The following is a 55597-nucleotide window of genomic DNA, read 5'->3' as shown; positions in this document are numbered from 1 at the left end:
CTGATGGCGCATACCACGCAGACGGCGGGATGGCTGATCGATACATTGGCGATCATCTTCGTGATCTCACGGATTTTCTATTTGTGGTTTTATCTGGCGGATATTCCAAAATTGCGCAGTCTGGTCTGGCTGGTCGGCTTAGTGTGTTCATTGTTGCTGATGATTAGTCCGACTTTTTAGAACAGTCTTGCTCTAAGACGGCACTGGCAAAAAATGACAGGCAAAAGAAAACCCGCACTTGGCGGGTTTTCTTTTTTGCCAGCCAGAAGCGGCTTATTGCTTCTTGGCAGCTTCTTCTTGCGCTGCAGCGTTCGATTCGGCCTGAGCTTTGGCAGCTTCGGCGTTTTCTTTCGCTGCGTCGTTCACTTTATCCTGAGCTTTGTTCATGTCTTGCTGAGCTTGTTCAGCATGTTGGTTGGCATCTTGAGCTTTGTCCTCGGATTTTTTATCGCAGGCAGCGAGACCGAGGGAAGCGGTCAACATCAAGGCAATAGCTAAAGTCTTACGCATGGGGTGTTTCTCCTTATGGAAAATAACTACTGGCCTTAAGAGCTCAGGCCCAAGGCTTAAGTTCCTCATTTCTTTCAGATATATAAGTTTGTTTTGCAATGGAACTTTTGCTGTTCTTTCCACTACTGGGAATGACGACTAACAAGAGTAATTATCAAATGGCCGAAAACCCCGTTTTTGAGCGTGCGACACGGTTTCTCTCGGCCTTGCGCCACTGTCAGGTGCTGGGATTGAAGGTGCACAGCGCAAGTAGCGAAGGCCTGACGGTGGTGCTGCCGTACAGTGAGCAAATCGTCGGCAACCCGCTGACTGGCGTCATCCACGGCGGGGCGATCACGTCGCTGATGGACACCGCGTGCGGCATGTCGACCCTGTGCGTCCTGCCGGAATTCGAAGTCTGCCCGACCCTCGATCTGCGCATCGACTACATGCACGCCGCCGAGCCGCATAAAGACGTCTATGGCTTCGCCCAATGTTATCGAGTCACCACCGATGTGATCTTCGCTCGCGGCTTCGCCTATCAGGATGATCCCGAGCAACCGATTGCCCACGTCGTCGGCACCTTCATGCGCATGGGCAAGGGCCTTAAAGGCACCAAAGGCTTCGGTGGCGCGATCAAGGGAGAAAACCCATGAGCGATGATTTCAAGCAGCAATTGCAAGAAGCCCACGAGAAGGGTGACTACGCACCGCTGTTGAAACTGATCCCCTACGCCGGGCTTATCGGCGTCGAGTGTTCGCGGGTCGGTGATGACTTGCTGTTCAAGCTGCCGGCCAACAAGGACAACATTGGTAACCCTTTATTGCCGGCGATCCACGGCGGGGTGATTGCCGGGTTCATGGAGCTGTCCGCCGCCCTGCACCTGCTGATTTTCACCGGCGCGCCGGGTGTGCCGAAGATTATCGATTTCTCCCTCGATTACCTGCGGGCCGGGCAGTTTCGCGACACCTGGGCCCGGTGTCAGGTCTGCCGTCAGGGCCGGCGGGTGGCCAACGTCGCGGTCACGGCGTGGCAAAGCACCGAAAGCGAACCGATTGCCACTGCCCGCGCGCACTTCAAAATCGATGAGCCCTTGAAATCCTGAAGCACGCCCCCAACTCACAGAACAACCCGCCGCCGACCAGCAAGGTCGCGGCCAATGCCATCTGATTGGAGTTTGATGACCATGAGTGTGGAAACTCAAAAGGAAACCCTGGGCTTCCAGACCGAGGTGAAGCAACTGCTGCACCTCATGATCCATTCGCTGTATTCCAACAAGGAAATCTTCCTTCGCGAATTGATCTCGAACGCCTCTGACGCCGTCGACAAATTGCGCTTCGAAGCCCTGGCCAAGCCTGAGTTGCTCGAAGGTGGCGATGAACTGAAAATCCGTGTGAGCTTCGACAAGGACGCCAAGACCGTCACCCTCGAAGACAACGGCATCGGCATGAACCGTGACGATGTGATCACCCACCTGGGTACCATCGCCAAATCCGGCACCGCCGATTTCATGAAAAACCTGTCCGGCGATCAGAAGAAGGATTCGCACCTGATCGGTCAGTTCGGTGTGGGCTTCTACTCGGCCTTCATCGTCGCTGACAAAGTTGACGTGTACAGCCGTCGCGCCGGCACCGCCGCCAGCGAAGGCGTGCACTGGTCGTCGAAAGGCGAGGGCGAATTCGAAGTCGCCACCATCGACAAGCCGGAGCGCGGCACCCGCATCGTTCTGCACCTGAAATCCGGTGAAGACGAGTTCGCCGATGGCTGGCGTCTGCGCAACATCATCAAGAAGTACTCCGACCACATCGCGCTGCCGATCGAGCTGCCGAAAGAAGTGGCCGCTACCGAAGGCGAAGAGAAGCCTGAAGTTGAATGGGAAACCGTCAACCGCGCCAGCGCTCTGTGGACCCGTCCTCGCACCGAAGTGAAGGACGAGGAATACCAGGAGTTCTACAAACACATCGCCCACGACTTCGAAAATCCGCTGTCGTGGAGCCACAACAAGGTCGAAGGCAAGCTCGAGTACAGCTCGCTGCTGTATGTGCCGGCCCGCGCACCGTTCGATCTGTACCAGCGTGAAGCGCCGAAAGGCCTGAAGCTGTACGTGCAGCGCGTGTTCGTGATGGATCAGGCCGAGTCGTTCCTGCCGCTGTACCTGCGCTTCATCAAAGGCGTGGTCGATTCCAACGACCTGTCGCTGAACGTGTCGCGGGAAATCCTGCAGAAAGACCCGATCATCGACTCGATGAAGTCGGCGCTGACCAAGCGCGTGCTGGACATGCTGGAAAAACTGGCGAAGAACGAGCCTGAGCAATACAAGGGCTTCTGGAAAAACTTCGGTCAGGTCATGAAAGAAGGCCCGGCAGAAGATTTCGCCAACAAGGAAAAAATTGCCGGTCTGCTGCGTTTCGCATCGACCAACGGCACCGATGGCGAGCAGATCGTCGGTCTGGCCGAGTACCTGGCGCGCGCCAAGGAAGGTCAGGACAAGATCTACTACCTCACCGGCGAAACCTACGCGCAGGTCAAGAACAGCCCGCACCTGGAAGTCTTCCGCAAGAAAGGCATCGAAGTGCTGCTGCTGACCGACCGTATCGACGAGTGGCTGATGAGCTACCTCAGCGAATTCGACGGCAAGACGTTTGTCGACGTCGCGCGCGGTGACCTGGACCTGGGCAACCTGGACTCGGAAGAGGACAAGAAGGCTGCTGAAGAAGTCGCCAAGTCGAAAGAAGGTCTGGTCGAGCGTCTGAAAACCGCACTGGGCGATTCCGTTGCCGAAGTCCGGGTTTCCCATCGCCTGACCGATTCGCCAGCCATTCTGGCCATCGGCGAGCAGGATCTGGGTCTGCAAATGCGTCAGATCCTCGAGGCCAGCGGGCAGAAAGTGCCGGATTCGAAGCCGATCTTCGAATTCAACCCGAGCCACCCGCTGATCGAGAAGCTCGACAACGAGGCCAGCGAAGATCGCTTCAGCGACCTGTCGCACATCCTCTTCGACCAGGCCGCCCTGGCGGCGGGCGACAGCTTGAAAGACCCGGCCGCTTATGTGAGCCGTCTGAACAAGCTGCTGGTCGAGCTGTCGGCCTGATCAAGCTGTAGAAAAACCCGCTTCGGCGGGTTTTTTCATTCTGGAATTCAACCAATCTGGAGTCAGAAATGAGCCAAGTCACTGTACGTTCCGTGGTCTATCAGATTGACGGCCAGCCTTATGAAGGTCGCCTGGCGTTCGACGCCGAGCACAAAGGCGCGCGTCCGGGTCTGTTGATGGCGCCGAACTGGATGGGTGTCAGCGCTGGCGCTGAAGAGATCGCCAAATCGGTGGCGGCCAAGGGTTATGTGGTGCTGATCGCTGACGTGTACGGCCAGGCGGTGCGTCCGCAGAATGCCGATCAGGCCGGTGCGGCGATGATGCCGCTGAAGGACGACCGCGCGCTGCTGCGCAAGCGTATGCAGGCCGCGTTCGAACAATTGCAGAAGCAGGGCGAGGCGGCGGTCGATACCTCGAAACTGGCGGTGTTCGGCTTCTGCTTCGGCGGTTGCTGTGCGCTGGATCTGGCCCGCACCGGTGCGCCGGTGAAAGCGGCGGTGTCGTTCCACGGCACGCTGGATTCGCCGAACCCGGCGGACGCGAAGAACATCAAGGGCTCGGTGCTGGTGCTGCACGGTGCTTCCGATCCGCTGGTGCCGAAAGAGCAGTTGCCGGCATTCGAAGACGAGATGAACGCTGCTGGTGTGGACTGGCAGTTGCTGAGCTACGGCGGCGCGGTGCACTCGTTCACCGATCCGCACGCCAATGTGCCGGGCAAGATGATGTACGACGCGAAGACCGCAGCGCGTGCGTTCAAGTCGATGCATGACTTGCTGGAAGAAGTGTTCAAGGGCTGAAGCCTAAGAGCAAAAGCCCCTCACCCTAACCCTCTCCCAGAGGGAGAGGGGACTGACCGTAAGTTTCTCGAGAGTTGCATCGACCTGAAAGTGAATCACCGAATCCATAATCGACTCGGTGTTTCAGGTCGATGTATGACATAAGACACCTCGGTCGGCTCCCTCTCCTCCTGGGAGAGGGCTGGGGTGAGGGCAGGCGGTTTAACGCGGTAATTCAATCCGCTCGACTTCCCCCGGCACGGTCGGCCAATCCCCGGCCGCCCACTTGCGCCGCGCTTCATCGATCGCCGCCGGATCGCTCGCGACAAAATTCCAGTTGATCCTCCGTGGCCCGTCCAGTGGCGCACCGCCGAACAACACCGCGTGGCTGTCGCTCTCGGCAAACAGGCTCATCTCTTCCCCGGTCGGCAACACCACCAGTGCATGGGGTTCGACCGCTTCGCCATTCAGCTGCACATCACCACTCAACACGTACAGCGCCCGCTCTTCATGCTCGGTCGGGATCAGCAGTGTGGTCGCGGTTTGCATCTTCAATTCGGCATACAGCGTAGGAGAAAGCACCGGCACCGGCGATTCCAGGCAAAAGCCTGACCCGGCGATCATGCGGATCTGCACGCCGAGGTTATCGCTGACCGGCAAGGTCGAGGCCGGGTGGTGGCTGTAATGCCCCGGGCCTTGTTCGTGATCCTTGGGCGAGGCGAGCCAGATTTGCAGGCCGTGCATCTTGAAGCTTTGCTCCCACAGCGGTTCGGGCGTGCGCTCGACGTGAGCGATCGCCGTGCCGGCGGTCATCCAGCTGACATCGCCGGCGCTGACCACCTGATCCGAACCCAGGCTGTCCTTGTGCTGGATCTGCCCGTCGAACAAATACGTAAGGGTCGACAGACCGATGTGCGGATGCTGTCGGATGTTCATGCCTTTGCCCGCCGGATAAACCGTTTCGAGCATGTGGTCGAAAAACACGAAAGGCCCGACGCTGCGGCATTTGGCTGACGGCAGCGGGCGCAAGATCGGCTGGCCCTCGACGTCTTCGGCGCGCGGGCGGATGATCAGGGGTTGGGTGTCCATGGTCCATTCCAGGCTGGGCGGGTGATGCGTGGAGCATAACCCGCCGGTGTCGTCGTGGTGATTACTGACTGTCGAAGCCGACTGGCGCGTGGGTTTCGATGGTGACTTCGCTGGTGGTCATCAGCTTGTGGATCGGGCAGCGATCGGCGACGCGCAGCAGTTCTTCGCGCTGGGCATCGGTGAGCACGCCTTTGAGGGTGAGGGTCACGTGCAGCGCGTACTTGCCTTTCTGTTCCTGGCTGTTGTCGCGTTTGACCTCAACGCCGACGCCGGTCAGCGGGATGTCCTTTTTCTTCGCGTACAGCTTCAGGGTCAGAGCCTTGCAGGCGCCGAGGGCGGCGTCGAAGTAATCGTGCGGCTCCGGAGCCGAGCCTTCGCCGCCGGCGGTCGTCGGGACGTCTGTAAACAGCTCATGCTCATCGATCTGTACGGTGTGGCGAAAACCTTCGGCGGACACGGTATTGACGGTAACGGTCATGTGAACCTCGCAAGCTGTAGGAAAAGGGATTCGATCAAAAAAGACCTTGCAGGTATAGAGCATTTCCCACACAGGCACGTTCCACTTTCTTGCCGGGTGAACCCTCATTGCCCGGCGAGGGTCTAGGCTATGCCTGTCTGCCGGAGAATGCTTGTGTCCGTGTTTCGTTTGAGCCTTGCCTGCCTGATGGCTTTCACCGGCGCCGCCAGTGCCCGGGAATACACCTACAGTGACGCGCACCTGCATTACGTGGATTTTTTCCAGGAAACCGCCGGCATGCCGAAATTGCTGACGGCCATGAAGGAAAACTCCATCGAGCACGTGATGATTTCCGGCATTCCCGTGGCGAAGAAATGGCACGAAGACGAGCCGAAGCGCCCGCGTTATTACGCTGGCGATGATGCCGATGCCTATTGGTACAGCGCGACTGACGTGATCGTCGCCGACGCGGTGCAGAAGCTGACACCTGAGCAACGCCAGTACTTTCACCCGTTTCTTTCAGGCTTCAACCCCAACGACAAGAACTCCGCCACGCACATCCAGCGCATGCTCGATCTGTATCCCGGCTTGTGGCAGGGCATCGGCGAGGTCTTCACCCGTCACGACGACCTCACCGCACTGACCTCCGGCGATACGCCGCGTGCCAATAACGAAGCCATGACCCGCATCTATCACCTGGCCGCCGAGCACGATCTGCCGGTGATGCTGCATTCCAACATCACCTCCAAGCGTGAGAAGAATCCGCTGTACCTGAAGGAAATCGAAGAGCCGCTGCGTAATCATCCGCACACCCGGTTTATCTGGGCGCATGCCGGCACCAGTGCTGAAATCCATCGTCATCAGACGCAGCTGGATTTTCTGCTGCCGACCCTTACCCGAATGCTGGAGGCGTATCCGAACCTGTTCATCGATCTGTCGTGGAGCCTGCTGACGCCTTATCTGCTGGACGAAAAGAGCCAGCCGCGAGCCGAGTGGGTGCAATTGGTGGAGCGCTATCCGGATCGCTTCATGATCGGTTCGGACGTGGTCGGGCGATTCAACAAACTCGGCAAGGAAATCCATGGTTTCAAGCCGTTTCTCGACGCCTTGCCTGAGGCGGTCGCGAAAAAAGTCGCACGGGACAACTTCCTGGGGATATTGCCGCGAACAGCGCTCAAGTCCGGCAAAACCGCGCTGAATCGTTAATGCTTTAGGTTCGAAGTATTAAGGCCTTTTGATATCACGTTTTGGTCTTACGCAATTTTCCAAAGGGCCGATACCTTCTAGAGCAACCAGCTGCAGGGTTGATGCAGCGCTTTTGGAAGGAACCAGAGCAATGAGTATCCGTAGTCTCAATATTGCGCCCCGAGCCGGGCTGGGTTTTGGCGTACTGGCGCTGATGGTGTTTGCCCTTGGCGCGTTTGCCCTGCTGCAGATGTCGAACATGCGCGCGCAATCCGACGAGGTCGACAATAACTGGCTGCCCAGCGTGATGGCGGTGGGCGAGATGAGCCAGGACATGTTGCGCCTGCGTGCGCTGACCATGCGCCTGTTGCTCAATCGCGATCCGCAGGCGCTGGATCAGAATGTGGCCAAGCTCAATGATTTGCGCGGTGTGCTGAGCGAAGCCCAGCAGCGTTACGACATCCTGATCGTATTGCCCGAAGAGCGCGCGCTGTTCGACCGCTTCAAGGTTGCCGAACACAAGTACCTGGAGTTTCAGGCGCAGGTGATGACGTTATCTGCTCAGGGACGAGTGGAGGAGGCGGCCGCCATTCTCAACGGGCAGATGAGTCCGCTGGCGGATGAGATTGCAGTGACCCTGCGTGAATTGGTCGAACTGAACAAGCACAACGCCAACCTCGCCACAGAGGCCGCACGGCTGGTGTTCACCAGCTCGCGGGTGTGGGTCGGGGTGATGATCGGCATCACTGCGCTGATTACCATCGCGCTGGCGTTATTGCTGACCCGCAGCATCGTGCTGCCGCTGTCGCAATCGCTCAATGTGGCGGAAGTGGTGGCCGGCGGCGATCTGACCGGGGATATCAGCATTTCCGGCAAGGACGAGCCGGCGCGGCTGCTGCACGCGCTCAAGAGCATGCAGCACAACCTGCGTGACACCATCCGCCGGATCTCGGAGTCCTCCAGTCAACTGGCTTCGGCCTCGGAGGAGTTGAGCTGCGTCACCGAAGACGCCACGCGAGGGCTGCACCAGCAGAGTCTGGAAATTGAACAGGCGGCCACGGCGGTCAATCAGATGACCGCCGCGGTGGAGGAGGTGGCGAGCAATGCCGTCGCGACTTCCGAGGCTTCCCGTGAGTCTGATCGCATTGCCCAGCATGGTCGCGAGCAGGTCCAGCAGACGGTATCGTCCATCGAGTTGCTGGCGGACGATGTCACCGCCAATGCCGCGCAGGTGGAGGATCTGGCGCAGAAGGTCTACAGCATCAGCAAAGTACTGGATGTGATTCGCTCGATTGCCGAGCAGACCAATCTGCTGGCGTTGAACGCGGCGATCGAGGCTGCGCGGGCGGGGGATGCCGGGCGGGGTTTTGCGGTGGTGGCGGACGAAGTGCGGGCGCTGGCCCATCGCACTCAGCAGTCGACGCAGGAAATCGAACAGATGATCGGCGGCATCCAGCAGGGCACCGATTCGGCGGTCAGCTCGATGCAACAGAGCAATGTCCGGGCGCGCTCGACCCTGGAGTTGGCGAAGGCGGCTGGCGTGGCGCTGGAGGAAATTGCTTCGGCGTTCACCTTGATCAACGAGCGCAATCTGGTGATCGCCAGTGCGTCGGAAGAGCAGGCGGCCGTGGCGCGGGAAGTTGATCGCAACCTGATGAACATCCGTGACCTGGCGATGCAGACGTCTGCAGGGGCCAATCAGACCAGCGCCGCGAGTCAGGAGTTGTCGCGGCTGGCGGTGGACCTGAACAGCATGGTCGCCAAGTTCTCGGTTTGATCAGCGTTCGACAGGCGAAAAAAAAGCCCCGCGTTTGCGGGGCTTTTCGTTGAATCAGCTGCCTTTGACCGTCTTGCCGTTGACCGTGCCGTCGAGGAGCATGATGTTGTACTCCTTGCCGTCGGTTTCGACCTGTTGCAGGCGAACCAGCAGGTAATCCCAGTCCTTGGCGAACCACAGGACGGTGATGCGCTTGCTTTGTGTCGGATCGCGGACGCGCTCGACCTTGATCGCATCGATCTGGCCAGCCTTGGTTTCGACTTTCTCCGAACCCAGCACGCGGAAGTCGTAGGTATCGACTTCACCATCATCGACCACCTGATAGCTCATGCTTTTCTTGCCGGCGGCCACGTCATGCTGCAGCGCCAGTTGATAGGTGGATTTGTCGACCATGCCGCGGTTGAGCGGGATTTTCACCGCGTCGCCGCGGTCGGTGCCGGTCACCAGCTTGTTGGCCCAGTCGAAGTCCAGGTCAGCCTTTTTCGCCTTGCCCAGACCACCGCGTTCGAAGTGGTAGGACTGTGGCAGCAGGGTGTCCTTGTCCAGGGTGAGGGTGCTTTCCTCGGACAGGCTGGCAATCATCATCGAGGCCTTGAAGCTGAGCTTCCAGACGCCGTTGGCCTCCTTGGTCAGACTGCGTTCTGCAGTGCCGCTCATGGGCAACTGCTTCCAGTCTGCGGTGTAGCTGGCGGAGAACGGTTGAAGGTCTGCCGCCTGGGCAAAAGGCAGGGCGAGCAGAGCGCAAGCGAAGAGCAGGGCGCGACGCATAAAATCTCCTAGTTTCGAATCAAGTGACCGCTGGCCCCGAGTAGCTGGCCATCCAGTAAAGCACCTTGCTCGCCGAGGCTCAGCCGTCCTTCGGCGAACCAGCGTACGGCCATCGGGTAGATCAGGTGTTCCTGAACGTGAACCCGTTGCGCCAGACTTTGCGGCGAATCGTGCAACTCTACCGGTATTACTGCCTGTACGACCAGTGGTCCGCCATCGAGTTCCTCGGTGACGAAGTGCACGGAGCAGCCGTGTTCGGCGTCGCCGGCTTCCAGCGCGCGCTGATGCGTGTGTAACCCTTTGTATTTGGGTAGCAGCGACGGGTGGATGTTGAGCAGGCGACCCTGGTAGTGACGGACGAAGTCAGCGCTGAGAATGCGCATGAAGCCGGCCAGTACCACGAGTTTGGGGTTGAATTCGTCGATCAGTTCGATCAGCGCGGTATCGAAGGCCTCGCGGCCCTCGAATCCCTTGTGATCCAGCGAGCGGGTGGCGATACCCGCGTCACTGGCGCGTTGCAGGCCGTAGGCGTCGGCGCGGTTGGAAATCACCGCAGCGATGCGGACCGGGCTGTCGCCGGTCCGCGTGCTGTCGATCAGGGCCTGCAAGTTACTGCCGGTGCCGGACAACAGCACCACGACATCACAGGTCTGGGACATCAGTGAGCCTTGAGGTTCTTCAGTTCGACCTGAGCCGCGCCTTCGGCAGCGACAGCGATCTGACCGATGACCCAAGGCTGCTCGCCGGCGTCACGCAGGGTGTTCAGGGCCACTTCAACGTGTTCCTGAGCCACGCAGATCACCATGCCCACGCCGCAGTTCAGCACGCGGTGCATTTCGGTTTCGTCGACGTTGCCTTTCTCTTGCAGCCAGTCGAAGACGGCCGGGCGGTTCCAGCTGGCCACGTCAACCACGGCTTGAGCGCCTTTTGGCAGAACGCGCGGGATGTTGTCCAGCAGGCCGCCACCGGTGATGTGGGCCATGGCCTTGACGGCGCCGGTGTCCTTGATCAGCTTGAGCAGCGGCTTCACGTAGATGCGGGTCGGGGCCATCAGCAGTTCGGTCAGTGGCTTGCCGTCGAGCTGAACGGTTTCGATGTCGGCACCGGACACTTCGATGATCTTGCGGATCAGCGAGTAGCCGTTGGAGTGCGGACCGGACGATGGCAGGGCGATCAGGGCGTCACCGGTGGCGACTTTCGAGCCGTCGATGATTTCGGCTTTTTCCACGACGCCAACGCAGAAGCCGGCCAGGTCGTAGTCTTCGCCTTCGTACATGCCAGGCATTTCAGCGGTTTCGCCGCCGACCAGCGAGCAGCCAGCCAGTTCGCAGCCTGCACCGATACCGGTGACCACAGTGGCGGCCACGTCGACGTTCAGCTTGCCGGTGGCGTAGTAGTCGAGGAAGAACAGCGGCTCGGCGCCGCACACCACCAGATCGTTGACGCACATGGCGACCAGGTCCTGGCCGATGCTGTCGTGCTTGTTCAGGTTAAGCGCCAGGCGCAGCTTGGTGCCCACGCCGTCAGTACCGGAAACCAGCACCGGCTGTTTGTAACCGGCCGGGATCTCGCAGAGGGCGCCGAAACCGCCCAGGCCGCCCATGACTTCCGGGCGCGCAGTGCGCTTGGCGACGCTCTTGATGCGTTCGACCAATGCTTCACCGGCGTCGATGTCTACACCGGCGTCCTTGTAGCTCAGGGAGGGTTGCTTGCTCATGATCCAGGCCTTTAGGGGAGGGGATTCAGGGGTAACGACCGAGTTCAGCGGGAACGCCGAATCCGACAGGGGCGATTGCCTCACGCGAAGTTCGGGGTGCCCGGCTGTTGCCGGTCTGCGAAGGCGCGCGATTTTATCAGGCTTGAGGGGCAGCGGCCATCCTCACGCCGACGGGCAGGGGCATATCGGTGGAAAAATTTTGCAATTGACGCTGTGGGCGACATCACGGGTGCCTGTATAAGGAACCGTCTATCGTTAGGACTGTGCAAAAACTTACCGACCGCGTGTGAATGTTTTGCGACGGCCTGTGGTCACAGGCTTGCCACAACGGTGCACGCGGCCTGTTCCAGCCGCTCTTGTCGACGGGAATTCTCCATGCGTTTTTGTAAATGGCTGTTAGTAGGTGGCTTGTCTCTGATCAGCCTGGCGAGCCAGGCCGAAAATCTCAAAGGTCTTTATCAGGTGCGCGAACCGGTCACGGGTCAGTCGCCGGAGGAGCGTGATCGCGCGACCCAGGCTGCGCTGGATACGCTGGTGCTGCGGCTGACCGGCGACCCGAAAGCCCCGCAGAACCCGGGGCTGGCGCCGGTTCGCAAGGATCCGCAGCAGATCATCAGTCAGTTCGGTTTCGATGCTGGGCCGCCGGAAGTGCTGAAAGTCGATTTCGATCCGGGAACCACCGAGCAGGCGTTGCGCCGCGCCGGGCTGGCGCTGTGGGGTGCCAACCGGCCCTCGATCCTGAGCTGGTGGCTGAACGATTCGACCGAGGGTTCGAGTCTGGTGGGTGACGGTCAGGCCAGCGCCGCGCCGTTGCGCCGTGCGGCCCAGCACCGTGGATTGCCTTTGCGCCTGCCGTTGGCGGACTTGAGTGAGCAATTGGTCGCTACGGCGCCGGCGCTCGAGGGAGCCGACCCGGCGCCGCTGCGCAACGCTTCCGAGCGCTACAACGCTGACGCCTTGCTTGCTGTGCATGCCCGCGAAGAAAGCGGGCAATGGCAGGCCAAATGGCAATTGTGGCTGGGCGACAAAAAAGAGGCGGGCAACGTGCAGGGCGCGGATCAGGCCGCGGTGGCCGATGCGGTGATGCTGGCGGTCACTGAACGTCTGGCGCCACGCTTTGTTGCCAAACCGGGCGCGTCCGGCCAGCAGACCCTGGAAGTGCAGGGCATGAATCTGGAGCACTACGCAGCGCTGCTGCGGTTACTCGAACCGTTCGGCGTGCGTCTGCAGAGTGTCGATGCCGATCGCATCCTCTATCGGGTCAACGGCAGTGCCGATCAATTGCGAGCGCAATTGTCGCTGGCGAAGTTGCAGGAACTTCCGGCCGAGGCGCCGGCTCCGGTCGCTGCGCCTCAGCCTGCGGTCGCCGGGGCGCCGCCAGTTGCTGCGCCGACGCCGACACCGGCGGCGCCGTCCTTGCGGTTCCGCTGGTAGGTTTTCTTTCTTATATATAAGCAATGGAGTGTTACATGGCCGATACGCGGCGTTGGTTCTGGCTCGGTGGGGTGCTCCTGCTTTGCGCGTTTGTCTGGTTGCTGCATCCGATCCTCACGCCGTTTCTGGTGGCGCTGTTGCTCGCGTATCTGTTCGATCCGCTCGTTGATCGTCTGGAGCGCCTGGGGTTGTCCCGCACCTGGGGTGTGATCACGGTGTTCGCCTTGTTCACCCTGATCGTCACCGCGCTGTTGCTGGTGCTGGTGCCGATGCTCGCCAAGCAATTGCTGCGGCTGTATGAGCTGGCGCCGCAAATGCTCGACTGGTTGCAACACACCGCCGTGCCGTGGGCGCAATCGAAGCTGGGGCTGTCGGACGGCTTCTGGAAGTTCGACAAGGTCAAGGCCGCGATCAGCGAACACATGGGCCAGACCACCGACATCGTCGGTGTAGTGCTGAGTCAGGCGACGGCTTCGAGCCTGGCGCTGATCGGCTGGCTGGCGAATCTGGTGCTGATCCCGGTGGTGAGCTTTTACCTGCTGCGCGACTGGGACGTGATGATGGCCAAGATCCGCGGCCTGTTGCCCCGTGATCGCGAAGAGCGCGTGGTGGCGCTGGCGGGTGAGTGTCATGAAGTGCTGGGCGCGTTCGTGCGCGGGCAGTTGCTGGTGATGCTGGCGCTGGGCGTGATTTACGCGGCCGGCCTGATGATTGTCGGGCTGGAACTGGGCCTGTTGATCGGTCTGATCGCGGGGCTGGCGGCGATTGTGCCGTACATGGGGTTCGTGATCGGCATCGGTGCGGCGTTGATTGCCGGGCTGTTCCAGTTTGGTGGCGATCTGTATCCGATGATCGGAATCGTGGCGGTGTTCATGGTCGGCCAAGCGCTGGAAGGCATGGTGCTGACGCCATTGCTGGTGGGGGACCGGATCGGTCTGCATCCGGTGGCCGTGATCTTCGCGATTCTGGCCGGTGGCGAGCTGTTCGGCTTCACCGGGGTGCTGCTGGCTTTGCCGGTGGCGGCGGTGATCATGGTGCTGGTGCGACACGTTCACGATCTGTACAAGGATTCCGACATCTATAGCGGGGTGGATGAGCCGGAGTTGTAATCGTGACGCGCGGGCTGCCCGGTGGATTGCCGGGTTGGCCCGTCTCATGCAGGCCATGGCGCCAAAGAAACTGTCATAAAACCAGCACGTTAACGCAAACCTTTGATTTTGCTTGGGGTCTGTCGCATTGTGCGCTCCGCTTCACGGGTATAAACTTCGCTCACTTTACACAGAGGCCACTAACGGTTCCTTGGGAACTGTTCAGTCAGCATGAAACCGATTCAGCTGCCCCTAGGTGTGCGTCTGCGTGACGACGCCACCTTCATCAACTACTACCCAGGCGCCAATGCCGCTGCACTCGGCTATGTCGAGCGTCTATGCGAAGCCGACGCCGGCTGGACCGAAAGCCTGATCTATCTGTGGGGCAAGCACGGGGTAGGGCGTACGCATCTGTTGCAGGCCGCGTGCCTGCGCTTCGAGCAGATGGGGGAACCTGCGGTGTACCTGCCGCTGGCCGAGTTGATGGATCGCGGCATCGAAATTCTCGACAACCTCGAACAGTACGAACTGGTCTGCCTGGATGACTTGCAGGTGATTGCCGGCAAGGCGGACTGGGAAGAGGCGATGTTTCATCTGTTCAACCGTCTGCGTGACAGCGGTCGGCGTCTGCTGATTGCGGCGTCCACTTCGCCGCGTGAACTGCCGATCAAACTCGCCGACCTGAAATCGCGCCTGACCCTGGCGCTGATCTTCCAGATGCGTCCGCTCTCCGATGAAGACAAATTGCGTGCCCTGCAATTGCGCGCATCCCGTCGCGGTCTGCATCTGACCGACGAAGTCGGGCATTTTATTTTGACTCGCGGTACCCGCAGCATGAGCGCGCTTTTCGATCTGCTGGAGCAGCTCGATCAGGCCTCTTTGCAGGCTCAGCGCAAGCTGACCATTCCCTTCCTGAAAGAAACCCTGGGCTGGTAAAACCGGGGCTTTCAGCCGGTTTCGGCATATTTCAGGCGCCAGAAAACCCGCTTTCCTGTGGGTTGCACAGGCCGCGTCTCGATTCAAATAGGCTTAAGCGCTTAGATGTTAACGAGAAACCGGGAAGTCACAAAAAGATCGATTGAATTTGCAAATGAGGCTGATAGCGGGCATAGTCTCGGCTTCTTTACAACTATCAGCCACGGTCGTGCCCATGCTAAAGCGCTTCGCACCCCTCGTGCCTCTCGCACTCGTCACCCTGTTGTTCGGTTGCGCTGCTCATTCACCTGTTAATCAAGAGCAGCAACAACAGGCTAAAAATTCTGCCACCGCCCAGTCTTCCGTTATTTACCAGGAAGAGCTGGACACCGAAAAAGAACTGGCCGACTTCAACGGCAAGAAGCCTTACCAGCTTCCGGTTCTGGCCGACAGCATCCTCGAACGCGGCATGTCCCTGATCGGTACCCGTTACCGTTTCGGCGGTACCTCTGAAGCCGGTTTCGATTGCAGCGGTTTCATCGGCTACCTGTTCCGCGAAGAAGCCGGCATGAACCTGCCGCGCTCCACCCGCGAAATGATCAACGTTGATGCGCCGCTGGTTTCGCGCAGCAACCTCGAGCCGGGCGACCTGCTGTTCTTCGCCACCAATGGTCGTCGCGGTCGTGTAAGCCACGCCGGGATCTACCTGGGCGACAACCAGTTCATCCATTCCAGCTCTCGTCGCAGCGGCGGTGTTCGCATCGACAGCCTGGGCGACAGCTACTGGAGCAAGACCTTCATCGAAGCCAAACGCGCTTTGGCGAACGCTCCAACCGTGGTTACCGCTCGCAAGTAATCACTCGATTGTCGCCACGCTCGTGGCGACAAAGCGGCCCTTCCGAGGCAATAAACTTAAACTTTACAAGGTGAAGTTAAAGTCTTACTTGAAGTTTGCCGCGTAGCCGCTAGAATCCTGTTCTATATTGATGGCAAACCGCCTGCGTCCCAACGCAGGCGGTTTTGTTTTCTGTCGAATCGGCAGTCAAAGCCTCAGCCAGATCAGGATGTTCTGCATATGACGATGTCGGCCCGCTTTGCCTTGATGTTCTTCGCAGCGCTGCTCAGCGGCTGCGCCAGCCGCACTCCGCCACCTGCGCCGGTGGTTCGTGCTCCGATCGTGTTCGGATCCTCTCAGACCTTTTCACCCGCTGCCGAAGACGTGCTGTTCCGCGCGCTCGGGCTGGTGGGTACGCCTTATCGCTGGGGCGGCAATACCCCGGACTCCGGATTTGATTGCAGTGGCTTGATCGGCTTTGTCTACCGCGATGCCGCCGGCATCAGCCTGCCGCGTTCGACCCGCGAGATGATCGTCATGCAGGCGCCGAATGTCGGCAAGGAAGGGCTGCAGACCGGCGACCTGATTTTCTTCGCCACCAATGGCGGCTCACAGGTCAGCCATGCGGGGATCTACGTCGGGGAAGGGCGCTTCGTTCATGCGCCGGCCACCGGCGGCACGGTGAAGCTGGACAGCCTGTCGAAATCGTATTGGCAGAAAGCCTATCTGAGCGCCAAGCGCGTTTTGCAGCCAGAGCATCTGGCGCATAACCCGTAACCCAGATACATAAAAACCCGAGGGAGCTGAATGGCTCCCACGGGTTTTTTATGCCGGCAACACACTAGCGGGTCGCTGACACCCGCCACACCTTGTTACCCACGTCATCGGCTACCAGCAATCCACCTTGTTGGTCGATCACTACGCCGACCGGGCGACCCAAAGCGTTCTCGTCCTTGTCGAGGAAACCTGTCAGCACGTCCACTGGCGTTCCGCTCGGCTTGCCGGCGGCAAACGGCACAAAGATCACCTTGTAACCGCTATGCGGCTTGCGGTTCCACGAGCCGTGCTGGCCGATGAATGCGCCTTCCTTGAACTGTGCCGGCAAGCGATTGCCCTCGGCGAAGGTCAGCCCCAGTGATGCGGTGTGCGGGCCGACGGCGTAGTCCGGAGCGATGGCCTTGGCCACCATGTCCGGCCGCTGGGGTTCCACGCGCACATCAACGTGCTGGCCGTAGTAGCTGAACGGCCAGCCATAGAAACCACCGTCCTTGACCGATGTGATGTAGTCCGGCACCAGATCGCTGCCAATCTCATCGCGTTCGTTGACGGCAGTCCACAGCGCACCGCTTTGCGGCTCCCAGGCCAGGCCGTTGGGGTTGCGGATGCCCGAAGCGAAAATCCGGTGGTTGCCGGTGGCGCGATCCACTTCCCAGATCGCCGCGCGGCCTTCTTCCTGATCGAGGCCGTTTTCGCCGACGTTGCTGTTCGAGCCGACGGTGACGTACAGCTTGCTGCCGTCTTTGCTGGCGATGACGTTTTTGGTCCAGTGATGGTTGAGCGTCCCGCCCGGCAGGTCGACGACCTTGATTGGCTGGCTCTTGATTTCGGTCGCGCCGGGCTCGTAGTTGAAGCGCAGCAGGCGATCGGTATCTGCCACGTACAGATCGTTGCCGACCAGGGTCATGCCGAACGGCGAGTTGAGGTTCTGCAGGAACACCGTGCGGGTCTCGGCCACGCCGTCATGATCGGCATCGCGCAGCAGGGTGATGCGGTTCGGGCTGGGAACGCCAGCACCGGCACGCCCCATGACCTTTTTCATCACCCAGCCACGAATGCCCTTGCTGTCGTCCGGTTTTGGCGGGGCGTTGGTTTCTGCCACGAGTACATCGCCGTTCGGCAGTACGTAGAGCCAGCGCGGATGATCGAGATTTTCGGCGAAAGCCGCCACCTGAGTGCCTGCCGCTGCCGTCGGCTTCGCGCCGGCCGGCCAGCCAATGGCCGGGGCGATGTTCACCGTCGGGATCAGGGTCTTGTTCGGTTCGGGCAGTTTCGGTGATGGACCGGTGCCGTCGGTAACTTGCAGGCTGGAGGATTCACCACAGGCGGCGAGCCCTCCGGCGATCATGATGACGAAAACGAGCTGGGGCTTGCGCATTGCTGATCTTCCCTATGAATGCATTCCTAAACATAGAGAAGCGCACAAGCCCGATGGTTCAACCCTCAGCCGCGGGCTTCCTTGAACAGCACGGCAATGCCGGGGTGATAGTTGCCGGCTTCGCTGCGCAATTTGCGGTAGGCGTAAGGGAAGTACCAGGCGACGGCGCAGGAGTGTTCCTTTTGCAGGTCGTCGACCATGTCCTGCAGTTCTTCCGGGCTGGCGCTGTGCTGGGCCTTTTGCGGGGCCACGAACAGGCAGCCGAGTTTCAGGTCGCTGGCGTAGCTGATGCGCTTGGCGTCGCTGGTGATATCCGCCAGGGCCTGCGTCAGATTCAGGCTGGTGACGCGTGGCCAGCGTTGGGTGGCCTGAATGAAGGCGCGATCCTCGGCGCCAGCGATAAACAGGTCGGCGCGGGCATTGCGCTCGCCTTCTTCGTTTTGTTTGCGGGTGGCGGTGTCGCGCAGGGTGACCAGTTCGGCCATCCAGGCAGCGGCCGACAGCAGGCCGAGGTTGGCTTTTTCGTCGTGCCAATAAGGTGTGTCATTGTCGCCGCGCACGGCGTTGTAGCGGTCGATACAGTCAAACCAGCGTTCCAGCACCGGGCGCAGGAATTCCAGCCGCGGATTGCTGATGATCATGCCTTGCATGGTGCTCTCCCTTGTTATTGTGATGTGCTCTCTGCAGTCAAAAAGCATGGCTCTTTGATATCATTCATGGCAGTGTGGCACAAGATTGGCGTCAGTTAATTGATCGGCGGCAGTTATTCGCCGCACAAGCCCCTCTTCAATTGACGCTCCACCCCCAACCCTCTAACCTTCGCGGCTTGTTTCAGGTGCTCTGTGGCGCATGTCGACAGAGTGAAACAGGGAAGCCGGTGAGGCGGGTCTGCAAGCGAAGAACCCTCACGATCCCGGCGCTGCCCCCGCAACGGTAAATGAGTAAAAGCTGCGTCTGATGCCACTGCTTAACAGCGGGAAGGCGCGCAGCCAGGCACCAGCCGCTCATGAGCCCGGAGACCGGCCTGATCCATCCAGCGGCATCACGGTGGGCGATGCCAGGCTTGTTGCCGTCTATTCTTGTGCCTGCCCGCCGTTATCCAGCCTCAACGGAGAGCTCCCCCATGACTGATTCCCCCGAACGCGACGAGCGCCACCTGGCGCGCATGCAGCGCAAAAAAGCCGTGATCGACGAGCGCATCGCCAATTCGCCAGACGAATGCGGTCTGGTGCTGGTGCTGACCGGCAACGGCAAAGGCAAAAGCAGCTCGGCATTCGGCATGCTCGCCCGCGCCATGGGCCACGGCATGCAGTGCGGCGTGGTGCAGTTCATCAAGGGCCGCAACAGCACCGGCGAAGAACTGTTCTTCCGCCGCTTCCCCGAGCAAGTGCGTTTTCATGTGATGGGCGAGGGCTTCACCTGGGAAACCCAGGACCGCCAGCGCGACATCGCCGCCGCCGAAGCGGCCTGGGAAGTCTCCCGCGAACTGCTGCGTGATCCGTCGATCGGTCTGGTGGTGCTCGATGAACTGAACATCGCCCTCAAGCACGGTTACCTCGATCTGGATCAGGTACTCAGCGATCTGCAAGCGCGTCCGCCGATGCAGCACGTGATCGTCACCGGCCGCGCTGCCAAGCCGGAAATGCTCGAGATGGGCGACACCGTCACCGAAATGGGCATGATCAAGCACGCCTTCCAGGCCGGCATCAAAGCGCAGAAAGGCGTCGAACTTTGAATCAACCACGTCACTGCCCGGCGGTACTGATCGCCGCGCCGGCTTCCGGTCAGGGCAAGACCACCGTCACCGCCGCGCTGGCCCGTCTGCATCGCAATCAGGGTCGCAAGGTCCGCGTATTCAAGTGCGGCCCGGACTTTCTCGACCCGATGATCCTCGAGCGCGCCAGCGGTGCGCCGGTCTATCAACTGGACATGTGGATGGTCGGCGAGCAGGAAAGTCGTCGCCTGTTGTGGGAAGCCGCCGCGGAAGCCGATCTGATCCTGATCGAAGGCGTGATGGGTTTGTTTGACGGTACGCCGTCGAGCGCCGATCTGGCGCGGCATTTCGGTGTGCCGGTGCTCGGCGTGATCGACGGCACGGCCATGGCGCAGACCTTCGGCGCACTGGCGCTAGGCCTGGCGCGCTATCAGCCGGACTTGCCGTTCGCCGGCGTGCTGGCCAACCGCGTCGGCACCGTGCGCCATGCGCAATTGCTTGAAGGCAGCCTCACCGAAGGCCTGCGCTGGTACGGCGCGTTGTCCCGGGAAACCGGAATCGAACTGCCGAGCCGCCATCTCGGCCTGGTGCAGGCCAGCGAACTCAATGACCTCGATGTGCGCCTCGACGCCGCCGCCGAAGCGCTGGCCGGCACTTGCGAGGTAGCGTTGCCACCGGCCGTGGAATTCGCCGCGCCAGCAATCGTTGAGACCGAAAAGCTGCTCGAAGGCGTGCGCATCGCCGTCGCCCGCGACGAAGCTTTCGCCTTTACCTACGGCGCCAGTCTTGATCTGTTGCGGGCGATGGGCGCCGAGTTGAGTTTCTTCTCGCCGATCCGCGATACGCAATTGCCCGATGCCGACAGCTTGTACCTGCCCGGCGGATATCCGGAATTGCACCACGTTGCCTTGTCGCAGAACGCCGACATGCTCGAAGCGATCCGCGCGCATCACGCCGCTGGCAAACCGCTGCTTGCCGAATGTGGCGGCATGCTCTACCTGCTCGACTCACTGACCGATGTCGAAGGCACCCGCGCTGATTTGGTCGGCTTGTTGAGTGGCGACGCCGTGATGCAAAAGCGCCTCGCCGCACTGGCGCTGCAAGAGGTCGACCTGCCGGAAGGCATGCTGCGCGGCCACACCTATCACCATTCCCTGACCACCACCGAACTGACGCCGATTGCCCGTGGCCACAGCCCCAACGGCGGGCGCGGTGCCGAAGCGGTGTATCGGCAAGGACGGATGACCGCGTCGTACGTGCATTTTTACTTCCCGTCGAATCCGTCGGCGATTGCCGCACTGTTGGTGCCATGACCGACAACGCCTTCACTGACGCCGAGCGCGAAGCGGTCTACCGCGCCATCGCCGAACGCCGCGACATGCGCCACTTCAGCGGCGGCACGGTCGAGCCTGAACTGTTGCGCCGTTTGCTTGAAGCCGCGCATCAGGCGCCGAGTGTCGGCCTGATGCAGCCGTGGCGCTTCATCCGTATCAGCGACCGCGCGCTACGTGGCCAGATCCAGAACCTTGTTGAAGAGGAGCGCGTGCGCACCGCCGAAGCCCTCGGCGAGCGCAGTGACGAATTCATGAAGCTCAAGGTCGAAGGCATCAACGACTGCGCCGAAGTGTTGGTCGCGGCGTTGATGGACGATCGCGAGCGGCATATTTTCGGTCGTCGCACGCTGCCGGAAATGGACATGGCGTCGTTGTCCTGCGCAATCCAGAATCTCTGGCTCGCCGCGCGTGCCGAAGGCCTGGGCATGGGCTGGGTGTCGCTGTTCGAGCCACAGGCGCTGGCCGATCTGCTGAAACTGCCGGCCGGGGCCAAGCCGCTGGCGGTGCTTTGCCTGGGGCCGGTCAAGGAATTCTATCCGGCGCCGATGCTGGTACTCGAAGGGTGGGCGCAGGCGCGTCCGCTCAATGAGCTGCTGTATGAAAATTTTTGGGGAGTGAGTCAATGAGTGTGGCGTTGTTGAGTGTCGCCGCGGTTGCGCTGGATGCGCTGCTGGGTGAACCGAAACGCTGGCATCCGCTGGTGGCGTTCGGCAATTTCGCCGGGCGCATCGAGCAACGTTTCAATAGCGCTGGTCGTGGTTGGCGCAGCCATGGTGTCACCGCGTGGGTGATCGCGGTGTTGCCGCTGACCCTGCTGGCTACGGCGTTTTCATGGGCGCCTTACGTGGGCTGGATCGTCGAGATTCTTGCGCTGTATTGCGCCCTCGGCATGCGCAGCCTGGGTGAGCACGTCGAGCCGGTCGCCAAGGCCTTGCGCGCCGATGATCTGGAAGAGGCGCGCAAGCGCGTGGGTTATCTGGTCAGCCGTCAGACCGATGAGCTGGACAGTACCGCCGTCGCCCGCGCCGCCACCGAATCGGTACTGGAGAACGGCAGCGATGCGGTGTTCGCTGCGCTGTTCTGGTTTGCCGTGGCTGGTGCGCCGGGCGTGGTGCTCTATCGTCTGAGCAATACGCTCGACGCGATGTGGGGCTATCGCAACGAACGCTTCGAGCGTTTCGGCTGGGCGGCGGCAAAAATCGATGACGTCCTCAACTACATTCCTGCGCGGCTGGTGGCGTTGACTTACGCGCTGCTGGGCAAAACCCGACTCGCGTTGAAATGCTGGCGCACTCAGGCGCCGAAATGGGACAGCCCGAACGCCGGCCCGGTGATGGCCGCCGGGGCGGGTGCCTTGGGCGTCGAGCTGGGCGGTCCGGCGATTTACCACGGCGAGCTGCACGAGCGTCCGCAACTGGGCGAGGGCGTGCCGGCGGATGCCGATTCCATTGATCGCGGCTGGCAATTGGTCCAGCGCGGGGTATGGTTATGGCTGCTGATTCTCTGCGTGGGGGCTGAATTCTATGCTTGAGCACGGTGGCCGGTTGCGCAGGGCGGCGCTCGAATACGGCATCGCGGAAGAAGACTGGCTCGACCTGTCCACGGGTCTGGCGCCATGGCCGTTTCCGGTCCCGGAGATTCCGCTGCGGGCGTGGGCGCGCCTGCCGGAAAACGATGACGGTCTGGAGCAGGCCGCCTGCGATTATTACGGTGCCAGCCAGGTGCTGCCGGTGGCCGGTTCGCAGATGGCCATTCAACTGCTGCCGCGATTGCGCCGCGCCGGTAAGGTCGGTGTGCTCTCACCGTGTTACGCCGAGCATGCCGAAGCCTGGCGGCGCAGCGGCTATATCGTGCGTGAGGTGCTGGAGCAGGAAGTCGATTTCTTTCTCGACAGCCTCGACGTGCTGGTGGTGGTCAATCCGAACAATCCCACCGGCCTGAACCTGACCCCGGCGCGTCTGCTCGACTGGCACGCACGGCTGGCCCAGCGCGGCGGCTGGCTGGTGGTCGACGAAGCGTTCATGGACAACACGCCGCAGCTGAGTCTCGCCCCGCATGCGCATCAAGTGGGGTTGATCGTGCTGCGTTCGTTCGGCAAGTTTTTCGGTCTGGCCGGTGTGCGGCTGGGCTTCGTGCTGGCCGAGCGCAAAATGCTCAGGTTGCTGGCCGAACAGGTCGGGCCCTGGGCAGTCAGCGGGCCGACCCGGGTACTCGGCCAGGCCTGTCTGCGCGACACCGAAGGCCATACCCGCCAGCGGATCCGCAGCGACGAGGCCAGCGAACGATTGGCTGCGCTGCTTGAGCGCCACGGCTTCAAACCGCAGGGCGGCTGCGCGCTGTTTCAGTGGCTGATCACCGAACAAGCCGCCGCGCTGCACGAATTCATGGCTCGTCGCGGCATTCTCCTGCGCCTGTTCGCGCACAACAGCAGCCTGCGTTTCGGGCTGCCCGCCGATGCCGCCGACGAGGCGCGCCTTGAGCAAGCCCTGCAAGCATTCGCCAAGCATTGCTCCATGGAAAAACCAGCATGACCACATTAATGGTGCAGGGCACCACCTCCGACGCCGGCAAAAGTACGCTGGTGACGGCGCTCTGCCGCTGGGCCACCCGTCAGAGTGTCGCCGTTGTGCCGTTCAAGCCGCAGAACATGGCGCTCAACAGCGCGGTGACTGCCGACGGCGGCGAGATCGGTCGCGCGCAAGCGGTGCAGGCCCAGGCGGCGTTTCTCGAACCGCACACCGACATGAATCCGGTGCTGCTCAAGCCCAACAGCGACACCGGCGCCCAGGTCATCATCCACGGCCGCGCGGTCACCAGCATGAACGCCGTCGCCTATCACGACTACAAAGCCATCGCCATGCAGGCCGTGCTCGCTTCCCACGAGCGCTTGAGCGCCGCCTATCCGCTGGTGATGGTCGAAGGTGCGGGCTCGCCAGCCGAGATCAATTTGCGTGCCGGCGACATCGCCAACATGGGCTTCGCCGAAGCGGTGGATTGTCCGGTGCTGCTGATCGCCGATATCAATCGTGGCGGGGTGTTTGCCCATCTGGTGGGCACGCTGGAACTGCTGTCGCCGAGCGAACAGGCGCGGGTCAAAGGCTTCATCATCAACCGTTTTCGCGGCGACATCGCCTTGCTGCAACCGGGCCTCGACTGGCTGGAACAGCGCACCGGCAAACCGGTGGTGGGCGTGCTGCCGTACGTGATGGACCTGCATCTGGAAGCCGAGGACGGCATCGACCAGCGCCAGACCGACAAGGTCGAGCAAGTCCTGAAAGTGGTGGTGCCGGTGCTGCCGCGCATCAGCAACCACACCGATTTCGATCCGCTGCGTCTGCATCCACAGGTGGATCTGCAATTCGTAGGGCCCGGACAAACAATTCCACCCGCCGACCTGATCATCCTGCCGGGCTCGAAAAGCGTGCGCAGTGACCTGGCGTATCTGCGCGCCAATGGTTGGGAATCGGCCATCCGCCGTCACCTTCGTTACGGCGGCAAGCTGTTGGGGATCTGCGGCGGTCTGCAAATGCTCGGCGAGCAGGTGCACGATCCGCTGGGCCTTGAAGGCGCGCCAGGTTCCAGCGCCGGTCTGGGGCTGCTGGCGTTTGAAACGCAGCTCGAAGCCGAGAAGCAATTGCGCAATGTGCGCGGGCGTCTGGCGCTGGAAGATGCCGAGGTCAGCGGTTATGAAATTCATGCCGGCGTGACGACAGGAACTGCGTTGGAAAATGCTGCTGTGCATCTGGACGACGGTCGTTGCGACGGCGCGCAAAGTCTCGACGGGCAGATTTTCGGCACCTACCTGCATGGCCTGTTCGAATCGCCGGCGGCCAGTGCGGCGCTGTTGCGCTGGGCCGGCCTGAACGATGTACAGGAAGTGGATTACCACGGCCTGCGCGAACGCGATATCGAGCGGCTGGCGGATCTGGTGGAGAAGCACCTGGATACCGGGCTGTTACGTGAACTCTGTGGAATCTCCCCATGCTCCAGTTGATCCTCGGCGGCGCCCGCTCCGGCAAAAGTCGTCTGGCCGAAAAACTCGCCACTGACAGCGCGCTGGCCGTGACATACATCGCTACCAGCCAGCCGCTGGATGGCGAGATGAATGATCGTGTCGCTCATCATCGCGCCCGCCGTCCCGCTGAATGGGGGCTGATCGAAGAACCGCTGGAACTGGCCCGTGTCCTGCGCGAAACCGCCAGTGCCGAGCGTTGCCTGCTGGTGGATTGCCTGACGCTGTGGCTGACCAATCTGCTGATGCTCGACGACGCCGAACGCCTCGCCGCCGAACGCGAAGCCCTGCTCGAATGCCTGGCGTCGCTGCCGGGTGAAATCATTTTTGTCAGCAACGAGACCGGAATGGGTGTCGTGCCGCTGGGCGAATTGACTCGCCGCTACGTCGATGAAGCCGGTTGGCTGCATCAAGCTCTGGCCGAGCGTTGTCAGCGAGTCGTCCTGACGGTCGCCGGCCTGCCCCTGACTCTGAAAGGACCTGCGTTATGACCCAAGCCTGGTGGCTGAACCCATGCAAACCGGTGGATACGGACGCCGTTCAAAACGCCGCGGCGCGTCAGCAGCAATTGACCAAACCCGCCGGCTCTCTCGGGCAGCTTGAATCGGTGGCGGTGCAACTGGCCGGATTGCAGGGCCAGGTCAAGCCGACACTCGATCAGGTCTGGATCGCGATTTTTGCCGGCGACCATGGCGTTGTCGCCGAAGGGGTTTCCGCGTTTCCTCAGGAAGTCACCGGGCAGATGCTGCTGAACTTTGTCAGCGGCGGCGCGGCGATCAGCGTGCTGGCGCGGCAACTCGGCGCGCAGCTGGAAGTAGTGGATCTGGGCACTGTGAACCCGTCGTTGAACTTGTCGGGCGTGCGTCACCTGAACATCGGCCCGGGCACGGCGAATTTCGCCAAGGGCGCGGCGATGACTCAGGCCCAGGGCGAACTCGCCTTGCAGGGCGGTCGCGACAGCGTGCTGCGCGCGAAGGCTGCGGGCGCGCAATTGTTCATCGGCGGTGAAATGGGCATCGGCAACACCACGGCCGCCAGTGCGCTGGCGTGTGCCTTGCTCGATTGCCCGGTGGCACACCTGACCGGCCCCGGCACGGGGTTGAATGCCGAAGGCGTCAGCCACAAGGCGCAGGTGATCGAGCGCGCGCTGGCGCTGCATGCGGCACGGCGCGGTGATGCACTGCAGACTCTGTTCAATCTCGGCGGCTTCGAGATTGCGGCTTTGGTCGGCGCGTATCTGGCCTGTGCGCAGGAAGGTGTGGCGGTTTTGGTGGACGGTTTTATCTGCACGGTCGCCGCGCTGGTGGCGGTGCGTCTGAATCCGGCTTGCCGTGAGTGGCTGCTGTTCGGTCACCGCGGTGCCGAGCCGGGCCATCGCCATGTGCTGGAAACCCTTGGCGCGGAGCCGCTGCTTGAACTGGGTCTGCGTCTGGGCGAGGGCAGTGGCGCGGCGCTGGCGGTGCCGTTGCTGCGTCTGGCCTGTGACCTGCACGGGCAGATGGCGACCTTCGCCGAAGCCGCAGTGGCGGATCGCCCGGCATGACCTTGCGTCTGGACCTGCTGCGCCACGGTGAAACCGAACTCGGCGGCGGCCTGCGCGGCAGCCTCGACGACGCGCTGACCGAAAAAGGCTGGACGCAGATGCGCGAGGCGGTGAGCGGGCAGGGGCCGTGGGATCGGCTGGTCAGTTCGCCGTTGCAGCGTTGCGCGCGGTTTGCTGAAGAGTTGAGCGCGCAACGTGATCTGCCGGTGTCACTGGACAAGAATCTGCAAGAATTGCATTTCGGTGCCTGGGAAGGGCAGAGCGCGGCGGCGCTGATGGAAACCGATGCCGAGGCGCTGGGTTTGTTCTGGGCTGATCCCTATGGTTTTACCCCGCCGCAGGGGGAGTCGGTCAGCGATTTTTCTGCGCGGGTGCTGGCGGCGGTGATGCGACTGCATGCGGCACACGCGGGCGAGCGGGTGTTGTTGGTCAGCCACGGCGGCGTCATGCGTCTGTTGCTGGCGCGGGCCCGTGGTTTGCCCCGTGAACAACTGCTGAATGTCGAAGTCGCTCACGGCGCGCTGTTTTCGCTGATCGTCGAGGCCGACGGTTCGCTCAGGGAAGTGCTCTGACATGTTGCCTCTGTGGATCGCCCTGCAATTTCTCAGCAGTCTGCCGATTCGTCTGCCGGGCATGCCGGCGCCTGAACAGCTCGGCCGCTCGCTGCTGTTTTATCCGCTGGTGGGCTTGCTGTTCGGGGTGATTCTCTGGGCGCTGAACATTGCGTTGGCGGGCGCGCCATTGCTGCTGCACGGGGCGCTGTTGCTGACGGTGTGGGTGCTGCTCAGTGGCGCGCTGCACCTCGATGGGCTGGCGGACAGCGCTGACGCGTGGCTCGGCGGTTTCGGTGATCGTGAGCGTACGCTGACGATCATGAAGGATCCGCGCAGCGGGCCGATCGCGGTGGTGACGCTGGTGCTGGTGTTGCTGCTCAAGTTCGCCGCGTTGCTGGCCTTGATCGAACAACAGCAGGGCATGGCGTTGATCATCGTGCCGCTGATCGGGCGTGCGGCGCTGCTCGGACTGTTCCTCACCACGACTTATGTGCGGGCCGGTGGATTGGGGCAGGCGCTGGCCGATTATCTGCCACGCAAGACGGGTTGGCAGGTGCTGGCGGTGAGTGCGGCAGCGTGCGTGGTGATCGCCGGGTTCAATGCTGTCGTGGCGTTGCTGCTGGCGGTCGTCGTGTTCATCTGGCTGCGGCATTTGATGGTGCGGCGACTGGGCGGAACCACCGGTGATACGGCCGGTGCGTTGCTGGAATTGCTGGAGATGTCAGTGCTGGTCGGGCTGGCCTTGTTTTGATAAGTAACTTTGATCTGTAACTTGATTTAACACAGTCGCGGGTATATACACGCATCATGCTTCCTTCTCAGTGTTTGTGCACCAACCTGCGACGCGCCGCGCGTGGCGTCAGCAGGCATTACGACGGCGCTCTCGACGGCTTCGGGATCAACGTTGCCCAGTATTCTTTGCTGTGCAACCTGCAGCGTCTGGATCAGCCGAGCATTTCCGAACTGGCCGAGGCGATGGGCCTTGATCGCAGCACCCTCGGGCGCAATCTGCGGGTGCTGGAAGGCGAGGGGCTGGTGGCGCTGGCCGAGGGCGAGGACATGCGCAACCGCATCGTCCGGCTCACCGAAACCGGTGCACAACGCCTGGCAGCAGCTTTGCCGGCCTGGGAAGCGGCGCAACAGCGGTTGATCGACCGACTGGGTGCCGAGAAGCGTGAAACCTTGCTGCGGCTGTTGGATGAACTGGCCTGAGGGCCGGTTTTTTCCGAATCTAAGCGGGTATATACCCGCGACTGGAGAATAACAATGAGTTCGATGTGGCGTACGTGCGGTTGGGTGTTGCTGGGGAGTGCGCTGATTCTGGCGTTGTCGTTGGGCGTGCGGCACGGTTTCGGGCTGTTTCTGTCGCCGATGAGTGCCCAGTTCGGCTGGGGCCGTGAAGTGTTCGCCTTTGCCATCGCCTTGCAGAATCTGATCTGGGGCCTGGCGCAACCGTTCACCGGCGCACTGGCCGACCGCTTCGGCGCGGCAAAAGTGGTGCTGATCGGCGGTGTGCTCTACGCCTTGGGCCTGGTGTTTATGGGGCTGTCGGAAACGGCGTTGGGTCTGTCCCTGAGCGCCGGCTTGCTGATCGGCATCGGTCTGTCCGGCACCTCGTTCTCGGTCATCCTCGGCGTGGTCGGCCGCGCTGTGCCGCCGGAGAAACGCAGCATGGGCATGGGCATCGCCAGTGCTGCCGGTTCTTTCGGCCAGTTCGCCATGCTGCCGGGTACCCTCGGGCTGATCGGCTGGCTCGGCTGGTCGGCGGCGTTGCTGGTGCTGGGCTTGCTGGTGGCGCTGATCGTGCCGCTGGTGAGCATGCTCAAGGACAAGCCGCTGCCGGTGCTCGGCCATGAACAAACCCTGTCCGAAGCCCTGCGCGAGGCGTGTTCGCACTCCGGGTTCTGGCTGCTTGCGTTCGGCTTCTTCGTCTGCGGATTTCAGGTGGTGTTCATCGGCGTGCACTTGCCTGCGTATCTGGTCGATCAGCATCTGCCGGCGAGTGTCGGCACCACCGTGCTGGCGTTGATCGGTCTGTTCAACATCTTCGGTACTTACACCGCCGGTTGGCTCGGTGGGCGCATGTCTAAACCGCGTCTGCTGACCGGACTTTATCTGCTGCGCGCCGTGGTGATCGTGCTGTTCCTGTGGCTGCCGGTGACGACGACCTCGGCCTATCTGTTCGGCATGGCCATGGGCTTCCTGTGGCTGTCGACGGTGCCGTTGACCAACGGTACGGTGGCAACCTTGTTTGGCGTGCGAAACCTGTCCATGCTCGGCGGTATCGTGTTCCTGTTCCATCAGTTGGGGTCGTTCCTCGGTGGCTGGCTGGGCGGGGTGGTGTATGACCGGACCGGGAGTTATGACTTGATCTGGCAAGTAGCGATTCTTTTGAGCCTGTTGGCGGCAGCGCTGAACTGGCCGGTGCGCGAGCGTCCGGTCGAGCGCCTGCAACCGCGTGCGAGCGCTGCATGAACCGTTTCTGGCCGCAGATCGTCGTCACCGCACTCGGCGCCGCGTTGCTGGCGCTGGTGTGGTGGGGCTGGCATCAGGGCGGGCTGGCGCTGATGCAGTTGGGCATGGGTGCTTGCTAGACCGGCGGGAGGGCGAGTAACGTCGAGGTCTGACGATTGCTCAAGGATGCCCGACATGCTCAAGCGCTGGTGTGCTGTTCCCGCGTTGCTGATGGCGTTGACCGGACTGGCCCAGGCCGCGGACTGTCCGGATCTGTTGCAAGGTTCGTTGCCCAAGTTGCGGGCCAAGGAATCCATCGACCTGTGTCAGCGCTACGCCGACAAACCGCTGGTGGTGATCAATACGGCCAGCTTCTGTGGTTTCGCGCCGCAGTTCGAGGGCCTGGAAGCGCTCAATCAGCGCTACAAGGCCCAAGGCCTGGAAATGCTCGGCGTGCCCTCCAATGACTTCAAGCAGGAGTCCAAGGACAGCGCCGAGACCGCCAAGGTCTGCTACGCCAACTACGGCGTGACGTTTACCATGACCGAGCCACAGAAGGTCCGGGGTGACGATGCGACTCACCTGTTCCAGGTGCTGGCTAAACAGAGCAGCGCACCGAAGTGGAATTTCTACAAATACGTCATCGACCGCCAGGGCAAGGTGATCGCCAATTTCTCCAGCCTGACCAAACCGGATGATCCGGAATTTCTCGCAGCCATCGAGAAAGCCATTGCCTCCCAGCCGCTGAAACCCTGATCGACGCCCATCAAAAAGCCCCGCCTCTGTGAAGAGAGCGGGGCTTTTTAATGGGCGAGGCCTCAAATGGTAAGGAGCTCAGCCTCGCCGTACAGCATCAGAAGCGGTAGGTTGCGCCGACACCGAAGCCATTTGCCGAGTTTTCATACTGGGAGTTGTAGGTCTGGCCGCGATCGTTTTCGTTGCGGATGTTGACCTTCTCTTCCTTCAGGTACGAGTAGGCAACGTCGATGGTCAGGTCTTCGGTCGGGCTCCAGCCGGCACCGATGCTGAAGATGGTCCGGTCGCCGGTCGGGATGCGTGGCGAACGGTCGACGTTGTTGGTCGGCGACTGGTCGAACGTCAGACCGGTACGCAGTACCCATTCCTTGTTCAGCTGGTAGGACGTACCGATGGCGTAAGCCCAAGTGTCATGCCAGTTCTGTTCTTCGGTAATTTCGCCGAACTGGCCAGCCAGCAGCGGCTGTACACCGGAGTTCTTGACGGTGATCTTTTCCAGCTGGCTCCAGCGGGTCCAGGTGGTACCGGCGTAGACGTTCCAGCGATCGTTGATCGCCTGAGTGACCGAGAGGTCCACGGATTCTGGCGTGGTGATCTTCAGCGAAGCGTCGTACTTCTGGTTGGCACCCAGACCGACTGCCGCCAGTGCGCCGTAGTTGACCTTGGTGTTGCCTTCGAGCTTGTAGTCGACTTTCGAGTGGTAAGTCAGACCCAGGCGAGTGGTATCGGTAGCTTGTACCAGCACGCCGATGTTGTAGCCCAGCGCGGTGTCGTCACCCTTGATCTTGACCTTGCCGTCCGGCAGTGCCTGGGTAATCGACAGGTTGGATTCCAGCGACCCGTCGATGCGGTTGATGGTCGGGCCGAAACCGATCGACACGACATCGTTGAACTTGTAGCTGATCGTTGGCTGGAAGGTGATGATCTTGACTTCTGACTTGCTGCCGAAGTAACGGCCGGCGAAGCCGTTTTCATAGTCGGTGATCAGGCCGAAGGGTACGTACACACCCAGGCCGAATGCCCAATGCTCGTCGATCGGCTTGACGTAGTAGCCCATAGGTACGGAGGTGAAGGGCACCATATCGCCTTTGTTGCTGCCGCCGTTAGGGCTGGAGCTGCCATCGCTGATATCGGTTTTTGCGTCGAGGAATGCAACACCGCCAGTGACTTGTTCGCGCGTGATGCGCGACATGCCGGCAGGGTTGCCGTAAACAGTGCTTGCGTCGTCGGCAGAAGAAGATCGCCCGGCGTACCCAGTCCCCATCCCGCTGATGCTGTGTTCGTTGATGGCAAAGCCAGCTGCGAAGATCTGGGTGGATGCCACGGTTACGGCAAGGCTAAGGGTGGTTTTGAGCATGACTTTTTTCATTATTAGAACTCCTGGTGATCACCGGGGCGAAAATTACCAACATTTTCGTCCCAGCGCTATAGTCCGTATGCCTTGAGTTAGAGCGGTTTTGTAGGACAATCCGACCAGATTCGCGACCCGTTGGGCGATGTTGTGAAACCGGCGGGTCAGCAAGCGACCTGATTCAGCGGTGAAACACAGGTTTGCCAGGCGCAGGTGAAATCGCGCAGACGACCTTGAGGCTGGAAGGTCTGACGCCAGATGCGCGCCATGCCCAGCAGATCGTCCGGCTCGGGGAGGATGGGGTTTTGTTCTTCCACCAGAAGCCATGCAATGGCCGTGGCGTAACGCAGGTTGACCGTCAGTTCGAGGTGCGGCCCGCTGAGAAATGCATGTTGGCTGGCGAGGCCGCGAACCAGGCTGGCGCGTTCCGGGTCCAGCGCCAGGTAATGATCCCAGAGGGCCTGGTGACGGTGTTCGGCAATCCGGTACAGGCCGTGGCCACGGCGGTCATGCAGGGCGGAACCGAGGGCGGACTGGCTGGCAGCAATGCCCAGCAGAAGGGATTCGGCAGTTGCGCAGTGGCGTCCCAGGTAGATCAGCGTGGGACGGATCACGTAGCGGCACAGTTCGCTGGCAGCGATACCCATAAAACCCTCGGATCTTGTTATCGGGCGGCGAGACCTGAAGGGGAGCTTGGCAGCTGTGGATCGACTCAGGCTCGCCGGAAGCGGATCACGCCGCTTGAGTTGAAGTGTAGTGTCATATTCGCGACGTAAAGGCCTGTTTTTAAAATATTTCCGGCGAGGCGTTATAACCGTTATATCGGTTAGTGATTAGGCAGAAAGTGACAGAAGTGAAACATCGGGCAATAAAAAGCCCCGCGTTCTCAGCGGGGCTTTTGCTTTTGCAGCCATTTCGGCCTCTCAGGCGATCAATGCCTGACGGGTGCGATCAATCACGGCCTGCAGCGGTTCGGCGCTGGAGTATTGATCGGGGTACAGACGCTCGCTGTGGCGGGCGATCCCGTGTTCATTGACCACGGTGAAGCTGAAGCAGCCTTTGCGAGCGGCCATGATCAGGCAGTTCATTGGGGCAAAAGCGTTGGTTAGGGTGCGAATGGCATCCTGAGTCTGGATTTGAGTCGACATAGTTATTAGGTGTTCCTACAAATGACACGGATAAGAACCGTGCAACGTTAAAACGTTCCAGTAACGTCAACCACCATTGGTCGAACGAAGAACCCGACTGGAACAAGGCAGCCAGTTCGAGCGCTATAAAAGTTGGCGCGCTTGGGCTGGCAGGTAGGTACTTAGGAGGACAGGCAACACATCGAGGGCAGAGGTTCTGGGCCCTTGGTGAAGATCCTGATCAATTTGCAGGTTGGTTCGGTCAGAGTAAGTGGTCTTCGCAACACTCTTTGCATTCGATTCAAAGACTGTGTCGTCGCAAGATTTACCTGGAAACCATCGAGGGGTCGATCCCGCTTTTTTCAGTGAAGGTCTATGTAAGAGAAACTTGACTGTGGGGGTTTGTTCGACCGGAATTGACTTTCAGCTTGGTACTAACGCCGCGGATACTAACGGAACGGTCTGAAGAAGGCAAACCCGGTCATCAAAAAAATTCCCGGGCGCGGTGCCCGAACTCCGCGCCTGCCCCGATCTGGCTTGCTAAACGACCGTCGGTCGCCACTACCCGACAGATGCGAACGCTCGGCGCAGGCGCTTATCCCCAGTCCGAATGCCAAAACGACCCGAAAAGGCGCATCGATATAACCGCGTAACAGGTACTTGTGCACATTAGTTGCGCGGACTGTAACGGCGCTGTCACAACGATCCTGACCCTGATGGCTGCCTGCATCGAAAGTTTAAGTCAATGAAAAACATCGCTTTTTTTAACTGGTGAAAAAATCGTCAGTTTGACTGCGAGCCCCATTCCACAAGGCTTTGCGGCGACTGGAGGGCGGTTGTCCACTGAGTTATCCACAGCTTCTGTGGATTGTCCCGAGCGCTTGCTCTAGCACGGGCGTGCCGGGTTTTTTTCGACTTTACCTGTGCGAAAAAAAGAGTAGAGTGGCGCGCCTTCCGATCTGTCCCACAGTGCTTTATGAAGTTTCGTTCAGCTCCAGAATCTGTTACCTCCCAACCCCTTCGTGTTACCGCTCCCAAGCGATTTTCCGTGCGCGTGGCCGAATGGCTGCTGGACAGCCCGCGCCTGGGCGATAGCCAGAATGCCAAGCACCTCGCCGGCCGCCTGCTCAAGCAACCGGCCCGGGAAGGGGTGGTCGCCGCGCAAAGTCGCCTCGGCCAGTTGATGTGCCGCGAGTGCGGCAATGCCCGGGATCGCCGGATCGGCCAGGACCTGTTGCGTCAGGCCGCCCGCGCCGGTGACCGCCGCGCGCAACAGGAACTCGGCCTGATCGAAGACTGAGCTGTCCAAGACCAGACGCCTTGGTTAACCTTCAGGCTTTATCGGATCGGCGGGAATCACTATGGCGATGGACTTGACCAGCATCCTGCTGGGGCTGGCAGGCGCGGCCGTGCCGCTGCTGGCGCTGGCCTGGCAACTGCAACGCCGGGCCAGTCAGAACCAGTCTGAAGTCGCCTTGCTCGAAGAGCGGCTGGCCATGGCACAAATGGCCCAAGACGGCCTCACTGCTCAACTTGAAGCCTGCCGCGATGAAATCGCCGATCTCGGCCAGGCCAACGCCTCCAAACAAGCTGATCTCGCGGCCGTGCGCCGGGAAGTCGAGCTGTTGCAGATCGAGCGCGATGATGCCCGTGACGCTGCCCATGCCTGGAACCTCGAACGCGCCAACAAAGAAGCCGAGTTACGGCGCCTGGACGCCCAAGCGGCTTCGCTGAATGCCGAATTGCGCGAGCAACAGGAAAGCCATCAACAACGCCTGGATGACCTGCAAGGTTCCCGTGACGAGCTGCGCGCACAGTTCGCCGAACTGGCCGGCAAGATCTTCGATGAGCGCGAACAACGCTTCGCCGAAACCAGCCAGCAGCGCCTCGGCCAATTGCTTGATCCTTTGAAGGAACGCATCCAGTCGTTCGAAAAACGCGTCGAGGAAAGCTATCAGGCCGAAGCCCGCGAGCGTTTTTCGCTGGCCAAGGAGCTGGAGCGTTTGCAGCAACTGAACCTGCGCCTCAGCGACGAAGCGACCAACCTGACCCGCGCCCTGAAGGGCCAGAAGACTCAGGGCAACTGGGGCGAGCTGATTCTCGAGCGTGTGCTTGAGCATGCCGGGCTGGAGAAGGGCCGCGAGTACCAGACCCAGGTCAATCTCAAGGGCCCGGACGGCGAGCGTTTCCAGCCGGACGTGATCATTTATCTGCCGGGCGACAAGCAGGTGGTGGTCGACTCCAAGGTGAGCCTCACCGCGTATCAGCAATACGTCGCGGCGGACGACGATGCCATCGGCCAGATCGCCATGAAGCAGCACGTGCTGTCCTTGCGCAGCCACGTCAAAGGCCTGGCCGGCAAGGATTACAAACGTCTGGAAGGTTTGCACAGTCTCGATTTCGTCTTGCTGTTCGTGCCCATCGAAGCGGCGTTTTCCGCCGCGTTGCAGGCCGAGCCGACGCTGTTTCAGGAGGCCTTCGACCGCAACATCGTGATCGTCAGCCCGACCACGCTGCTGGCCACTTTGCGAGTCATCGACAGCCTGTGGAAGCAGGAGCGCCAGAGCCAGAACGCCCGGGAAATCGCCGAGCGCGCCGGTTGGCTTTACGACAAGTTCGTGCTGTTCATTCAGGATCTGGACGAAGTCGGCAATCGCTTGCAGCAACTGGACAAGGCCTACAGCGCGGCGCGCAACAAGCTGACGGAAGGGCGGGGCAACCTGGTCAGCCGCAGCGAACAGCTCAAGCTGCTCGGCGCGCGGGCCAGCAAAAGCCTGCCCGCAGACCTGCTGGAGCGCGCAATGACCGATGCCGACGGCCTGGTCGAACTGCCTGAATAAGCCGCTCTGCTAGAGCGGCAAATAGCGACTCAACAACGCCCGCAACGCCGCCGGTTTCACCGGTTTGGCCAGGTAATCCAGCCCCGCTGCGTGAACCTGGGCCACGGTTTCCGGATGCCCGTCGGCGCTGATCACCACGCCGGGCACCGGTTCGCCCAGCCTTGTGCGCAACCAGGCCATCAGATCGGTGCCGGTTTCGCCGTGATCAAGGTGATAGTCCACCAATGCCAATTGTGGCCGCACGCCGTCGTCGAGCAGTGCCGCACATTCTTCGCGGTTGCGTGCGGTCCAGACCTGGCAGCCCCAGCGCGTGAGCAGGCTGTTCATGCCGATCAGAATGCTGTCTTCGTTGTCGATGCACAGCACCTGCGCGCCGCTGTGCAATTTGCCATTGATTTCCACCGCCGCCGCCGGCTGTACCGTCTGCGCTTTGGCCAACGGTACGCGGACACTGAACACGCTGCCGCGCCCCGGCCATGAGCGCACGCGCAAGGTATGGCCGAGCACGCGGCAGAGACCATCGGCGATCGCCAGACCCAGGCCCAGACCTTTTTCGGCGCGGGTCTGGTGGCTGTCGAGGCGTTTGAATTCCTCGAAGATCACTTGCTGTTTGTCCTCCGGAATCCCCGGCCCGCGATCCCACACTTCCAGACAGATTTCGCCTTTTCGTCGACGCACGCCCAGCAGTACCGGGCCTTTTGCGTAGCGGAATGCGTTGGTGAGGAAGTTCTGCAGAATGCGCCGCAGCAGTTTGATGTCGCTGTCGATGCGTAACTGACTTCCGCGTACCCGGAAGCTCAAGCCCTGTTCCTGGGCGAGCGCCTTGAACTCCGCGCCGAGAATATCGAACAGCTCATTGACCGCGAACGGCTTGCGATCCGGGTTGATCTTGCCGTTTTCCAGACGGGAAATGTCCAGCAGATCGCTGATCAGGTCTTCGGCCGAACGCAGCGAGCTGTCCAGATGCTGCACCAGTTTCTGCGCTTCGCCGCTCAGGCCGTCTTCCTGATGGGAGAGGGCGGCAGAGAACAGCCGTGCGGCGTTCAGAGGCTGCATCAGATCGTGGCTGACGGCGGCGAGGAAACGGGTCTTGGACTGGTTGGCCGCCTCGGCATTGCCCTTGGCTTCGGTCAGCGCGACGTTGAGTTGCGACAGTTCCTGCGTCCGTTCGCTGACCCGTTGCTCCAGCCCTTCGTTGGCCTCGGTCAAAGCCTGCTCGGCTTCGCGGAACGCGGTGATGTCGGTGAAACTCATGACGAAACCGCCGCCGGGCATCGGGTTGCCGATCAGCTCGATCACCCGGCCGTTGGGGAACAGCCGCTCAGACGTGTGGGCGCGGCCCTGACGCATCCAGTGCAGGCGCCGGGCGACATGAACTTCTGCTTCACCGGGGCCGCACAAACCACGCTCGGCGTTGTGGCGAATGATGTCGGCAATCGGTCGGCCAACGCTGATCAAACCGTCCGGATAGTTGAACAGTTCCAGATAGCGCCGGTTCCAGGCCACCAGTTTCAGCGACTGGTCGACCACGCTGATGCCTTGGGTAATGTTTTCGATGGCGCCTTGCAGCAGCGCACGGTTGAACTGCAGCACTTCCGAGGCTTCGTCGGCGATCCGGACGACGTCCTCCAACTGCATTTCCCGACCTTCGATGGCGGCTTTTACTACAGCTCGCGTCGAAGAGGCGCCAAGGACACCGGCCAGTAATCGCTCGGTGTGGGCGATCCATTCGCCGTCAGCGTTCTGATTCGGGTTGAAGCCTTTGCCCTGGCGATAGGCAAAGCGGATGAAGCTCTGCCGCGCGCGTTCTTCACCGACAAACCGCGCGGCCAGTTGCAGCAAGTCATCAATCTGCACCGCCAGCATCGAGCGGGCGCTCGGCCGTGCGCTGATCTCCTGACCGATAAAACGTCCGGCCTGCCAGTGCTCCGACACCCGGGTGCGCGACAGCACAGATACCCAGGCAAACAACGTGAAGTTGCCCGCCAGCGACAGCACCACGCCTTGGGTCAGCGGGGTGATCGGCAGGTTCAGCGGGTTGCTGTGCAGCCAGGCGAGCCCGGGGAAACTGTCCAGCGACCAGCCGAGGCTGCGCGCAGCGATCGGCAGGATCAGGGTGTAGAACCACAGGAACGTGCCGGCGGCGAGGCCGGCGAACACGCCGCGGCGGTTGGCCTGTTTCCAGTACAGCGCGCCGAGCATCGCCGGGGCCAGTTGAGTGACTGCCGCGAAAGCGATCTGGCCGATGGTCGCCAGGCTCGCGGTCGATCCGAGCAAGCGGTAGCTGACGTAAGCCAGCAACAGAATCACCACGATGCTGACCCGGCGCACCGAGAGCATCCACTGGCGGAAAACTTCGAACGGCCGCTCGGCATTGTTGCGGCGCAGCAGCCACGGCAACAGCATGTCGTTGGAGACCATGGTCGACAGCGCCACACTCGCCACGATCACCATGCCGGTGGCGGCCGATGCACCGCCGATAAACGCCAGCATCGCCAGCGCCGGGTGAGCCTGGGCCAATGGCAGGCTGATAACGAAAGAGTCGGGGATGACCGAGCTGGGCAGCATCATCTGACCGGCCAGGGCGATCGGGACGACAAACAACGCGGCCAGTGCGAGGTAGGCCGGGAACACCCATTTGGCCAGGCGCAGATCCTGCGGGTCGATGTTCTCGACCACCGTCACGTGGAACTGCCGGGGCAGGCAGATGATCGCCATCATCGCCACGCCGGTCTGCACCACCATCGACGGCCAGTTGATGGTTTCTTTCCAGTATTCCTCAAGGCGCGGGGCGAGCATCGCCTGATTGAACAGGTCGTCGAAGCCGTCATACAGCCCGTAGGTGACGAAGGCGCCGACGGCGAGGAAGGCGAACAGTTTGACCAGCGACTCGAAAGCAATCGCCAGCACCATGCCCCGGTGGTGCTCGGTGGCATCGAGGTTGCGCGTACCGAAAACGATGGTGAACAGCGCCAGCACCAGTGACACGATCAGCGCCGTGTCCTGGGCGCGGGTGCCCATGGCGTCGGCGCCGGCACCGATCAGCAGGTTTACGCCGAGGACAATGCCTTTGAGTTGCAAGGCTATATAAGGGAGAACGCCGACCAGACAGATCAGCGCGACGACCACCGCCAACGACTGGGATTTACCGTACCGGGCGGCGATGAAGTCGGCGATGGAGGTGATGTTCTCCTGTTTGCTGATCATCACCATCTTCTGCAGCACCCACGGCGCACCGAGCAGCAGCAGGATCGGCCCCAGGTAGATCGGCAGGAACGACCACAGCTGTTCGGCCGCCTGACCGACCGCGCCGAAAAACGTCCAGCTGGTGCAGTAGACCGCCAGCGACAGGCTGTACACCCAGGCGCGCACCCGTGGCGGCAGCGGTGCGCTGCGACGGTCGCCGTAGAAGGCGATGGCGAACATGATGGCCATATAGGCCAGGGCGACGGCGGCGATCAGCCCGGTGGACAACGACATGGAACACTCCCGACAGAAAACGACCGGACTTGCGCCCGGTCAGACAGTCTCGCACGGGCGCGACGGTTAGTCAGTGTCGACCAAGGTCGTGGCGCGGCGGGGTGTCGCAGGAACAGAACCGGGCAGTTCTGGGGTCAGTCCGGTTTGAGCGCGATGTCGATCAAGCGGTGCAGTTCTTCGACTTCCAGCGGCGCTGCCGAAAACAGAATGCGGAACACCACCGGGGACACCACCAGATTGATCAGACGATCCGCGTTCGGCGCCGTTTCCTTGGGGTAGCGCTCGATGATGGTCTGCAGTTGCGCGCCGATGATCGTTACGCAATAGCCCGGCGTCGCGCTCGCCTGCACGTCGCGCATCATGTTGCGTCCGGGCTCCGAACTCATTTCGTCGAGATACTGTTCGGCCCATGCGCGGATGTCGCTACGCAGGCTGCCGGTTTCAGCCGGCTCACTATCAGGGCGCATGCGGGCGAGGGCGACATCAGCCAGCAACGCCGCCAGATCTCCCCAGCGCCGGTAAATCGTCGACGGCGTCACCCCGGCCCGCGCCGCGATTTGCGGGACGGTCACCGTCGAGCGCTCCTGTTCTTGCAGAAGCGCGCGGACTGCCGAGTGAATCGACTCCTGCACCCGGGCACTGCGACCGCCAGGGCGTAAACCTTCTTTAATAGCCATGCGGCAGACCTTAACACAAAGAATTTGCTTTAAGCGCAAGCCGAGAGCACACTCCGCAAAAGCAAAAAATTAGCTTTTGCGGAGTGTGCCCATGACCAGCCTTGCTTCCCATCGTTCCAGCCTGTGGTTTCTGGCGATCACCTTACTGAGTTTTCTCGCCGCTTCCACTGCGCCGACGCCGTTGTATCACCTGTATCAGGATCAGCTGCATTTTTCGGCAGCGGTATTGACCCTGATTTTCGGCGTCTACGCTCTCAGTCTGCTGGCCGCGTTGCTGACGGTCGGTTCGCTGTCGGATCACCTGGGACGCAAACCGGTGATCTTCACCGCCGTGACGCTCAATGCGCTGGCGATGCTGCTGTTTATCTACGCGGACAGCGTGGGCTGGCTGATCGGCGCGCGAGTGCTGCAAGGTTTCGCCACCGGCATGGCCACCGCGGTGTTGAGCGCGACGCTGCTGGACACTGATCGCCAGCAAGGACCGCTGATCAACAGCGTTGCGCCGTTACTGGGCATGGCATTGGGCGGCATGGGTTGCGGCTTGCTGGCCGAGTTCGCCCCGGCGCCGTTGCAGTTGACCTATTGGTTGCTGCTCGCGCTGTTTGTGTTGCAGGGCATTTATGTCTGGCGTCTGCCGGAAAGCGTCTCGCCGCAGGCCGGGGCATGGGCCTCGTTGCGGCCGACCCTGCATGTGCCGGTGCAGGCGCGTTCGACGCTTTGGCGGGTACTGCCGCTGAATACCGCGACCTGGGCGCTCGGCGGTTTTTATGCCTCGCTGGCACCGTCTCTGGTACGCACGGCCACTGGCTCCACCTCCAACCTGATCGGCGGCGCGACCGTGGCGGCGCTGACCGTGACCGGTGCATTGATGATCTTCACCTTGCGCAATCGTCCCGCCTCTCGGGCGCTACAACTTGGGGCGAGTCTGCTGCCGGCCGGTATCGTGCTGATTCTGCTGGGCGTGCACAGCGCCAGTCTGTCGCTGTTCTTCTTCGGCACGCTGGTGGCTGGTTGTGGCTTTGGCTCTGGTTTTCTCGGAGCGGTGCGCAGCCTGGTGCCGCTGGCGTTGCCTCATGAGCGTGCCGGTTTGATGTCGGCGTTCTATGTGTTGAGTTACTTGGCGTTCTGCCTGCCGGCGTTGCTGGCCGGGCACTTCACCCATAGCGTGGGCCTGCTGGCCACCACTGATGTATATGGCGCGGTGCTGATTGTGCTGGCAGTTGGTGCGCTGCTGATGAGTTTCCGCGCGCAAGCGGCCAAGACCTGCAGCGCTCCATAACACCTCTGGATTCGGTTAGCCTTGGCCAGCCCCTTCTTCTCACGGACCGACGCATGAAGATCATCCGCAGCAAGACCTTCACCGCCGAGCGCGCCTGGGGCGCGCTCGACATCGCCAACATGAACGGCATTACCACGCGTCTGCACTGGACTGATCAGCCGTACAAATGGCACGTCAATGACGGTGAAGAAGTGTTTGTGGTGCTCGACGGCAAAGTGCTCATGCACTATCGCGAAGAAGGTGAGGAGAAGCAGGTCTTGCTTGATGTTGGCGACATCTTCTACGCGTCCATCGGCACAGAACACGTCGCTCATCCTCAGGGTGCGGCTCGGATTCTGGTGATCGAAACCGAAGGCAGTGTCTGACTTCATATCTGCAAAACAGATAACAGTTAGAGATATTACCCGTTATATAGATATTCGATTCGGTTCTACCATGAGCTCAACCTCACCAGAGGACAGGAGTTCATGATGATTTGCCCCAACAGCGCCAAACCCGGCATCAAGCCATTCAGCCAGCTTCAGCACCCGCGTGAAGTGATTCGCCAATTCACCCCGAACTGGTTCGCCGCCACTATGGGCACCGGTGTGCTTGCGTTGGCGCTGGCGCAATTGCCGTTGTCCATTCCCGGCCTGCACGCCGTGGCCGAAGGGCTGTGGTTGTTCAACATTCTGTTGTTCGTGCTGTTTACCGTTGCCTACGCCGCCCGCTGGATTCTGTTCTTCGACGAGGCGCGGCGGATCTTCGGCCATTCCACGGTTTCGATGTTCTTCGGCACCATTCCGATGGGGCTGGCGACCATCATCAACGGTTTTCTGCTGTTCGGTCTGCCGCGCTGGGGTGAGGGCGTCATTCATCTCGTCGAAGTACTGTGGTGGCTGGACGTAGCGATGTCGCTGGCCTGCGGTGTGCTGATCCCCTACATGATGTTTACCCGTCAGGAACACAGCATCGATCAGATGACCGCCGTCTGGCTGCTGCCGGTGGTGGCGGCAGAAGTGGCGGCGGCCAGTGGTGGACTGCTGGCGCCGCATCTGGCCGATGCCCACTCGCAACTGGTGGTGCTGGTGACGAGCTACGTGCTGTGGGCTTTTTCCTTACCCGTGGCGTTCAGCATTCTGACCATTCTTTTGTTGCGCATGGCCTTGCACAAACTGCCCCACGAAAACATGGCGGCATCCAGCTGGCTGGCCTTGGGGCCGATCGGCACCGGTGCTCTGGGCATGTTGCTGCTGGGCGGTGACGCGCCAGCGATATTCGCAGCCAACGGTATGTCGGGCATCGGTGAAATCGCGTCGGGCCTGGGCCTGGTCGCCGGGATCACGCTGTGGGGCTTCGGTCTGTGGTGGATGTTGATGGCGCTGTTGATCACCGTGCGTTATCTGCGTGACGGCATCCCGTTCAACCTTGGCTGGTGGGGCTTCACCTTCCCGTTGGGCGTCTATTCGCTGGCAACCCTGAAACTGGGCAGCACGTTGCACCTGACGTTCTTCAGTGTGGTCGGTTGTGTGCTGGTGACGTTGCTGGCGGTGATGTGGCTGATCGTCGGTAAACGTACGCTGCAAGGTGCATGGCGCGGCGAGCTGTTTGTTTCACCGTGCATTGCAGGTTTGAAGAAATAACCTGCAAAGATTAGGTAATGTGTGGCCTGGATCGCGGTTCGAGATTCTTATAAGCGTAGCCAGGCCACTCGCTACCTTCTCTTTCCAAAAACAACAGGGTCACACGGAAGATGAGTCACCCCTCACAGTTCAACCTGCTGCGCACCCGGCGCTTCCTGCCGTTCTTCATTACCCAGTCGCTGGGCGCGTTCAACGATAACGTGTTCAAGCAGTCGCTGATCCTCGCCATTCTCTATCGGCTGACCATCGAAGGTGACCGCTCGATCTGGGTCAACCTGTGCGCGCTGCTGTTTATTCTGCCGTTCTTCCTGTTTTCGGCGCTGGCCGGGCAGTTTGGGGAAAAATTCGCCAAGGACGCGTTGATCCGTCTGATCAAGCTCGCAGAAATCGCCATCATGGCCGTGGGATCCGTCGGCTTCCTGTTCGATCACCTGTCGCTGATGCTGGTGGCGCTGTTCGCCATGGGCACGCACTCGGCGCTGTTCGGGCCGGTGAAGTATTCGATCCTGCCGCAGGCTTTGCGCGACGATGAACTGGTCGGCGGCAACGGGCTGGTGGAGATGGGCACGTTTCTGGCGATCCTGGCCGGGACCATCGGTGCCGGGGTGATGATGTCGTCGGCCAATTACGCGCCGGTGGTGTCCGCCGCGATTGTCGGCATCGCCGTGCTGGGTTATCTGGCCAGTCGCAGCATTCCCCGCGCCGCGGCGGCGACCCCGGAAATGCGCCTTAACTGGAACATCTTCAGTCAGTCCTGGGCGACCCTGAAACTCGGCCTGGGGCAGACACCTGCTGTGTCGCGCTCGATCGTTGGCAACTCGTGGTTCTGGTTCGTCGGGGCGATTTATCTGACGCAGATCCCGGCCTACGCCAAGGAATGGATGCACGGCGACGAAACCGTGGTCACCCTGATCCTTACCGTGTTTTCGGTCGGCATCGCACTGGGTTCGATGCTGTGCGAGAAGCTATCCGGACGCAAAGTCGAGATCGGCCTGGTGCCGTTTGGCTCGTTCGGCCTGACGGTTTTCGGGCTGTTGCTGTGGTGGCATTCCGGTGGAATTCCAGAAAGCGCTGTTGGCCATAGCTGGACCGAAGTGCTGAGTTTCGGCCATGCCTGGGCGGTGTTGATCGATGTGCTGGGCCTCGGGATCTTCGGCGGTTTCTATATTGTGCCGCTGTACGCGTTGATCCAGTCGCGCACTGCCGAGAACGAGCGGGCGCGGGTAATTGCGGCCAACAACATTCTCAACGCGCTGTTCATGGTGATCTCGGCGATTGTCACCATCGTGTTGTTGAGCGTGGTCAAGCTGTCGATTCCGCAGCTGTTTCTGGTGGTGTCGCTGCTCAACATCGGCGTCAACGCCTACATCTTCAAGATCGTCCCCGAGTTCAGCATGCGTTTCATGATCTGGTTGCTCAGCCATTCGATGTACCGCGTCGAGCATCGCAACCTTGAGGCGATTCCCGATGAGGGCGCTGCGTTGCTGGTGTGCAACCACGTGTCGTTCGTCGATGCGTTGCTGATTGGCGGCGCGGTGCGTCGGCCGATTCGTTTTGTCATGTACTACAAGATCTACAACCTGCCGGTGCTGAACTTTATCTTCCGCACGGCGGGGACGATTCCTATCGCCGGACGTCAGGAAGACATCCAGATCTACGAAAAAGCCTTCACCCGGATTGCCCAGTATCTGAAGGACGGTGAGCTGGTGTGCATCTTCCCGGAAGGCAAGTTGACCGCTGATGGCGAGATCAACGAGTTCAAGGGCGGGCTGACGCGGATTCTCGAAGAGACACCGGTGCCGGTGATTCCGCTGGCGTTGCAGGGGTTGTGGGGAAGTTTCTTCAGCCGCGATCCGAACAAGGGAGTGTTCCGGCGCTTGTGGTCGCGGGTGACGCTGGTGGCGGGTTCGCCGGTTGCTGTTGAAGCAGCGCAGCCAGCGGAGTTGCAGGCGTTGGTCGGGGAATTGCGCGGGACAGTCAGGTAGCTGTTGATTGTGCGGGCCTTATCGCGAGCGGGCTCGCTCCCACATTGGAACTGTAAATGCAGAACTACTGTGGGAGCGAGCCTGCTCGCGATAGCGGCAGTGAATCAGGCGCTGACCTTGAGCCCGATCAACCCGGTGACGATCAACGCCACGCTGGCCAGGCGAATCAACGCCATCGATTCGCCAAACAGAATGATCCCGGCAATCACCGTGCCCACGGCACCGACGCCAGTCCAGATCGCATAGGCCGTGCCCAGTGGCAATTCCTTCATTGCCAGACCCAGCAGGCCAAGGCTGACTGCCATGGCGGCAACGGTGAGAACGGTCGGAAGCGGACGGGTGAAACCGTCGGTGTATTTCAGGCCGACGGCCCAGCCGACTTCGAACAGGCCGGCGAAAAACAGAATGATCCAGGACATGAAAAACCTCCATCGATTGACGGGGCCGTCCCCAGATTGAAAACTCGATTGAGCCGCAGGGTCGTCCCCGCGTGGCGCACATACTACCGAAAATTGTGCGCCGCGCCTTGATCCGGGATCAGTCGGCCGCCTGTTGCGCCAGAGTCTCACGGTCTTGTTTTTCGCTCATCCGTCGGAAGTACGTCGAAAGCAGCGCCCCGGAAATGTTGTGCCACACACTGAACAGCGCGCTCGGCACCGCCGCCAGCGGCGAGAAGTGTGCACTGGCCAGCGCAGCCCCCAACCCCGAGTTCTGCATGCCGACTTCCAGCGCCAGGGACTTGCGCTGCGGCAGCGGCAGGCCGAACAGGCGCCCTGTGAAATAACCCAGCAGATAACCGAAACTGTTGTGCAGCATCACCACGGCCATGATCAGCAGGCCGGATTCGGCGATCTTCGCCTGACTGGCAGCAACCACGGCGGCAACGATGATCACGATGCTGACCACCGACACCAGCGGCAGCACTTCCACCGCGTGGCGGACCTTGTCACCGAGCACGCGTTGCGCGACCACGCCGAGGACAATTGGTAGCAGCACCACTTGCAGGATCGACCAGAACAACTCCATGAACGAAACCGGCAACCAGGCCGAGGCCAGCAGCCAGATCAGCGCCGGGGTCAGCAGCGGGGCGAGGAGGGTGGTGACGGCGGCGATGGCCACCGACAGCGCAAGGTCGCCACGGGCCAGCCAGGTCATGACGTTCGATGAGGTGCCGCTTGGGCAGCAACCGACCAGAATCACGCCGACGGCGATTTCCGGCGGCAGATGAAAGATCTGGCACAGCAGCCATGCCATCCCCGGCATGATCACGAAATGCGCGACCACGCCCAGCGCCACACGCCACGGATGGCGGGCGACGGCGGCGAAGTCGTCGAGTTTGAGGGTCAGGCCCATGCCGAACATCACCAGCCCGAGCAACGGCACGATCGCGCCTTTGAGGCCGAGGAACCAGGCCGGTTGCAGGAACGCGATCATCGCGAAAATCAGAACCCAGTAAGCGAAGGTGTTGCCGACAAAACGACTCAGTGCAGCCAGTGCGCGCATGGCCTGTTCCTTATTATGTGAAAACGCCACCGAAGCGGTGGCGTTTGAAGATAACCCAAAGACTGCGCAGAGGCTTAGATCCCCTGCGGAGTCTCTTCGCCGCCCAGTGCTTCAACCAGCGCCGGCAGGAAGTCGCCGAACGTCAGCATCATCAGGGTGAAGCTGGCGTCCAGTTGGCCGAGGGCTTCGTCGCCGCCGTCCTGTTCCGCCTGATCCTGCAGCAGATCTTCGAACTTCAGGCGCTTGACGGTCATCTTGTCGTCGAGCATGAACGACAGCTTGTCCTGCCAGGCCAGCGACAGTTGAGTCACCACCTTGCCGGTGCTCAGGTGCAGCTGGATTTCTTCGCTGGTCAGGTCCTGACGCTTGCAACGCACGATGCCGCCGTCTTCGTGGGTGTCGCGCAGTTCGCATTCGTCCAGCACGAAGAAGTCCGGGGCGGCTTGCTGGGTGGTGACCCATTCGGTCATCACGGCGGTCGGCGCGGTTTTCACGGTCAGCGGGCGAACCGGCAGGGTGCCGATCACTTCACGCAGGGTGGAGAGCAGGTCTTCGGCGCGTTTCGGGCTGGCCGAGTTGACCAGGATCAGACCCTGTTTCGGCGCGATGGCGGCGAAGGTCGACGAGCGGCGGATAAAGGCGCGCGGCAGGAAGGCCTGGATGATTTCATCCTTGATCTGATCGCGCTCCTTCTTATAGACCTTGCGCATCTGCTCGGCTTCGATCTCTTCGACCTTTTCCTTGACCGCGTCACGCACGACGCTGCCCGGCAGGATGCGTTCTTCTTTACGGGCGGAGATCAGCAGGAAGTCACCGCTGACGTGCACCAGTGGAGCATCTTCGCCCTTGCCGAACGGCGCGACGAAACCGTAGGTGGTCAACTCCTGGCTTGCACATGGACGCGCCAGTTTGGTGGCCAGTGCAGTTTCCAGCGCCTCGGCATCGACAGGCAGGTCTTGGGTCAGGCGATAGATAAGCAGGTTTTTGAACCACATGGGGTGAGTCTCTCCTTTATACAAAGGGGGGCATTATTGTCTTCGCCGGGTCATAGGCCAACCCTTCTCTAAGCCTTTGGAAGGGCTGAGAAAATTATTTAAAAAAGTGCTTGCCAGAGGTTGGGTCGCTCCGTAGAATGCGCGCCACACCGAAGCGAAGGGTGATTAGCTCAGCTGGGAGAGCGTCTGCCTTACAAGCAGAATGTCGGCGGTTCGATCCCGTCATCACCCACCATTCGTTTCAAGTGTTTAGCGCAGCGGTAGTTCAGTCGGTTAGAATACCGGCCTGTCACGCCGGGGGTCGCGGGTTCGAGTCCCGTCCGCTGCGCCATATTCGGTAACCTGGAACACTGAACGCCAGGTCACCACGGAAAAACCCGCCAAGGCGGGTTTTTTTCTGCCTCGAGTTGTACATGCGGGATGTGTCGTTTCACGGTTTTCGGATTTATTTGAAAAAAACTTCAATTAAATCAACACATTACGAAAATCTGTGGCATAATGCGCCCCGTAACGAAGCGAAGGGTGATTAGCTCAGCTGGGAGAGCGTCTGCCTTACAAGCAGAATGTCGGCGGTTCGATCCCGTCATCACCCACCATTCGTTTCAAGCGTTTCGCGCAGCGGTAGTTCAGTCGGTTAGAATACCGGCCTGTCACGCCGGGGGTCGCGGGTTCGAGTCCCGTCCGCTGCGCCATATTCGGTAATCTGGAACACTGAACGCCAGATCACCACAGAAAGCCCGCCTAGCGCGGGCTTTTTGCTGTCCGGGATTTGGCTTTTGCCGGCCTGAACATGAGAAAGCGACCTTTGAAGGTCGCTTTTTTCGTTTCTGGCGCTGCTATTGCGCCGAGTTGCGGCTGTGGCGGTAATCGCTGACCGCTTCATACACCGCCTTGCGCAGGCGGTTGATCCCGCCAATCGGGCGATGGGCCTCGATGCCGAACCAAGGGTTGAAGGAAAGGTTGTCGCATTGCAGGTTCAGCGCCGGGGTGTCGAAGTCCTGCGGGGGCAGGGTGATCCGCGCCACTGTCTGGAATGGGCTGTCCTGCTCGCGCCATTCGATGCTGGTGTCTTCGATCGGCATGTACTTGTTCGCGTCCTGCCGCTGAATTTGCAAAACGAAACACGCCGGAATCCGGTCGGTGGACAGCTGTTGATTCAGCGCATTGCGCAGGAAGTTCGGCAGATCCTGGTTCTGTTTCGGCAAGGTATAAGCGGGGCAGCGCTCCGGATCCGGCATCACCCGGAATTTGGCATTGGCCTCGCCGAACTTGTAGGGCGATACCGAGAAATAGGTCGTGCGGGTCGGGCTTTCCGGCGGTGGCGATAGGGTTGCCAATGCAATGAACAGATGGCGGATCTGCCAGCTGCGCGGATCCCACCCCGGAAAAAACGCCATGACCTTCTTGCCGTCAGCCTGCGCCGCCACATTCTGACGATACTCGGCGACATCGCTGACAAAGAAGTTCGGGTGACTGAACATCACGAAATCCTGCTCGTGCAGCCCCTGACGGTCCCCCAGCAACTGCTTGCCCGGCACATCGAGCAATTTGAGCGCCATGCCCCGGGCATCGCGGATGCTGTCGAATTGCGGATAGGCGTTGCCGTTGGACAGGCGCATCGTCGCTTTCCACAGCTTGCCCGGTTCGCTGAAAACGCCCTGGCGCAATTCCTGAGCCAGATCCGGCAACACCTGCACATCGGCCTTCACGCAGCCATGAGCCTTGGCATGTGCATCGCGCAGGTAGCGGGTGCTTTCGCGGTGCTGATCGACGATGCGCACGGCGGTCTGAATCACGTCCTGGGTCATGGCGGCTTCGCCATCTGGAATCTGCTCCAGCGCCGACACCGGGCCACGGTGCTGCCAGGCGAACCACGCGCTGGTCAGGGCCCAGCCGATCAGGCCGATCACCAGCAGGATCAACAGGGTTTTACCCAGTAACCGTCCCAGCCAGAGCCAGAAACGCGCCAGTATCGAAGGTCTTGTGAAGGAATTGAAGATCATGGCAGTTGCGCCTCCAGCGGGCCGCCCAGCACTTTCAGGTATTCCAGCAGCGCCCAGCGCTCTTCTGGCTGCAGCAGTCGGCCGATGACGCCGTTGCCGCGCTCGCCGGCGCGGAATTCGTGGCCGCTGTTGTGGTTGCCGGTGATGCGGGTGTCGAACAGGAAACCGTTGGTGAAGGCTTCGGTGCGGTAGCCCAGATGGCGCGGGTCGTATTCGAAGGTGCCTTTATAGAAGGTGGTGGCGCGCTCGTCCTGAGGCGACAGCAACTGATAAAGGCTCGGCACCGAGCCGTTGTGCAGGAACGGGGCCGTGGCCCATACGCCGGCAAGCGGACGCGCCTTGTAGGCGACTTTTTCGCGAACGCCGATCGGCAGACCGAAGCCGTCGAGCTGTGGTTTTTCGGCGGCGGTGACGCCCGCTTCACGGTACGCACGGTTTTCCACGAAGGCGGTGACGTAAGCCAGTCCCTTGGCCACTGACAGCTGGCTGAGGTCCAGCGGTTCCTTGGGTTTGGGGTGCAACTTCACGTCCATTTGTTCGAGTTCCGCCGGGTTCCATTGCAGGGCGGTCAGGTCGAAACGGTGATTGGCAATGTTGTTGGCGGCGTTCGGGTCGGTGCCGATGACGTCCACCGGGAGCATGTGCAGATGTTGCACCCAGCGTTCGCCGTCCTGGGTCTGGCGCGGTACGTGGCACCCGGCGCAATTCTCGGCGAACAGGGCTCGCCCCTTGGCTGCCAAGGGTTTGTCGACGAGCCCAAGTACCTCTTCAGGCCAGGCTGGCGGTCGCAGTTTTTGCAGGGTTTCTTCGATCGTGTGCAGATCACGCACACGTACGCTGGAGGCATAGCGCTCATCGCCTTGCAGAGGCTGGCCGTTGGCGTCGAAGAAGTTCAGGGTGGCGCCGACGCCCAGCGCCTCGCCGATATTGCGCGCCATAGGTTGTTGCGCCGAACCGTTCCACTGCACCCAGTCGAATGTCCACATGTCCCAAAGCTGCGGGTAATCCACCGGGGCGTTGGCCACGCGGTAATTGCTCGGGGAGATCGCATCGCCGAAGGTCGCGTTGGCGATACGCCCGAACGCATCGGTGCGCCCCGGGCCTTCTTCGGTGGGGTAGAGGCCACGGTGCGTGTCGTTCCAGGCCACTTTGATGAAGGTGTTCAGTGAGCGTTTGAAGTCTTTGCGCAGTTGTTCGTGGCGGGCGTCGTAGTCGTTGCCCAGCACGTGGCGAGCGAAGCGTTCGAATTTCCACGGGTTGTAGTAAGTCGAGGTGAGACTGGCGACCAATGCCTGTCCGAAACTGCCGCCGCGCAATGTAGGAACGCTGGAGGGCAACACATGCTGGGCCGAGCCGCCGTCAATACGGATTGCCTGGCCATTGAAGTGCAGTTCACCGGTGTGGCAGGCCGCACACGTGATGTCGAGATATTGCTCGGCGCTGCCGGGATTCTGGTGCCGGGCGAAACCTACCGGCAGATTCCCCGGGTTGTCCGGCGTGGCTTTCTGCTGCGGATCGATCAGAAAGCCGAAGCGCGCGAGGTATTCCGGGGAGGCAAAACGTTGCTGCGAGAATGGCAGCTCCAGCGCCTGAAACCATTCGTAACGAAGGCCTTTGACCTGCGTTCCCTGCGGAGTGAAGTAGTAGGTCTGGCGCTCTTGCTCAGTCCACTGGTTCAGGTAATGCACCTGTTTTGCGGGCGCAGGGAAGGGCAATCTCGGATTGGCGACATAGTAAAGAACCACCGCCAGGACCAGTCCCAGCAGCACCACGATCAGCGTCAGCACACGGTATAAGAGGCGCAAGATGAACATCCTTGTCGAGTTGTTGCGCTGTTATGCCTGAGCCGAGTCCTGTGCGGCAAGTGGCCATTACGCCAAGTGTTGTGGAAAGCGGCATCAATCGCTGTCGGCGAAAGATGACAGAAGCTTCATCGTGCCTTTCGCCAAATGCTTTTTAATCCCTGAACTTATCGGAAGATTCCTGCTCTCATGCCGGTAGCCATTGGTCGTGGCGGCCTGATAAGCTCGCGGCTTTACTCGATTGCCCTTTCGGCGCATGAACAAGGAAATAGCATGAAACAGCATCGGTTGGCGGCGGCGGTTGCCCTGGTTAGCCTGGTACTCGCGGGTTGTGATTCGCAGACCAGCGTAGAGCTGAAAACCCCGGCGCAAAAAGCTTCCTACGGTATCGGCCTGAACATGGGCAAGAGCCTTGCTCAGGAAGGCATGGATGATCTGGACTCCAAAGCGGTAGCCCAGGGCATCGAAGATGCCGTCGGCAAGAAAGAACAGAAGCTGAAAGATGAAGAACTGGTCGAAGCTTTCGCCGCGCTGCAAAAGCGTGCCGAAGAGCGCATGGCCAAGATGAGCGAAGAGTCGGCAGCCGCCGGCAAGAAATTCCTCGAAGAAAACGGCAAGAAAGCCGGCGTGACCACCACCGCTTCCGGTCTGCAGTACGAAGTGGTCAAGAAAGCCGACGGCCCACAGCCTAAGCCGACCGACGTCGTGACCGTTCACTACACCGGCAAGCTGACCAACGGCACCGTTTTCGACAGCTCCGTCGAGCGCGGCAGCCCGATCGATCTGCCGGTCAGCGGTGTGATCCCGGGTTGGGTAGAAGGCCTGCAACTGATGCACGTTGGCGAGAAGTACAAGCTGTACATCCCTAGCGATCTGGCTTACGGCGCACAATCGCCGAGCCCGGCAATCCCGGCCAACTCGGTTCTGGTTTTCGACCTGGAACTGCTGGCCATCAAGGATCCAGCCAAAGAAGACGCCGCCGCCAAGTAATCTGCGCCGGTTTCAACAACAACGCCTCGCTTATGCGGGGCGTTGTTGCATCTGGACGATGGTCGGCGTAAACAGACCGAACCGATGCCGGTCATGGCAGTCCTAGACTTTAAGGTTGCCCGCGCTAGACGCCCGGGGCCGCCAAGTCAATGAAATATTGGGATTTTTTATGTGAGTAAAAAACGCCCGATCTGAGCGCAGCCCTTATGAAACGGGGCTCTCAGCGCTGAAATGCAGCTCTGTTCACAAGGTTATCCACAATTTGTGTGGATAACATTTCAACGGGAGAAATAAATGAAAGCGCCGTGGAATTTCGCCCGATTCCTGCCTTTGGCCGGACGCCTGCTGGCTCGAGGTCGCTTGCCGACCTTGTTGTTCGCCGTGGCCAGCAAAGGCGCCGCTCAGGGCAATCGTCTCGGCAAGCTGAAGGACGATCTGCGTCTGTTGCAGGCGTTGTGTCTGGCGTACTGGCGCGGCGAGTACCGTGCGATCAGCGCCAAGGCCATCGTTTCGGTGGTGGCGGGTCTGATGTACTTCCTCAGTCCGGTGGACGCCATCCCGGATTTCATTCCCATGTTCGGCATGCTCGATGACATCGCCGTCCTCGCTTGGCTGATGAAAACCCTCGACGATGAACTGAATGCCTTCCGCCTGTGGCGCCAGCGCCAGGCTCCGGAAAAGCTCAGAGTGGTCGAGCGTCTGCCCGATACACCCGAGCAACTTCAGCTTCAGGGGCCGAAAAAGTCCTGAATCGCGACAGCCTCGTACACAGATAGATACCCCCCACGACCTTGGCCGCTGTTAGGATTACACTTCTAGGGAAAAGTGCCGACTCGCTAAGTGTTGTTGTCCTACGGGGTAGTCATGGATATTCAGATAATTGCACGCGATGGCGAGCCCGAATATGCGGTTCTGCCATGGGCTCAGTATCAGGCTCTACTGAAAGCAGCAGGCATCAACGAAGCACCGTCGCAACCGGCTCCAGCGCCGCTTGCGGCAACCCCGGACCCGATACTTCCAGGTCTGGATCAGTTACGCAGTTTGCGCGAAGGGAAGGGCATCGCCATCGAGGCGCTGGCCCGCACGGTAGGCATCAGCCCGTCTTACCTGGCCATGATTGAAAGTGGCGAGCGTCTGCCCGACGCCGCGATTCGCCGCAGCCTGGCCTGGGAGTTGACGGTGCCAGGGTGGAGGGAACAATCGTGAGCGTACGCATCAGTCGTCAACATTGGGACGGATTGCTGGGGGAGCTGGATCAGGCGCGCAGGCAGCGCCATCTTTTGACTTATCGAGCCTTGCTTGAACGCCTGCAACTGCCCACGCCGGCCATGCAGACATTGACCGCGGCACTTGAGCATCTCGCCGCACTGGACGCGAAAGCCGAACAACCGTTGCGCAGCTCGCTGGTGATCAGCCAGGGTGCCAGCCGCCTGCCACGCACCGGTTTCTTTGAGTGTGTCGAGCGTCTGGGGCGCTTTTCCGGGCCGTCCGACGGCGTTGCCGCCGCCTCCTGGCATGCTTCGGAAGTGGTGCGGGTGTTTGAGTACGAGTACCCGGAATCGGCGGAGGCCTGAGTGTTTTTACGACTCAAGGCGCGGGCAAGTTACTGGCTGGCCCGTAGGCTGTTTCACTGGTCGTGGTTTGTCCGTCAGCCCCGCGGCTGGCGCTGGCTCGAAGGACAGTTAGCACGCATGGCCAACCTGGGCGATGTCGGTGCGCAAAGTTTTTACGGGCACATCCTGACGTTTCGCGGGGTTGGCCTGGGCGCACGTGAAGAAGGTGTGCGGTTGTTGCGACTGGCTGCGCTGGCCGGGGATGGCAAGGCGGCGTATCAAGTCGGTGTCATCAGTCTTGCAGGTACGCCGAGCAAAGCGCCAGATCCTTCGGAGGCCGCTCGCTGGTGGACCATGGCCGCGAAGGCCGGGCATCCGTTGGCGGAGCTCAAGTTGAAAGAGCTGGCCGGCCGAGACGCTTCTCGATAAGCAAATCATCTGTTCCGTGAACGGGGCGTGAGGGAAACCTCCCGCCCCGTTTTTGCGTCTGCAGTTCGATAAAGATCAGTTACAGACTTCTCCTACATCCTCCGCCTACTCGCCTGACTTCTTTTCTGTTTGATCCCCCGCAAAGTCCCTCGCCTGATTTTTGCGCGAGGGAACGCACATGTTTGACCCGGTTTTTCGTTTCGCCATGCGCATGGGAATGCGCTGATGGATGCCGTCACCCGCATCGAGCAAGAACTCGACAGCTTTCCCCGCACCCTCGATCTCTATCGCGAACAGCTAAAGCACTGGCTCATCCGCTCGGCAGACACTGTCAGTCATACGGCCGATCTGCCGTCGCTGATGGGGATGGAGCGGATCATCCGTTTCGGCGAGCGCAGCACGGCGGTTGCGATAGACGACGGCCGTTTTTCTTCTGCGGTCGTGCAATGCCCGGAAAGCGGGCCGATGGAGATCGAGAGCAAGTTCGAGTCGGCGTACGACATTCCGTTGGGCGACATCGTTGTCGATGTGGTGGCGGTGGAGGGCGGTGCAGTCGAGTCGGTCACCCTCAATGCTCAGGGCAAAGGGGAGTTCACCGGTGAGGCGGGCAAGTTCTACCGGGTGGTGGTGCACGGCGAGGCCAGCGAGAAGCAGGTTGATGCGCTGTTCGAATCCTACGCTGGCCTGACCCGGCAGCTGGATGGTTGGCTGCGCAGCGAATGGCAGGGTTTCAAGCCGCAGTGGTCGCAGTCGGTGGCCACTGCGGCAGGGAACGGCATGCTGGCCGGGAGCTGGGCGGCGATCGAGGGGGTGTGGGACAGCATCGGGTTGCTGTCGGAGATTCTCCAGGATCCCGGAAAGTTTGCCGAGCGGTTGGGCAGTGGCGCCGCACAGCTGATCGCGTTGGCAGAAACAGCGCCTGAAATGATGGAGAAGCTTCAGTTACTGGTCAGTGACGAGGCGGCGCTGTGTTTGTTGCTGCGTACTGCCAGCCTCTGGCTGGAAATGCTGCCTCCCAATGTGATTGCCGGGAAAACCGCCGAGGCGGTATCGATGGTGGTGGTTCAACTGCTGATCGATGTGTTGATCGGCGTTGTGCTGACCTTTGTCGGTGCTGGGGCGGGGATTGCGTATCTGACCTTGCGTCTGGCGGATCGTGGCGCTCAGTTGCTGTCGGCGGTGGCGCGCCTGGTGAAGGCGATGTTCGGCATCGTCAGCACCTTCATCGGCTACGTGAACCAGTACAAAACCGTCGCCGCACGAGGCATCGCCGCCGGGGTGAAAAAGGGCCGCATGCAATTGCGCTGGGATGCCCGGCGTAATGCTTCCCTGAAAAAAGACGAGCCCCATGACGACACGCCGGATCAGGCGAAGAACCCCAACGGTGACAGCGCTGATTGTGCGCCGCTGACCTGCACCAATGGGTGTCCGGTGTCGATGGTCACCGGTGAGGAATTGCTGACGCTGACTGACGGCGTACTCGACGGGCTGCTGCCGTTCGAGTTCAGCCGCTTGTACCGCAGCAGCGCGGCCGAGATTGATTTCGGGCTAGGGTTTGGCTGGAGTCACTCGCTGGCGCATCGGCTGGAGGTCGAGGGCGCTTCGGTGGTCTGGGTGGATCACGAGAACCGGCGCACGCGGTTTCCGTTGCCGAGCGTCGAGCGGCCGGCGATTCACAACAGCTTGTCGCGAGCGGCGATCTTTCTCGGGGATGAGCCTGAGGAGCTGATTGTTGCGCTGGCGGGGGACTCGGCGCGGTTTTATCACTTTCGGGCTGGGCGTCTGACTGCTGTCAGCGATGCCTACGGTAACCGGTTG

General features: G+C 61.0%; 54 protein-coding genes, 4 tRNA genes, 2 pseudogenes and 1 riboswitch (1 of these 61 cut by a window edge). Of the genes and pseudogenes, 42 read left to right on the top strand and 18 right to left on the bottom strand.

Annotation, left to right across the window (positions count from 1 at the left end; all coding sequences use genetic code 11):
- Window positions 1-196: pseudogene (locus tag CAF74_RS17045) on the top strand (MAPEG family protein) (it extends 207 nt beyond the left edge of the window).
- 77 nt (window positions 197-273) lie between these two features.
- On the opposite strand, the gene CAF74_RS17040 reads toward CAF74_RS17045, so the two are convergent.
- Window positions 274-510 carry a hypothetical protein gene (locus tag CAF74_RS17040; RefSeq protein ID WP_007959016.1) on the bottom strand — a complete coding sequence of 79 codons (237 nt, stop codon included), beginning with the start codon at window positions 508-510 and terminating at the stop codon, window positions 274-276.
- A 158-nt stretch (window positions 511-668) separates the two neighbouring features.
- On the opposite strand from CAF74_RS17040, the gene CAF74_RS17035 reads away from it, so the two are divergent.
- The 4 genes from CAF74_RS17035 (at window position 669) to CAF74_RS17020 (ending at window position 4377) form a co-directional block, all read left to right on the top strand.
- A complete protein-coding gene (locus CAF74_RS17035; protein ID WP_085747077.1) occupies window positions 669-1145 on the top strand; it encodes a PaaI family thioesterase in 477 nt (158 codons plus the stop codon).
- Window positions 1142-1594: a PaaI family thioesterase gene (locus tag CAF74_RS17030; protein WP_007959014.1), complete on the top strand. Its 453-nt coding sequence runs from the start codon at window positions 1142-1144 to the stop codon at window positions 1592-1594. Before CAF74_RS17035 ends, CAF74_RS17030 begins: the two co-directional genes overlap by 4 nt.
- Before the next feature lie 81 nt (window positions 1595-1675).
- The gene (gene htpG / locus CAF74_RS17025; RefSeq protein ID WP_085747263.1) at window positions 1676-3580 is read left to right on the top strand and encodes a molecular chaperone HtpG; all 1905 of its coding nucleotides are present in this window, start codon (window positions 1676-1678) and stop codon (window positions 3578-3580) included.
- Window positions 3581-3648: 68 nt separating this feature from the next.
- Complete coding sequence (locus CAF74_RS17020) at window positions 3649-4377, top strand: dienelactone hydrolase family protein (protein WP_085747076.1); 729 nt, start codon at window positions 3649-3651, stop codon at window positions 4375-4377.
- A gap of 201 nt (window positions 4378-4578) precedes the next feature.
- Here CAF74_RS17020 and CAF74_RS17015 read toward each other — a convergent pair whose 3' ends face one another.
- The gene (locus tag CAF74_RS17015; RefSeq protein WP_085747075.1) at window positions 4579-5445 is read right to left on the bottom strand and encodes a pirin family protein; all 867 of its coding nucleotides are present in this window, start codon (window positions 5443-5445) and stop codon (window positions 4579-4581) included.
- 61 nt (window positions 5446-5506) lie between these two features.
- Window positions 5507-5923, bottom strand: a complete 417-nt coding sequence (locus tag CAF74_RS17010; RefSeq protein ID WP_039769799.1) for an OsmC family protein — start codon at window positions 5921-5923, stop codon at window positions 5507-5509.
- Window positions 5924-6070: 147 nt separating this feature from the next.
- Between CAF74_RS17010 and CAF74_RS17005 the strand changes: the two genes are divergently transcribed.
- Together CAF74_RS17005 and CAF74_RS17000 are read left to right on the top strand one after the other, a co-directional pair.
- Window positions 6071-7108, top strand: a complete 1038-nt coding sequence (locus CAF74_RS17005; RefSeq protein WP_371857341.1) for an amidohydrolase family protein — start codon at window positions 6071-6073, stop codon at window positions 7106-7108.
- 130 nt (window positions 7109-7238) lie between these two features.
- On the top strand, window positions 7239-8864 hold the full coding sequence (locus CAF74_RS17000) for a methyl-accepting chemotaxis protein (protein ID WP_085747073.1): 1626 nt from the start codon (window positions 7239-7241) through the stop codon (window positions 8862-8864).
- A gap of 54 nt (window positions 8865-8918) precedes the next feature.
- Here the strand turns inward: CAF74_RS17000 and CAF74_RS16995 are convergent, their stop codons facing one another.
- Genes CAF74_RS16995 through purM form a run of 3 tightly spaced genes read right to left on the bottom strand, consistent with a single transcriptional unit; the run spans window position 8919 to window position 11349 of the window.
- Window positions 8919-9632 carry a DUF3108 domain-containing protein gene (locus CAF74_RS16995; RefSeq protein WP_085747072.1) on the bottom strand — a complete coding sequence of 238 codons (714 nt, stop codon included), beginning with the start codon at window positions 9630-9632 and terminating at the stop codon, window positions 8919-8921.
- Between the two features lie 8 nt (window positions 9633-9640).
- Window positions 9641-10291 carry a phosphoribosylglycinamide formyltransferase gene (purN, locus tag CAF74_RS16990; protein WP_085608847.1) on the bottom strand — a complete coding sequence of 217 codons (651 nt, stop codon included), beginning with the start codon at window positions 10289-10291 and terminating at the stop codon, window positions 9641-9643.
- On the bottom strand, window positions 10291-11349 hold the full coding sequence (gene purM / locus CAF74_RS16985) for a phosphoribosylformylglycinamidine cyclo-ligase (protein WP_007950393.1): 1059 nt from the start codon (window positions 11347-11349) through the stop codon (window positions 10291-10293). The genes purN and purM overlap by 1 nt, the downstream gene beginning before the upstream one ends.
- Before the next feature lie 375 nt (window positions 11350-11724).
- On the opposite strand from purM, the gene CAF74_RS16980 reads away from it, so the two are divergent.
- The 5 genes from CAF74_RS16980 to CAF74_RS16960 all read left to right on the top strand — a co-directional run bounded on the left by CAF74_RS16980 (window position 11725) and on the right by CAF74_RS16960 (window position 16398).
- Window positions 11725-12783 carry a DUF2066 domain-containing protein gene (locus CAF74_RS16980; protein WP_085747071.1) on the top strand — a complete coding sequence of 353 codons (1059 nt, stop codon included), beginning with the start codon at window positions 11725-11727 and terminating at the stop codon, window positions 12781-12783.
- A gap of 35 nt (window positions 12784-12818) precedes the next feature.
- Window positions 12819-13892 (top strand): AI-2E family transporter, encoded by a 1074-nt coding sequence (locus CAF74_RS16975; protein ID WP_007950395.1) that lies wholly within the window; start codon window positions 12819-12821, stop codon window positions 13890-13892.
- A 210-nt stretch (window positions 13893-14102) separates the two neighbouring features.
- Window positions 14103-14807, top strand: coding sequence for a DnaA regulatory inactivator Hda (gene hda / locus CAF74_RS16970; RefSeq protein ID WP_007950396.1), 705 nt, complete (start codon window positions 14103-14105; stop codon window positions 14805-14807).
- A gap of 214 nt (window positions 14808-15021) precedes the next feature.
- On the top strand, window positions 15022-15642 hold the full coding sequence (locus CAF74_RS16965) for a C40 family peptidase (RefSeq protein WP_007950397.1): 621 nt from the start codon (window positions 15022-15024) through the stop codon (window positions 15640-15642).
- A gap of 219 nt (window positions 15643-15861) precedes the next feature.
- Complete coding sequence (locus CAF74_RS16960) at window positions 15862-16398, top strand: C40 family peptidase (RefSeq protein WP_085747070.1); 537 nt, start codon at window positions 15862-15864, stop codon at window positions 16396-16398.
- A gap of 64 nt (window positions 16399-16462) precedes the next feature.
- Here CAF74_RS16960 and CAF74_RS16955 read toward each other — a convergent pair whose 3' ends face one another.
- Window positions 16463-17776, bottom strand: coding sequence for a sorbosone dehydrogenase family protein (locus CAF74_RS16955; RefSeq protein ID WP_085747069.1), 1314 nt, complete (start codon window positions 17774-17776; stop codon window positions 16463-16465).
- Between the two features lie 65 nt (window positions 17777-17841).
- Window positions 17842-18426 (bottom strand): hypothetical protein, encoded by a 585-nt coding sequence (locus tag CAF74_RS16950; RefSeq protein WP_085747068.1) that lies wholly within the window; start codon window positions 18424-18426, stop codon window positions 17842-17844.
- Between the two features lie 166 nt (window positions 18427-18592).
- A riboswitch (cobalamin riboswitch) is annotated at window positions 18593-18819 on the top strand.
- 80 nt (window positions 18820-18899) lie between these two features.
- Here CAF74_RS16950 and cobO point away from each other — a divergent pair.
- From cobO to CAF74_RS16885, 14 genes and pseudogenes are all read left to right on the top strand, one after another.
- Entirely contained in the window at window positions 18900-19511 is a 612-nt protein-coding gene (gene cobO, locus CAF74_RS16945; RefSeq protein ID WP_064378669.1) for a cob(I)yrinic acid a,c-diamide adenosyltransferase, read from the top strand.
- The gene (locus tag CAF74_RS16940; RefSeq protein WP_085747067.1) at window positions 19508-20803 is read left to right on the top strand and encodes a cobyrinate a,c-diamide synthase; all 1296 of its coding nucleotides are present in this window, start codon (window positions 19508-19510) and stop codon (window positions 20801-20803) included. The genes cobO and CAF74_RS16940 overlap by 4 nt, the downstream gene beginning before the upstream one ends.
- Window positions 20800-21450 carry a 5,6-dimethylbenzimidazole synthase gene (bluB, locus tag CAF74_RS16935; RefSeq protein WP_085747066.1) on the top strand — a complete coding sequence of 217 codons (651 nt, stop codon included), beginning with the start codon at window positions 20800-20802 and terminating at the stop codon, window positions 21448-21450. Before CAF74_RS16940 ends, bluB begins: the two co-directional genes overlap by 4 nt.
- The gene (gene cbiB / locus CAF74_RS16930; protein ID WP_085747065.1) at window positions 21447-22355 is read left to right on the top strand and encodes an adenosylcobinamide-phosphate synthase CbiB; all 909 of its coding nucleotides are present in this window, start codon (window positions 21447-21449) and stop codon (window positions 22353-22355) included. Before bluB ends, cbiB begins: the two co-directional genes overlap by 4 nt.
- On the top strand, window positions 22348-23355 hold the full coding sequence (gene cobD / locus CAF74_RS16925; RefSeq protein ID WP_085747064.1) for a threonine-phosphate decarboxylase CobD: 1008 nt from the start codon (window positions 22348-22350) through the stop codon (window positions 23353-23355). The genes cbiB and cobD overlap by 8 nt, the downstream gene beginning before the upstream one ends.
- Window positions 23352-24810 (top strand): annotated as a pseudogene (locus tag CAF74_RS16920) (cobyric acid synthase); the annotation flags it as partial. The gene cobD and the pseudogene CAF74_RS16920, both read left to right, overlap by 4 nt.
- Window positions 24806-25327, top strand: a complete 522-nt coding sequence (gene cobU / locus CAF74_RS16915; RefSeq protein ID WP_085747062.1) for a bifunctional adenosylcobinamide kinase/adenosylcobinamide-phosphate guanylyltransferase — start codon at window positions 24806-24808, stop codon at window positions 25325-25327. The pseudogene CAF74_RS16920 and the gene cobU, both read left to right, overlap by 5 nt.
- Window positions 25324-26379 carry a nicotinate-nucleotide--dimethylbenzimidazole phosphoribosyltransferase gene (gene cobT, locus CAF74_RS16910; protein WP_085747061.1) on the top strand — a complete coding sequence of 352 codons (1056 nt, stop codon included), beginning with the start codon at window positions 25324-25326 and terminating at the stop codon, window positions 26377-26379. Before cobU ends, cobT begins: the two co-directional genes overlap by 4 nt.
- Window positions 26376-26951, top strand: a complete 576-nt coding sequence (gene cobC, locus CAF74_RS16905) for an alpha-ribazole phosphatase family protein (RefSeq protein WP_085747060.1) — start codon at window positions 26376-26378, stop codon at window positions 26949-26951. The genes cobT and cobC overlap by 4 nt, the downstream gene beginning before the upstream one ends.
- Before the next feature lies 1 nt (window position 26952).
- Complete coding sequence (locus CAF74_RS16900; protein ID WP_085747059.1) at window positions 26953-27684, top strand: adenosylcobinamide-GDP ribazoletransferase; 732 nt, start codon at window positions 26953-26955, stop codon at window positions 27682-27684.
- A gap of 56 nt (window positions 27685-27740) precedes the next feature.
- On the top strand, window positions 27741-28145 hold the full coding sequence (locus CAF74_RS16895) for a MarR family winged helix-turn-helix transcriptional regulator (RefSeq protein ID WP_007950413.1): 405 nt from the start codon (window positions 27741-27743) through the stop codon (window positions 28143-28145).
- Window positions 28146-28199: 54 nt separating this feature from the next.
- Window positions 28200-29408, top strand: a complete 1209-nt coding sequence (locus tag CAF74_RS16890; protein ID WP_039769832.1) for an MFS transporter — start codon at window positions 28200-28202, stop codon at window positions 29406-29408.
- Window positions 29405-29527 carry a hypothetical protein gene (locus tag CAF74_RS29410; RefSeq protein WP_007950415.1) on the top strand — a complete coding sequence of 41 codons (123 nt, stop codon included), beginning with the start codon at window positions 29405-29407 and terminating at the stop codon, window positions 29525-29527. The genes CAF74_RS16890 and CAF74_RS29410 overlap by 4 nt, the downstream gene beginning before the upstream one ends.
- Window positions 29528-29582: 55 nt before the next feature.
- Window positions 29583-30143: a glutathione peroxidase gene (locus tag CAF74_RS16885; protein ID WP_039769833.1), complete on the top strand. Its 561-nt coding sequence runs from the start codon at window positions 29583-29585 to the stop codon at window positions 30141-30143.
- 97 nt (window positions 30144-30240) lie between these two features.
- On the opposite strand, the gene CAF74_RS16880 is transcribed toward CAF74_RS16885, so the two are convergent.
- From CAF74_RS16880 to CAF74_RS16870, 3 genes are all read right to left on the bottom strand, one after another.
- Window positions 30241-31512, bottom strand: coding sequence for an OmpP1/FadL family transporter (locus CAF74_RS16880; RefSeq protein ID WP_085747058.1), 1272 nt, complete (start codon window positions 31510-31512; stop codon window positions 30241-30243).
- 146 nt (window positions 31513-31658) lie between these two features.
- Entirely contained in the window at window positions 31659-32141 is a 483-nt protein-coding gene (locus tag CAF74_RS16875) for a hypothetical protein (protein WP_011333151.1), read from the bottom strand.
- Window positions 32142-32417: 276 nt separating this feature from the next.
- Window positions 32418-32642 (bottom strand): hypothetical protein, encoded by a 225-nt coding sequence (locus CAF74_RS16870; RefSeq protein ID WP_007950419.1) that lies wholly within the window; start codon window positions 32640-32642, stop codon window positions 32418-32420.
- Window positions 32643-33597: 955 nt separating this feature from the next.
- Between CAF74_RS16870 and CAF74_RS16860 the strand changes: the two genes are divergently transcribed.
- Both CAF74_RS16860 and rmuC read left to right on the top strand, forming a co-directional pair.
- Window positions 33598-33921 (top strand): hypothetical protein, encoded by a 324-nt coding sequence (locus CAF74_RS16860; protein ID WP_085747057.1) that lies wholly within the window; start codon window positions 33598-33600, stop codon window positions 33919-33921.
- Between the two features lie 175 nt (window positions 33922-34096).
- Window positions 34097-35461, top strand: coding sequence for a DNA recombination protein RmuC (gene rmuC, locus CAF74_RS16855; protein ID WP_165369556.1), 1365 nt, complete (start codon window positions 34097-34099; stop codon window positions 35459-35461).
- Window positions 35462-35470: 9 nt separating this feature from the next.
- On the opposite strand, the gene CAF74_RS16850 is transcribed toward rmuC, so the two are convergent.
- The gene (locus CAF74_RS16850; RefSeq protein ID WP_085747055.1) at window positions 35471-38941 is read right to left on the bottom strand and encodes a hybrid sensor histidine kinase/response regulator; all 3471 of its coding nucleotides are present in this window, start codon (window positions 38939-38941) and stop codon (window positions 35471-35473) included.
- A gap of 134 nt (window positions 38942-39075) precedes the next feature.
- Entirely contained in the window at window positions 39076-39618 is a 543-nt protein-coding gene (locus CAF74_RS16845) for a TetR/AcrR family transcriptional regulator (RefSeq protein ID WP_085747054.1), read from the bottom strand.
- Between the two features lie 91 nt (window positions 39619-39709).
- Here CAF74_RS16845 and CAF74_RS16840 point away from each other — a divergent pair, with 91 nt between their 5' ends.
- The 4 genes from CAF74_RS16840 (at window position 39710) to CAF74_RS16825 (ending at window position 44504) form a co-directional block, all read left to right on the top strand.
- Window positions 39710-40897: an MFS transporter gene (locus CAF74_RS16840; protein WP_085747053.1), complete on the top strand. Its 1188-nt coding sequence runs from the start codon at window positions 39710-39712 to the stop codon at window positions 40895-40897.
- Between the two features lie 53 nt (window positions 40898-40950).
- On the top strand, window positions 40951-41262 hold the full coding sequence (locus CAF74_RS16835; protein WP_074687581.1) for a cupin domain-containing protein: 312 nt from the start codon (window positions 40951-40953) through the stop codon (window positions 41260-41262).
- Between the two features lie 105 nt (window positions 41263-41367).
- The gene (locus tag CAF74_RS16830) at window positions 41368-42519 is read left to right on the top strand and encodes a TDT family transporter (protein WP_085747052.1); all 1152 of its coding nucleotides are present in this window, start codon (window positions 41368-41370) and stop codon (window positions 42517-42519) included.
- 110 nt (window positions 42520-42629) lie between these two features.
- Window positions 42630-44504, top strand: coding sequence for an MFS transporter (locus tag CAF74_RS16825; RefSeq protein WP_085747051.1), 1875 nt, complete (start codon window positions 42630-42632; stop codon window positions 44502-44504).
- A 104-nt stretch (window positions 44505-44608) separates the two neighbouring features.
- Here CAF74_RS16825 and sugE read toward each other — a convergent pair whose 3' ends face one another.
- The 3 genes from sugE to rdgC all read right to left on the bottom strand — a co-directional run bounded on the left by sugE (window position 44609) and on the right by rdgC (window position 47002).
- On the bottom strand, window positions 44609-44923 hold the full coding sequence (sugE, locus tag CAF74_RS16820) for a quaternary ammonium compound efflux SMR transporter SugE (protein ID WP_039769847.1): 315 nt from the start codon (window positions 44921-44923) through the stop codon (window positions 44609-44611).
- A 118-nt stretch (window positions 44924-45041) separates the two neighbouring features.
- Entirely contained in the window at window positions 45042-46007 is a 966-nt protein-coding gene (locus CAF74_RS16815; RefSeq protein WP_085747050.1) for a bile acid:sodium symporter family protein, read from the bottom strand.
- A gap of 74 nt (window positions 46008-46081) precedes the next feature.
- Entirely contained in the window at window positions 46082-47002 is a 921-nt protein-coding gene (gene rdgC, locus CAF74_RS16810; protein WP_007950430.1) for a recombination-associated protein RdgC, read from the bottom strand.
- 159 nt (window positions 47003-47161) lie between these two features.
- Here rdgC and CAF74_RS16805 point away from each other — a divergent pair.
- From CAF74_RS16805 to CAF74_RS16790, 4 genes are all read left to right on the top strand, one after another.
- A tRNA-Val gene (locus tag CAF74_RS16805) sits at window positions 47162-47237 on the top strand.
- Between the two features lie 19 nt (window positions 47238-47256).
- A tRNA-Asp gene (locus tag CAF74_RS16800) sits at window positions 47257-47333 on the top strand.
- A 189-nt stretch (window positions 47334-47522) separates the two neighbouring features.
- A tRNA-Val gene (locus tag CAF74_RS16795) sits at window positions 47523-47598 on the top strand.
- A gap of 19 nt (window positions 47599-47617) precedes the next feature.
- Window positions 47618-47694: transfer RNA gene (locus tag CAF74_RS16790), tRNA-Asp, on the top strand.
- Between the two features lie 144 nt (window positions 47695-47838).
- Here the strand turns inward: CAF74_RS16790 and CAF74_RS16785 are convergent.
- Both CAF74_RS16785 and CAF74_RS16780 read right to left on the bottom strand, forming a co-directional pair.
- On the bottom strand, window positions 47839-48975 hold the full coding sequence (locus tag CAF74_RS16785) for a catalase family protein (protein ID WP_173940212.1): 1137 nt from the start codon (window positions 48973-48975) through the stop codon (window positions 47839-47841).
- 26 nt (window positions 48976-49001) lie between these two features.
- Window positions 49002-50810: a di-heme-cytochrome C peroxidase gene (locus CAF74_RS16780; RefSeq protein ID WP_085747262.1), complete on the bottom strand. Its 1809-nt coding sequence runs from the start codon at window positions 50808-50810 to the stop codon at window positions 49002-49004.
- Between the two features lie 270 nt (window positions 50811-51080).
- Between CAF74_RS16780 and CAF74_RS16775 the strand changes: the two genes are divergently transcribed.
- The 6 genes from CAF74_RS16775 to CAF74_RS16750 all read left to right on the top strand — a co-directional run.
- Entirely contained in the window at window positions 51081-51797 is a 717-nt protein-coding gene (locus CAF74_RS16775) for an FKBP-type peptidyl-prolyl cis-trans isomerase (RefSeq protein ID WP_007950433.1), read from the top strand.
- Between the two features lie 294 nt (window positions 51798-52091).
- A complete protein-coding gene (locus CAF74_RS16770; protein ID WP_007950434.1) occupies window positions 52092-52547 on the top strand; it encodes a YkvA family protein in 456 nt (151 codons plus the stop codon).
- A 114-nt stretch (window positions 52548-52661) separates the two neighbouring features.
- Window positions 52662-53003 carry a helix-turn-helix transcriptional regulator gene (locus tag CAF74_RS16765; protein ID WP_007950435.1) on the top strand — a complete coding sequence of 114 codons (342 nt, stop codon included), beginning with the start codon at window positions 52662-52664 and terminating at the stop codon, window positions 53001-53003.
- Window positions 53000-53371: a hypothetical protein gene (locus tag CAF74_RS16760; RefSeq protein ID WP_003223109.1), complete on the top strand. Its 372-nt coding sequence runs from the start codon at window positions 53000-53002 to the stop codon at window positions 53369-53371. The genes CAF74_RS16765 and CAF74_RS16760 overlap by 4 nt, the downstream gene beginning before the upstream one ends.
- Window positions 53372-53779, top strand: a complete 408-nt coding sequence (locus CAF74_RS16755) for an SEL1-like repeat protein (protein WP_085747048.1) — start codon at window positions 53372-53374, stop codon at window positions 53777-53779.
- Window positions 53780-54004: 225 nt separating this feature from the next.
- On the top strand, window positions 54005-55597 hold a 1593-nt coding region (locus CAF74_RS16750; protein ID WP_256578386.1), incomplete at its 3' end, for a DUF6531 domain-containing protein.

It is taken from the genome of Pseudomonas sp. R45(2017) (assembly GCF_002112305.1).
Lineage (GTDB): Bacteria > Pseudomonadota > Gammaproteobacteria > Pseudomonadales > Pseudomonadaceae > Aquipseudomonas > Aquipseudomonas paraglycinae.
Note: the sequence above shows the minus strand (reverse complement) of the source record. Positions and strands in the feature narration are given on the sequence as shown.

Excerpts from the sequence above, each read along its gene's own strand:
- CAF74_RS17040 (WP_007959016.1), bottom strand. The coding sequence starts at position 510 with ATGCGTAAGACTTTAGCTATTGCCTTGATGTTGACCGCTTCCCTCGGT.
- CAF74_RS17035 (WP_085747077.1), top strand. The coding sequence starts at position 669 with ATGGCCGAAAACCCCGTTTTTGAGCGTGCGACACGGTTTCTCTCGGCC.
- CAF74_RS17030 (WP_007959014.1), top strand. The coding sequence starts at position 1,142 with ATGAGCGATGATTTCAAGCAGCAATTGCAAGAAGCCCACGAGAAGGGT.
- htpG (WP_085747263.1), top strand. The coding sequence starts at position 1,676 with ATGAGTGTGGAAACTCAAAAGGAAACCCTGGGCTTCCAGACCGAGGTG.
- CAF74_RS17020 (WP_085747076.1), top strand. The coding sequence starts at position 3,649 with ATGAGCCAAGTCACTGTACGTTCCGTGGTCTATCAGATTGACGGCCAG.
- CAF74_RS17015 (WP_085747075.1), bottom strand. The coding sequence starts at position 5,445 with ATGGACACCCAACCCCTGATCATCCGCCCGCGCGCCGAAGACGTCGAG.
- CAF74_RS17010 (WP_039769799.1), bottom strand. The coding sequence starts at position 5,923 with ATGACCGTTACCGTCAATACCGTGTCCGCCGAAGGTTTTCGCCACACC.
- CAF74_RS17005 (WP_371857341.1), top strand. The coding sequence starts at position 6,071 with ATGCTTGTGTCCGTGTTTCGTTTGAGCCTTGCCTGCCTGATGGCTTTC.
- CAF74_RS17000 (WP_085747073.1), top strand. The coding sequence starts at position 7,239 with ATGAGTATCCGTAGTCTCAATATTGCGCCCCGAGCCGGGCTGGGTTTT.
- CAF74_RS16995 (WP_085747072.1), bottom strand. The coding sequence starts at position 9,632 with ATGCGTCGCGCCCTGCTCTTCGCTTGCGCTCTGCTCGCCCTGCCTTTT.
- purN (WP_085608847.1), bottom strand. The coding sequence starts at position 10,291 with ATGTCCCAGACCTGTGATGTCGTGGTGCTGTTGTCCGGCACCGGCAGT.
- purM (WP_007950393.1), bottom strand. The coding sequence starts at position 11,349 with ATGAGCAAGCAACCCTCCCTGAGCTACAAGGACGCCGGTGTAGACATC.
- CAF74_RS16980 (WP_085747071.1), top strand. The coding sequence starts at position 11,725 with ATGCGTTTTTGTAAATGGCTGTTAGTAGGTGGCTTGTCTCTGATCAGC.
- CAF74_RS16975 (WP_007950395.1), top strand. The coding sequence starts at position 12,819 with ATGGCCGATACGCGGCGTTGGTTCTGGCTCGGTGGGGTGCTCCTGCTT.
- hda (WP_007950396.1), top strand. The coding sequence starts at position 14,103 with ATGAAACCGATTCAGCTGCCCCTAGGTGTGCGTCTGCGTGACGACGCC.
- CAF74_RS16965 (WP_007950397.1), top strand. The coding sequence starts at position 15,022 with ATGCTAAAGCGCTTCGCACCCCTCGTGCCTCTCGCACTCGTCACCCTG.
- CAF74_RS16960 (WP_085747070.1), top strand. The coding sequence starts at position 15,862 with ATGACGATGTCGGCCCGCTTTGCCTTGATGTTCTTCGCAGCGCTGCTC.
- CAF74_RS16955 (WP_085747069.1), bottom strand. The coding sequence starts at position 17,776 with ATGCGCAAGCCCCAGCTCGTTTTCGTCATCATGATCGCCGGAGGGCTC.
- CAF74_RS16950 (WP_085747068.1), bottom strand. The coding sequence starts at position 18,426 with ATGCAAGGCATGATCATCAGCAATCCGCGGCTGGAATTCCTGCGCCCG.
- cobO (WP_064378669.1), top strand. The coding sequence starts at position 18,900 with ATGACTGATTCCCCCGAACGCGACGAGCGCCACCTGGCGCGCATGCAG.
- bluB (WP_085747066.1), top strand. The coding sequence starts at position 20,800 with ATGACCGACAACGCCTTCACTGACGCCGAGCGCGAAGCGGTCTACCGC.
- cbiB (WP_085747065.1), top strand. The coding sequence starts at position 21,447 with ATGAGTGTGGCGTTGTTGAGTGTCGCCGCGGTTGCGCTGGATGCGCTG.
- cobD (WP_085747064.1), top strand. The coding sequence starts at position 22,348 with ATGCTTGAGCACGGTGGCCGGTTGCGCAGGGCGGCGCTCGAATACGGC.
- cobU (WP_085747062.1), top strand. The coding sequence starts at position 24,806 with ATGCTCCAGTTGATCCTCGGCGGCGCCCGCTCCGGCAAAAGTCGTCTG.
- cobT (WP_085747061.1), top strand. The coding sequence starts at position 25,324 with ATGACCCAAGCCTGGTGGCTGAACCCATGCAAACCGGTGGATACGGAC.
- cobC (WP_085747060.1), top strand. The coding sequence starts at position 26,376 with ATGACCTTGCGTCTGGACCTGCTGCGCCACGGTGAAACCGAACTCGGC.
- CAF74_RS16900 (WP_085747059.1), top strand. The coding sequence starts at position 26,953 with ATGTTGCCTCTGTGGATCGCCCTGCAATTTCTCAGCAGTCTGCCGATT.
- CAF74_RS16895 (WP_007950413.1), top strand. The coding sequence starts at position 27,741 with ATGCTTCCTTCTCAGTGTTTGTGCACCAACCTGCGACGCGCCGCGCGT.
- CAF74_RS16890 (WP_039769832.1), top strand. The coding sequence starts at position 28,200 with ATGAGTTCGATGTGGCGTACGTGCGGTTGGGTGTTGCTGGGGAGTGCG.
- CAF74_RS29410 (WP_007950415.1), top strand. The coding sequence starts at position 29,405 with ATGAACCGTTTCTGGCCGCAGATCGTCGTCACCGCACTCGGCGCCGCG.
- CAF74_RS16885 (WP_039769833.1), top strand. The coding sequence starts at position 29,583 with ATGCTCAAGCGCTGGTGTGCTGTTCCCGCGTTGCTGATGGCGTTGACC.
- CAF74_RS16880 (WP_085747058.1), bottom strand. The coding sequence starts at position 31,512 with ATGAAAAAAGTCATGCTCAAAACCACCCTTAGCCTTGCCGTAACCGTG.
- CAF74_RS16875 (WP_011333151.1), bottom strand. The coding sequence starts at position 32,141 with ATGGGTATCGCTGCCAGCGAACTGTGCCGCTACGTGATCCGTCCCACG.
- CAF74_RS16870 (WP_007950419.1), bottom strand. The coding sequence starts at position 32,642 with ATGTCGACTCAAATCCAGACTCAGGATGCCATTCGCACCCTAACCAAC.
- CAF74_RS16860 (WP_085747057.1), top strand. The coding sequence starts at position 33,598 with ATGAAGTTTCGTTCAGCTCCAGAATCTGTTACCTCCCAACCCCTTCGT.
- CAF74_RS16850 (WP_085747055.1), bottom strand. The coding sequence starts at position 38,941 with ATGTCGTTGTCCACCGGGCTGATCGCCGCCGTCGCCCTGGCCTATATG.
- CAF74_RS16845 (WP_085747054.1), bottom strand. The coding sequence starts at position 39,618 with ATGGCTATTAAAGAAGGTTTACGCCCTGGCGGTCGCAGTGCCCGGGTG.
- CAF74_RS16840 (WP_085747053.1), top strand. The coding sequence starts at position 39,710 with ATGACCAGCCTTGCTTCCCATCGTTCCAGCCTGTGGTTTCTGGCGATC.
- CAF74_RS16835 (WP_074687581.1), top strand. The coding sequence starts at position 40,951 with ATGAAGATCATCCGCAGCAAGACCTTCACCGCCGAGCGCGCCTGGGGC.
- CAF74_RS16830 (WP_085747052.1), top strand. The coding sequence starts at position 41,368 with ATGATTTGCCCCAACAGCGCCAAACCCGGCATCAAGCCATTCAGCCAG.
- CAF74_RS16825 (WP_085747051.1), top strand. The coding sequence starts at position 42,630 with ATGAGTCACCCCTCACAGTTCAACCTGCTGCGCACCCGGCGCTTCCTG.
- sugE (WP_039769847.1), bottom strand. The coding sequence starts at position 44,923 with ATGTCCTGGATCATTCTGTTTTTCGCCGGCCTGTTCGAAGTCGGCTGG.
- CAF74_RS16815 (WP_085747050.1), bottom strand. The coding sequence starts at position 46,007 with ATGCGCGCACTGGCTGCACTGAGTCGTTTTGTCGGCAACACCTTCGCT.
- rdgC (WP_007950430.1), bottom strand. The coding sequence starts at position 47,002 with ATGTGGTTCAAAAACCTGCTTATCTATCGCCTGACCCAAGACCTGCCT.
- CAF74_RS16775 (WP_007950433.1), top strand. The coding sequence starts at position 51,081 with ATGAAACAGCATCGGTTGGCGGCGGCGGTTGCCCTGGTTAGCCTGGTA.
- CAF74_RS16770 (WP_007950434.1), top strand. The coding sequence starts at position 52,092 with ATGAAAGCGCCGTGGAATTTCGCCCGATTCCTGCCTTTGGCCGGACGC.
- CAF74_RS16765 (WP_007950435.1), top strand. The coding sequence starts at position 52,662 with ATGGATATTCAGATAATTGCACGCGATGGCGAGCCCGAATATGCGGTT.